Here is a 57,671-nt window from a genome sequence, read left to right on the forward strand (position 1 = left end):
TTCCGATAACCGTAGACACTGCCGCTTTCCAGCCAAGACTCCTTGATGGGAACCAGTAGGCGCTTGTCTTCTTTGGCTCGTTTGCTTTCAGGGTTCAGGCGCCAGGCATAGAAACCGCTCGGATGCACTTCGAGCACTTTGCACAGCCGGCGCACCGGGAATTGGTCCTGTAACTGAGCAATTAAGGTGTACCTTACCCGGACGCCTTGGCAAAGTACACCGCGGCCTTTTTCAATATGTCACGCTCCTCCGTGACGCGCTTGAGCTCGGCCTTCAGGCGCCGCATCTCGTCGGACTGGGCATCGACCGCCTTGCGCTCTGCCTCGGGTACGCCATAGCGCTTCGTCCAGGCGTACAGGCTGTGGATGCTTATCCCGAGCCGTGCCGCTACTTCGCTCGCCGGGTGACCGCCCTGCGCCACCTGCTTGACCGCTGCAATCTTGAATTCATCTGTGTACCGCTTACCGCTCATATCTTCTCCTTGTGCCCGATATTATGGCTCAGGAGTGTCTACGATAGTCGTGGCGATTCAGGCGTCAAGATGGTGCTGCTCGATAACATGCCGCTGGCGCGGGTGCGCGAAGCGGTGCGCATTGCCGCCGGACGCTGCATGCTCGAAATATCGGGCGGCGTCGGCTTCGAGGGCCTGCGCGCGCTCGCCGAAACCGGGGTCGACCGGATTTCGGCCGGCACCCTGGTCAAGGACCTGCGGGCCATCGACTTTTCCTTGCGCTTCAACCCGGCGCCGGTCGACAGCGCGCCCCAGGCCGCGTGAAACCGGCACACCTGATCGCGCTGATGGTGCTGGCCCATACCGCGTTCGGGGGCGGGCGGGTGGCGCTGACCCTGGCCGCCTGGGCGTGGCGGAGAAGCGATCGGGGTGCGCACCATGCTGGCCAACGCCAGCCAGATGGTCTTGCCGCTGGTCTTCGGCGCGCTCGGTACAGCTGGGGGAACGGGAATGGTGTTCTGGGCGCTGGCGGCCGTACTCGCTTGCGGGGCCGGGTTCGCCCTGCGCCAGCGGCGCCGGGGCCGCTGACTCAGGCCGGAGGGGTGAGCAAAACCCTGGTCTGAGCGGATACCGCCCCGTCAGGGGCGCTTCGGGCAGCATGGCCAAATTCGTCAAATATGCTATCGTTCGCCTCACCTAACGTCGAGTGCGCCATGTTTTCTCGCTTCCCTTTCGCCCATGCATGCGCCCGTCGCGGCACGGACTCTCTCCTGGTTCCCGATACGGCTCCGTTCAGCCTGGCATATGGAGCGGCGCAGCATGCAGACCGGGCGTGAGGAAAGCGGCGAGCGCGGCTTGAACGACCAGGCAATGGCCGAAGCCGCGCTGCGCGAAAGCGAGGCGCGCTACCGCACCCTGTTCGAGACGATCGACGAGGGTTTCTGCGTGATCGAGTTCATCGATGGGCCGCGCGGTCCGCTGTCCGATTACGTGCACCTCGAGGCCAACCCGGCCTATATGCGCCACGCCGGCATCGACGATATCGTCGGCAAGACCGCCCGCCAGGAGCTGACCGAAGGCGAGGCCGACGCCTGGGTGGCGATCTTCCGCGGTGTGCTCGACACTGGCGAGCCGGTGCGCTTCGAACGCGTGCTGGAAGCGACCGACCGGCACCTGGAGGTGGCCTGCTCGCGCGTCGGGCCGGCCGCCAAGCGCCAGGTGGCCGTGGTGTTCAAGGACGTCAGCGCGCGCAGGCGGGCGGAGCGGCAGCTCAGGGAGCTCAACGAAACACTGGAGAGCCAGGTCGCCGAGCGCACCGCGGAGCGCGACCGCCTCTGGAACCTGTCGCAGGACATGCTCGCGCGCGCCAACTACGAGGGCAGCATGTCGGCCGTCAGCCCGGCCTGGACCCAGGTGCTGGGCTGGAGCGAGACCGAGCTGCTGACGCGCTCCTATGCCAGCTTCATGCATCCGGACGACATGCCGCCGACCATCGCGGCGATCGGACGGATGGCCGAGACCCACCAGCCGGCCCGGTTCGAGAACCGTATCGCTACCGTTGACGGCGGTTGGAAGTACATCGAGTGGACCGTCAGCCCGGAGGCCGATGGCGTGAATTTCGTCGCCGTCGGGCGCGACCTGAGCCTGAACAAGGCGCGCGAGGCCGAGCTCGAACAGGCGCAGCAAGACTTGCGCCAGTCGCAGAAGATGGAAGCGGTCGGCCAGCTCACGGGCGGGCTCGCGCACGACTTCAACAACCTGCTGGCCTCGATCAGCGGCGGCCTGCAGGTGCTCAAGCACAAGCTGCAGCGCGGCCAGTACAGTGGTCTGGAGCGCTACATCGAGATCGGCGAATCGTCGGTGCGGCGTGCCGCTTCGCTCACGCAGCGCCTGCTGGCGTTCTCGCGCCGGCAGACGCTCGACCCCAAGTCCACCGACGTCAATCGCCTGATCGCCGGCATGGAAGAACTGGTGCGGCGCTCGGTTGGCCCGACGGTCGAGGTGGAGGTGCTCGCTGCGCGGGAGCTCTGGCCGACCAAGGTCGATCCGTCCCAGCTCGAGAATGCTCTGCTCAATCTGTGCATCAATGCGCGCGACGCCATGATGCCGGGCGGCGGCAAGCTGACGCTGGCCACCGCCAACACCTGCATCGGGCAACACGACGCGCAGCAGGACCTGCCGCCGGGGCAGTATGTGTCGCTGTGCGTGTCCGACACCGGCACCGGGATGTCTTCCGACGTGATCGCACGCATCTTCGATCCCTTCTACACCACCAAGCCGCTGGGCGAGGGCACGGGCCTGGGCCTGTCGATGGTGTATGGCTTCGTACGCCAGTCGGAGGGCCACGTGCGGGTCGAGTCGGAGGTGGGGACCGGCACCCGCATGTGCCTGTACCTGCCGCGCCATGCCGGCGCGTCGGCCGACGAAGAGCCGGTAACGGTGGCGTCGATCGCGTCCGGCCATGGCGAGACGGTGCTGCTGATCGAGGACGAGCGCGCGCTGCGCGAGATCGTCGAAGAAGTCCTGCGCGACGCCGGCTACCGCGTGCTGACGGCCCCGGATGGTCCTGCCGGTTTGCAGATCCTGCACTCGGATACGCGCGTGGACCTCCTGGTGACCGATGTGGGCCTGCCCGGCGGGCTCAATGGCCGCCAGGTGGCCGACGCCGCCAGGGTGGGGCGCCCTGGCCTGAAGGTGCTGTTCATCACCGGGTATGCCGACACGGCGGCCGTCGGCAATGGCCGCCTCGACCCGGGCATGGAAGTGCTAACCAAACCATTCGAGCTCAGCGCCCTGAGCAACAAGGTGCGCGCATTGCTCGACGCGCGGCCGACGTAGCGAATTCGCCTGCCGATTTCACCAATGCGCATGAGGTTTCACATCGTGAAATCATCCCGCTGCAGTGCACCATGCCTTGATCCCACGGCGCAGCATGCCGTTTTGCATTGCGAAATGCCGTTCGCAAGTACTTGATTTTGTGTAGAAAATAATTTTCTCACGTCTTATATAAGACAGAAGAGTGTGCGGCCGCCATGGCTTATGATGGATTCATGCGATGTCAGTTCGGCGCAATGCACCGCGACGAACGCAGCAGGATTCAATCTACTTACCTTGGAGAGCCAGCATGTCCCAATACCAAAACGATATCCAGTCCATCAACAGCCTGAAACAGCAGCAGGGCCAGGGGTGGAACGCCATCAACCCGGAATCCGCGGCCCGCATGCGCGCTCAGAACCGCTTCCAGACCGGCCTCGACATCGCCCGCTACACCGCCGCCATCATGCGCCGCGACATGGCGAACTACGACGCCGATCCTTCCAAGTACACCCAGTCGCTGGGCTGCTGGCATGGTTTCATCGGCCAGCAGAAGATGATCTCCATTAAAAAGCACTTCAACAGCACCGACCGCCGCTACCTCTACCTGTCGGGCTGGATGATCGCCGCCCTGCGTTCGGAATTCGGCCCGCTGCCGGACCAGTCGATGCACGAGAAGACCGCCGTTGCCGCCCTCATCAGGGAGCTGTACACCTTCCTGCGCCAGGCCGATGCGCGCGAACTGGGTGGCCTGTTCCGCCAGCTCGACGCCGCCGAAGGCCCGGCGCGCGCCGCCATCCAGGACAAGATCGACAATTTCGTCACCCACGTGGTGCCGATCATCGCCGACATCGATGCCGGTTTCGGCAATGCCGAAGCCACCTACCTGATGGCCAAGCAGATGATCGAAGCGGGTGCCTGCTGCATCCAGATCGAAAACCAGGTGTCGGACGAGAAGCAGTGCGGCCACCAGGACGGCAAGGTCACGGTGCCACATGAAGACTTCCTGGCCAAGATCCGCGCCGTGCGCTACGCCTTCCTGGAGCTGGGCGTCGATGACGGCCTGATCGTGGCGCGTACCGATTCGCTCGGCGCCGGCCTGACCAAGCAGATCGCCGTCACCCGCGAGCCGGGCGACCTGGGCGACCAGTACAACAGCTTCCTGGACGTGGACGAAGTGTCGCTCGATGCGATGGCCAACGGCGACGTGGTCATCAAGCGCGACGGCAAGCTGCTGCGTCCCAAACGCCTGGCCAGCAACCTGTTCCAGTTCCGCGAGGGCACCGGCGAAGCGCGCTGCGTGCTCGACTGCATCACTTCGCTGCAGAACGGCGCCGACCTGCTGTGGATCGAAACCGAGAAGCCGCATATCGCGCAGATCGGCGGCATGGTGAAGGAAATCCGCAAGGTCATCCCGAACGCCAAGCTGGTGTACAACAACAGCCCGTCGTTCAACTGGACCCTGAACTTCCGCCAGCAGGTGTTCGACGGCATGAAGGCCGAAGGCGCCGACGTGTCGGCCTACGAGCGCTCGCAGCTGATGAGCGCCGAGTACGACGACAGCGACCTGGCGCGCGAAGCCGACGAGCGCATCCGCACCTTCCAGGCCGACGCGGCGCGCGAAGCGGGCATCTTCCACCACCTGATCACCTTGCCGACCTACCACACGGCGGCGCTGAGCACCGACAACCTGGCCAAGGAGTATTTCGGCGAGCAGGGCATGCTGGGCTACGTGGCCGGCGTGCAGCGCAAGGAAATCCGCCAGGGCATCGCCTGCGTCAAGCACCAGAACATGTCCGGTTCCGACCTGGGCGACGACCACAAGGAATACTTCAGCGGCGAAGCGGCGCTGAAGGCGTCCGGCAAGCACAACACCATGAACCAGTTCTGACGGATTGCTCGCCGCGCGGCCCGCAAGCGCGGGCCTTTTTTTTCACTGTTGAGAAGGAAATCGGATGAGCAAGATGAATCACGAGCTGCAGGCCGCACTCGCGCACGTCGCGGTCAAGCAGCCGGCGGCACAGGGACTCCCCGATGCAGCCCACACGATCGGGCGCGTCGGCATCGTTGGCGCCAACCCGGCCGGCATCGGTATCGCCATGAGCCTGCTCGATGCCGACATCCCGGTAACGGTCTTCGAACTTACCAAACAAGTGCTGGACGTCGCGATCGCACAGGCGCGCTCGGCTTACCACATGGCGGTCGAACAGGGCGGCCTGGCGGCCGCCGCGCGCGACCGGCGCATGGCGCTGCTGGCCGGCAGTATCAACTTCCACCACCTGAAGGACTGCGACGTGGTGATCGACGCGCTGGCCACCGATAGCGGCACCAAGGCCAGGCTGTTCCGCAAGCTGGACCAGACCGCCAGGCCCGGCGCCATCCTGGTGAGCTGTGTTTCGCCCGGCGCGGTCGATCGCCTGGCCGCCAGTACGCGGCGCGCGGGCGAGGTGGTGGGACTGCAGCTGTCCTGCCCGGCGCAGGTGGGCCAGACGTGGACGCTGGTCCCTGGAACGGCGAGCGCCGGGCAGGCGCTGGCCACGCTCATCGCGCTGGTCCAGCATCTGGGCAAGGCCTGCGTGGTAGCGGGCGACCTGGGCGGCGATGCCAGCCAGGCCGGCGCGCTGCAGCGTGGCGAAGAGGGCGCCATGCCGTGGCGGGTCGACCAGATCGTCGAGTAGCAGGGCCGCTGGCTCAGTGTTCCCGGTTCGACCCCGGCAGCATGCTGGCCAACACGCCGTCGCGGTCATGGAAGTGGTGCTTCAGGGCTGCCGCTGCGTGTCCCAGCACCATCAGGCCGATGCTCCAGGCCAGTCACTGGTGGACCAGCTTGGCCAGGTCGTAGTACTCGGCCGCCGGCGCCACCAGCGGCGGGAGCTTAACCAGGCCCAGCAGCATGATCGGCTTGTCCGCCACCGAACTCCACATCCAGCCCGACAGCGGCAACGCCACCAGCGCGAACACGTACAGCCCGATGTGGCCGAAGTGGGCGGCGCGCTGCATGCCTGGGGACATCGAGGACGGCAGGGCCGGCGCCGGGTGCTTCCAGCGCCACACGATGCGCAGCACGGTCAGGAAGATGACCGTGCTCGCCATGGCCTTGTGCAGGAAAGTTAGCCCGTGGTGGGGGTTGAGCGCATCGCGGAAATGCACGGCGATGAAGCCGACGATCCAGGCCGCGATCCAGATCGCGGCCATCAGCCAGTGCTGCAGCTTGGACAAGGGATGGTAGCCGGGGGCGGCCACCGGGCGGGCGGGCAGCGTCATGGCCTTACTGCTTGACAGCCTCGACGGCGATCGTCAGGGTCACTTCGTCGCCGACATAGGGCGCGTACTTGCCGTTGTTGAACTCGCTGCGCTTGATCTTGGCGATGGCGTTGGCGCCGCAGGCATCCTTCTTGAGCACCGGGTGCGGCATGCAATGGAAGGACGTGATGTCCAGGCGCACCGGCTTGGCGATGCCCTTGATGGTCAGGGTGCCGTCCACCGAGGCCAGCTTGTCGCCGGCGAAGTTCAGCTTGCTCGACTTGTAGGTGATGGTCGGGAACTTCTTGGTATCGAAGAAGTCTTCGGCCTGCAAGTGCTCGTTGAAGACCGGGAAGCCGGTGTTGACGCTGGTGGTGTCGATGACGACGTCGAGCGAACCGGTCTTGGCTGCGCGGTCGAGGACGATCTGGCCGCTGGTCTTGTCGAAGCGGCTGACCTGGTTCGAATAGCCGAAGTGGCTGTACTCGAAGCGCGGGAAGGTATGCGAACCGTCGATGACGTAGGTTTCCGGCGCGGCCAGGGCGGAGGTCGACAGGGCGGCGGTCAGCAAGAGAAGAGCGATTTTTTTCATGGTAGGGTCCCTGGTATCGTTACGTGGAAACGAGAGGCGCCGCCAATGGCGCCTGACAAGGACCGCAGTATGCTCTGTTTGCCGCTCGCGAAAAAACGGAAAATTTACCGTTGTACGTTCGAATTTTTCGAACATGCCATGCCGGCGCCGGCGAAAGCCAGGAGCAGCCGGTTGAACGCCGCCGCATGCGTGACATTCATCCCGTGCGAGGCGCCCGCGATGGTGCGCTTGTCCACGTGCCGGATCCAGCCGGCCAGCTGCGCCACGTTGTCGCGGTACATGCGCGGGCTTCTTTCGCCTTCGATGATCAGCGTCGGGCAGGCCAGGCCTGCCGCCGCGGCGCGCGTATAGGGCGGCAGGGTATCGCGGAACTGCTTCGGCAAGGTCGCCGCGTTGGCGCGGGCCATGTTGCGAAAGCTCGCCGGGCTCTTGCGCCAGATGCCGGGCATGCTGACCGAATCGACGAACAGTTCCAGCCCTTCCTCCACCGCACCGTGTTGGATGAGGTCGGCGACTTTCGCGCGCAGCGCGGTGGCCGCAGGGGGCAATGAGGCTTCCGGCTTGCCGTCGACCTGCAGGGGCCCGCCGGGATCGGCCAGCGTCAGGGTTTTTGCCAGCGCCGGATGCTGGTGCGCCAGGTGGAAGGCCACGCAGGCGCCGCGCGAATGGCCCACCAGGTGCACCGGCCCCAGGTCCATCGTGGCGATGAATTCGGCGAGCTCGGCCACGTGCGTCTGCAGGCTGAATACGCTCTCGGCCGGCGCTGCGTCGCCCGGCCAGTAATGGCTCAGGCTCAGCGACACGCAATGGAACTGCGGCGACAGCGCGGCGGCCTGGCTGTCCCAGTAGCGGTAATCGCACAGCGAGCCGTGCACGAACAGCAGCGGCTCCCCGCTTCCGGTGGCGACATAGGGCAGGCGCACGCCGGAAGGCAGGCTGGCAAAGCACAGTTCTGGGGTGGCGAAGATGCGGTGGTCGGTCAGTGCGTTCATGGTGGGCTCCGTTTTCAGTATGATGCACGATGGCGATCATTAAGAAAATCGCATAATATTGATCGTATCTATTCGATTACCTGATACCAATGAAAGCACTCGACCTGGACGTGCTGGCCATGATCGTGGCGGTGGCCGATACCGGCAACATCAGCCGCGCGGCCGAAGTCGTGCACCGCTCGCAGTCGGCGGTGAGCATGCAGATCAAGACCCTCGAGACCGCGCTCGGCAAGCTGCTGTTCGTGCGCCGGCCGCGCAGCGTCACGCCGACGCAGGACGGCGAGGTGCTGCTGATGTACGCGCGGCGCATGCTGGCCCTGCGCGACGAAGCCTGGGCCGCGGTGGTGCGGCCCGACGTCACCGGGCGCGTCGTCATCGGCGTGCCGGACGATTACGCGTCCTCGCTGTTCCCGTCCATCCTCAAGAAGTTCTCGGCCACCTACCCGAAGGTCGAGATCCAGTTCGTCGGCCTGCCCAGCGTGGCGCTGGCCCCCATGGTCAAGGACGGCACGGTCGACCTGGTGTGCGCGACGCGCGTGAAAGGCCTGTCGGGGGAATTCGTGCGCTTCGAGCCGATGGTGTGGGCGGCCTCGCCCAGTTCGCAAGACCTGTGGCGCGAACGGCCGCTGCCGATCGCCGTCTTCCTGCCCGGCAGCGTGGCGCGCGAGAACGCGATCCGCAGCCTGGAGGCGGCCGGCATCCCCTATCGCACCTCGTACGAAAGCCCGAGCCTGATGGGGCTGCTCAGCATGGTCGAGGCCGGGCTGGCGGTGGCGCCGCTGGCGCGCTGCGCCGTGCCGGCCCACTTCAGCCTGCTGGGACAGGCGCAGGGCTTGCCGGAAATCGATGCATTGGAGGTCATCCTGGCGCGCAGCGGCAAGTCGCGGCGCCCGCCGTGCGACTTCCTGGCCGACAAGATCATGTCGGAACTGCGGCGCTAGCGGCCCTGAAGCCTATGTCGGCACCGCCGTCTTTTCAAGCGGCGCACACTGATGCCCCTCAACTTGCGACCGGTCGCCACCCCTAGGATGGTCTGACCTGTGACGTCGGCTTCCCAGGCAGGACTGTTCCCTTTCCATTCACCTACCGGAGATCATCATGGCAAACAATCTGACCCGCTTCGACCCTTTCCGCGAGGTGCTGCGTGGATCGCCACTGCGCGGCATCGAGGAGCTGATGCGCGACTTCCCGCTCGCCTCGTCGCTGCGCGGCTTCGAGCCGGAGCGTCAGATCCGGATCGATGTCAACGAAACCGACCAGGCCTACGTGGTCAAGGCGGATATGCCTGGCTACCGGAAAGAGGATATCAAGATCGCGGTCGACGGCAGCGTGGTGTCCATTAGCGCCACGATGCAGGGGCAAGAGGAAAAGACCGAAGGCGACACCGTGTACAGTGAGCGCTATAGCGGATCGCAATACCGCAGCTTCACCCTGGCCCAGGAAGTGGACGATACCAAAACCGAAGCCAAGTACCAGGATGGGGTGCTTAGCCTGACCTTGCCGAAAAAGCCGGGAACGGCCAGGAAGCAGATCGCGATCCAGTGAGGGCGAGCGAAGCCGGCGCGGCGCAAGCGGCGGTCCAGGCGGCGCCATGCACGCGGCGATGCGCGCCATGCTGCTCGAAGCGCCGGGCCGGCCTTTGCGCCAGGTGAGCCTGCCGGTGCCCACCGGCTGGGACTGTACGGCTTCGGCGCCGCCGCCCACCTGGCGGCCCAGCTGGCCTTGCACCAGGGGCGCTCGCTGTATGCCGTCACCCGGCCCGACGACCTGCGCTCGCAAGGCTTTGCCCGTGCCCTGGGTGCGATGTGGGCGGGCGCCGCGGTGCTCGTCCCGGCGCTGGCGGCGCGCTAGCACACCTGCCGTGACCACGGTGCGCAAGGACGCCTCCGGCTCAGCCAAGGCCGGCCCGTCGCAGCAGCCAGGACTTGGCGACCATCGTGAGCAGGATGTAGCCGGCCAGGACCGCTCCCAGGCCTGCCCAGTAGCCGGCCGGCAGGGGTACCAGTCCCAGAAGCGGCGCCAGCGGCGACCAGGGCAGCCACAGCCCGGTGCCGCAGGCCAGCGCGCTGGCCACTGCCAGCGGCGCCGAAGGCCAGTTGGCGCGGCCGTGGCCGGCGCCGGTGCGGATCACGTAGACGATCAGGGTCTGGGACAGCAGCGACTCGACGAACCACCCGGTCTGGAACAGGGCAGGGGCCCCGGCAGCGCCCAGTCCGAACCACAGCAGGGCGAAGGTGGCATAGTCGAACAGCGAACTGATGGGGCCAAAGCACAGGACGTAGCGGCGCAGGGCCCCGATGTCCCAGCGCCGGGGGCAGGCCAGGTAGTCCGGGTCGACCCGGTCGGTGACCAGGGCGGTCTGGGCGCAGTCGTACAGCAAGTTATTAAGCAACACCTGGACCGGCGCCATCGGCAGGAAGGGCAGCAGGACGCTCGCGCCCAGCACGCTGAGCACGTTCCCGAAATTCGAACTGGCGCTCATCCGGATGTACTTGACGATGTTGGCGAATACCCGCCGCCCGGCCAGCACGCCCTCATCGATGGCGACCAGGCTTTTCTGCAGCAGGATCAGGTCGGCCGACTCGCGCGCCACCTCGGCGCCGGTATCTACCGCGATGCCGACGTCGGCCGCCTTCAGGGCCGGGCCGTCGTTGACGCCATCGCCCAGGAAACCGACCACGCGTCCCTGACCTTGCAGGCAGCGAATCACGCGGGTCTTCTGCGCCGGCGCAAGCTTGGCGAATACCGTGGCCTGCACCGCTTGCCGGCCCAGCTCGGCGTCATTCATCGCCTCGACGCTGGCGCCATCGATCACGGTGCCGGGATCGATCCCGACCATCCGGCAGACGTGGGCGCACACGGCCGCGTTGTCGCCGCTGAGCACCTTGACGGCGACCCCGTGCGCGCCGAGCGCGGCAATCGCGCCCGCTGCGGATTCCTTGGGTGGATCGAAGAAGGCGATGTAGCCAAGCAGCACCAGTTCGCGTTCCAGCGCAGTGTCGGCGAGCGCGTGCTCGTCGTCCCGGAGCGTGCGCCAGGCGATCGCGATCACCCGCAGGCCCTGCTCGTTGAGCCCCTGCGCCAGCGCGCCCAGCGCGCCGGCGTGGCCGGCGTCGAAGGCGACCGGACCGTCCGGGCCTTCTGCGTAACGACAGGCGCTGGTGATCTCCTCGACCGCACCCTTGCAGACCACGACGCGCTTGCCATCCGGCGCCTGCAGCACGACCGACATGCGGCGCCGTACGAAATCGAAGGGGATCTCGCCGAGCTTGCGCCAGCCCAGGTCGGGCCGCATGCGGGCGTGAGCGTGCACATGGCTCAGCACGGCGGTGTCGAGCAGGTTGCGCAGCCCGGTCTGGTAGTAGCTGTTCAGGTAGGCATAGTCGAGCACGCGCTCGGAGTCGCGGCCGAAGATATCGACGTGGCGTTCGAGCACCACCCGGTCCTGGGTCAGGGTACCGGTCTTGTCGGCGCACAGGACATCGATCGCCCCCAGGGTCTGGACCGCGGCGAGGCGCTTGACGATCACTTCGCGCCTGGACAGCGCCAGCGCGCCGCGCGCCAGGTTGGCGGTGACGATCACCGGCAGCATCTCGGGCGCCAGGCCCACCGCCACCGCGCCGGCGAACAGCAGCGCCTCGTAGAAGTCGCCCTTGCGTGCCCAGTTCAGCAGCAGCACCAGTGCTGCCATCACCAGCATGATACGCAGCAAGAGTGCGATCACGCTGGCGATGCCGCGGTCGAAGTCGCTGCGTTCGCGTTGCCCACCCATGGCGCCGGCCAGCCGGCCGAAGCCGGTGCCGGCGCCGGTGGCGAACACCAGTGCGCAGGCACTGCCGCTGGTGACATGGGTACCCATCGCGCCAATGTTGTCGAGGTCGAGCGCAGCGCGGCCGCCGGGCGCCAGTGCCCCGGCCTGCTTGCGTACCGGCAGCGACTCGCCGGTGAGCGACGACTGGTCGACGAACAGGTCGATGGCCTCGATGAAGCAGACCTCGGCCGGGACCGGGTCGCCGGCGGCCAGCAGGACTATGTCGCCGGGCACGAGTTCCTCGAGCGGATGCTCGACCTCCATGGCCTCGGCGCCGGCCTGCGGTCCCGGCCGCCGCACCCGGACCGTGGTGCGCACCAGCGTGCGCAGGGCTTGCGCGGCGCGGTCGGCCCGGTACTCCTGTACAAAGCCAAGCGCCCCCGACACGCTCACCATGGCCACGATCATCGCGGCCCCGAAGCCCTGGCCGGTGGCCAGGTCGAGCCCGGCCAGGGCCAGCAGCAGCAAGGGCAGCGGGCGCGCAAACTGCGCCAGGAAGGCGAACAGCACCGGCTGCCGCTTGGCGCTGGCCACCAGGTTCGGCCCGTACAGGGTCAGCCTGGCCCCGGCTTCGGCCGGCGCAAGTCCGGCCGCGCCGGTGCGCAACAGGCGCAGGGCGGCGGCGGGATCGAGCGCGGCGAGCGTCGCCGGATCCGGGACGGCGCTGCGCGCCTGCTCGCGGCGCCTCGCCGCACCCTTCATGGCTGCGGCCCGAATGCGCGACACGGTGCCACTATGATCGTCCTGTACATGCTGCCCTCCTTGTCATCGGAATGCGGATGCACCACCTCGCGTCGACAAACCGCGCCGCGTTCGGCGCGCAGGCGCAGCAAGCGCTGCCCACGCGCCTGCTGCTTCTCGAATTGTTCACCAAATATTGGTTTATTCCTATAGGGTTTACTGTGATCGGACGCTGGAATGAGACGCGGATCATGGTTCATGGCCGCAACGGAGGGCGCGCACTCCGGCGATGGGGGCCTGTGCCGGCGGGCTGGGCGGGTCCACCGTGCGACAAGACAGGCGGCCAACCTACGCGACCGACGCTTGCGGCAATCACACCACGGCGCAGTGCCTGCGCCCATGCTAGGATAGAACCTCGCAGACCGCTTCGACGAGCGTTCCAAGCATGAAGACGAGCCCAGACGCAGGCAGCCCACGGCGCCTCGATGACCTGCTCGAGCATATCCCGGCGGGCGTCGTGGTGCATGGCCCGGACGGATGCATCCTGTCCGCGAACCGGCTTGCCCGCGAGCTGCTCGGGCAAGACACCGAACAGCTGGTCGGCACCGCCGCCACCCAGGCCGCCTGGCGTTTCCTGCGCCCGGACCGCACCCCCATGCCGCCCGGGGATTACCCGGTCAACGTGGTGCTGCGCTCGGGCGCCAAGGTCAGTCACCTGATCATCGGTGTCCCGGCCACCAGCCGCCACGGGCTGCGCTGGCTGATCTGCAATGCCTATCCCGAGTTCGACGAGGCCGGCCACCTGCACCAGGTGGTGGTGTGCTTCACCGACTGTACCGCGCTCAAGCGCGCCAAGCAGCGCCTGCAGAAGTCGGAAAAACGGCTGCGCCTGGTGCTCAAGGGCTCCACCGACGCGCCCTGGGACAACGACCTGGCCACCGGCGAAGTGTATTATTCGCCGCGCTGGTGGACGATGCTGGGCTACCGGCCCGGGGCGCTGCCGGTCGACGCCGGGCTGTGGGAGCGCCTGCTGCATCCGGACGACCGCGTCGCGGTGGCCGCCTTCCTGCGCGAGCTCTACAAGGGTGCGCTCACCAGCTACAGCATCGAACTGCGCTTGCGCCACCAGGATGGCCACTACGTGCCGGTGCTGTCGCGCGGTCTCGTGCTGCGCGACGAGCATGGCAAGCCGCTGCGCATTTCCGGCACCAACACCGACCTCACCGAGCGCAAGCAAGTCGAACGCCGTATCTACGAGGCCGCCTACTACGATCACCTCACCGGCCTGCCCAACCGCCGCTTCCTGGCCGAGGAACTGGACAAGGCGCTGGCGCGCAGCAGCCGCTCCGGCCAGTTCGGCGCGCTGCTGTTCCTCGACCTGGACAACTTCAAGCTGCTCAACGACACCCTGGGGCACGACGTGGGCGACGCGCTGCTGCGCGACGTGGCGCAGCGCCTGCGGCTGGCCCTGCGCCACAGCGACGGCCTGGCGCGCCTCGGCGGCGACGAGTTCGTGATCGTGCTCGAGCAGCTGGGCGCGACCGCCTCCGAGGCGGCGGCCGAAACCGGCCACGTGGTGGAGAAGCTGCTGCAGGCGCTCGACCAGCCGCACTGCCTGGCCGAGCGCATGATCCTCAGCACGCCCAGCATCGGCATCGTGCTGTTCGAAGGCGCCACCGCGCACATCGACACGCTGCTCAAGCAGGCCGACCTGGCCATGTACCGGGCCAAGGCCGAGGGCCGCAACACCGCGCGCTTCTTCGACCCCAGCATGCAGGCCACGGCCGACCGCCAGCTGGCGCTCGAAGGCGCGCTGCGCCACGGCCTGGCCGACCGCCAGTTCGTGCTGTACTGCCAGCCGCAGTTCGACCGCAAGGGCCGCCTGGTGGGCGGCGAAGTACTGGTGCGCTGGCGGCGCGACGATGGGGGGCTGGTGGGGCCGACCGATTTCATCGGACTGGCGGAATCCTCGGGCCTGATCGGGCCGCTCGGACATTACGTGCTCGACGAGAGCTGCCGGGCGCTGGCGCGCTGGCGCGGCGACCGCACGCTGGAACGCCTGAAGCTGGCCGTGAACATCAGTGCGCGCCAGCTGCGCAGCGCCCAGTTCCCCGACCTGGTGGCCGGCATCCTGGCCGATACCGGCGCCCCGCCGAGCAGGCTCTGCCTGGAGCTCACCGAGAGTGTCTTCGCCGAGAACGTCCCCGCCATCATCGAGCGGATGCAGGCGCTGCGCCGCATGGGCATCGAGTTCTCGCTCGACGATTTCGGGACCGGCTACTCGTCGCTGTCCTACCTCAAGCGCTTCCCGCTCACGGCGCTGAAGATCGACCGCTCCTTCGTGCGCGACGTCCATGTCGATCCCGACGCCGGGCCCATCGTCGAGGCCATCATCGCGCTGGCGCGCAAGCTCAAGCTCGACATCGTCGCCGAAGGCGTCGAACACGAAGCGCAGCGCCGCTTCCTGGTGAGCGGCGGCTGCGGCGCGCTGCAGGGTTATCTACTGGGCCAGCCGGTGCCGATCGAAGAATTCGAGCATCTCTACAGCGCGGCAGGGCTGGGCCACGCCTGAGCCATGGCGCGCGCTAGCCGCGGTCGCGCATGCGCTCGGCCACGAAGTCCCGGAACATCGCCATCACCGGCGCCTCGGTGCGTCCGGCCAGCGTCACACAGGCGTAGCGCGCCGTGAGCGCCAGGCGCGGGCGCACCGGCAGCTCCACCAGCACGCCGGCGTCGATCCCTTCTCGCGCCGCCGCGGCCAGGCCCAGGTAGATCGCGTCGGTGCGCGCCACCGCGTCCACCAGGCTGTTCACGTCCTCGCATATGCGCCATGCTACGATTGGCACGATCCATGTCATCGGCGCCGGCTTCGCCTTCCGCCTGCTGGCGCTGCGCTACGCGCTGGCGCTGCCGGTGCTGGAAGCCGATACCGGTTCCTTCGACGAGGAACCGGGCTGACGGGTCAGCGCCCCAGCATCTCGTCGAGAAAGCCCACGGTCGCGTCAACGGTGCTCTGTAGCCACGGGTCGAACAGCCAGAAGGTATGCGGGGTATCGGGCAGCAGCAGCACGCGGCCTGTGGCGCCGCGCGCGCGCATCCTTGCCACCATGTCGTCGCGTCCTGACTGGAAGCGCGACTGGGCGCTGCCGATGAAGAGCATCGGCGGCATCCCGCGCCGGACATAGCGGATCGGCGAAGCCTCGTGCCAGCGTCCGGGGTTTTCGGCGTAGCGCCCGCCGAGCCAGGCCGCCGCCGGCGAAGGTGCTTTGGCCGGATCGGTGTCGTGGCGGCGCGATTCCTCGGTGGTGAAATCGAGCACGCCGTCGATGTTGACGATCGCCTGCACCGCGCCCGATACGCCGCTGCCGGCCTGCGGATCGATGGGGTGCAGGTCCGCGCTCAGCCCGGCCAGGCTGGCCACCTGGGCGCCGGCGGAGCCGCCCGCCAGCACCACCCGCGCCGGATCGATGCCGTAGCGCGCCGCATGCGTCCGCACCCAGCGCACCGCGGCGCGCGCGTCATCGACGGCGGCAGGGTAGGGCGCTTCGCCGGCCAGGCGGTAGCTGATCGTGGCCGCCGCGTACCCGCGCTGGGCCAGGCGCAGTGCCATCGGCGCGAACTCGGTACGGTAGCCAGCGTTCCAGCCGCCGCCGTGCACGAACACCACCACCGGCAGCGTGTCACGGGGCGCGCGGGCCGGCAGGTACAGGTCCAGTTTCAGGCAGCGGCTGCCGTAGCGGACATAGCTCAGGTCGCGCACTACCCTTACATCCTCCGGCACTGCCGCGCTGGCAATGCGGATGAACGGGTACTTGCGGACCTGCTTGGGGTAAGTACGAGCGGCGTCGTAGGTGTTGTTGGGGTCCGGGGCAGGGTCGACGCAGGTCGCGCCAGCTGCCAGTGGCGCGGCCAAGCCAAGTACGAGCAGGCAGCGGAGCTTCATTTGTCGTTTTCCGCCTTCGGTGGCTGCGCCAGCACCCACATGAAGTAGAGCGCCTTGGCCGCCTTGGCACGGGTGACGAGGGCTTGCGGCTCCAGCAGGTCGCCATTGACCATGCGGCCGCGCGCGATGCCGGCCTCGGAGCGGAACAGCCCGAGTTCGTACGCGCTTTTCACCTTGGCCGCGTAGCGCGGCGACACGGCGCCGGTATCGCGCAGGCGCTGCCAGCCGAGCAGCGGGAAATACATCGCGCCCTGGGCTCCGGTGTCGAGATTGGGGTCGTAGCCCGGCGCGCCCGGCACCACGGTCTTGCCGTTGTAGTCGGTCATGTACTTCGGCGGGGCGCTGAAGGCCAGCGCGTAGGCGTCCGCCAGCATGGCGGCCATGGCTTCACGTGACAGCGGCCCGTCCGCGTACTGCGTGAGCGAGCTGGCTGGCAGCTTCATCACGGTGCGCAGCGCGCCAATGAACTCGTGCGCCTGCATCGTTTCCTGCGGCCTGACATTGCCCTGGGCATCCTTGCGCAGGGCGCCCAGCTGGAGCAGCTTTTCGATCTGGTCGCGGTAGTACGCGTTGTCGCCGCCCAGGATGTCGCGCGCGATCTCGGGGTGGACCGCCGACCAGTCGGCCGCCGCGATGGCGGTCTTTACTTCGGGCTTGAACTGGGCGGCGACGCCAGCCGCTGTCTTGTCACCGTGCTGCGCCAGCCGCGCCAGTTCGGTCGCCACGATGCGCGCGTACTGTTTGGACATCGACTCCCTGAAATGGGTGCCGTCGATCTTGTTGGCCGGGTGGCCGTTGGCATAGCTGCCGTCATTGGTCTTGCCGGGCGTCTCGCCGGCTTCGATCGCCATCACCATCGCCGTGGTGGCGGCGACGCCGTTGGCGTTATAAAACTCGACGCTGCGCGCGTTCAGGTCGACCACCGTCACGCCGTGCGCCGCGCCCAGCTTCTTCATCAGCTCGGGGAATTTACGCTTCTTGAACGAGTTCACATAGGCATCGCCAGCCTTGGGGTTGCCGTTCACGCGCGACATCGGCGTGACGAACACCGGCACCATGCCGCGCGCGCGGATCGCCGGCAGGTAGAAATCAGTGATGAAGCTTTCATACATTGCTTCGGTCGAGCCTCGGCCGAAGCGGCGCATCTCGTCTTCGCTCTCGTCGTTGTGGCCGAACTGGATCATCACGACGTCGCCGATATGCCCGGCCAATAGGAGGTCGTTGAGCCGTCCCTCCGCATAGGCGTTGCGGAAGGACCGTCCGCCCATCGAATAATTCAGCACCCGCACCCTGGCCGGGTCGAACAGCTTGTCGACAACCTGGCCCCAGCCGCTCATCGGGGCTTCGTCGAAGGTATAGGATTTGACGGTGGAGTCGCCCAGCGTGTAGATGGCCGGCAGCACGCCGGCAGGCCTGGGCTGCGGCGCGATCGGCGTGATCACGATTTCCTCGATGCCCACCGGGGTATTCACCCGCTTCGGCTCGATTTCGATGTCGAGAAAATCGCGCCCGTTCACGTAGCGGAACGACCATTCCCGGCCCTGCGTCGTGACGGTTGTGCGGTTCGGCAGCAGGCTGGCGGCATCCCAGAAAACGCCGGGCGCCAGGCGGCTGCTTTGCATGCCGGTGACCGCTACGGTGGTGTCGTCCACGCTCGACGTGGTGCGCACCCGGATTGCGTAGGCGCCCGGCGCGGCTTTTACGCGAAAGGCCATGCCGAAGTTGTTGTAGTGGTCCTTCTCGAAGCCCTTCGCGGCCTCGAACACCGGCTCGCTGATCTCGACGCCCTTGCCGTCGCCGCGCAGCGCGCCGACGTGCACCGGCCGCGCGGGCAGGGCGCCGGTGCGCTCCACGAAGCCGAATCCAGTGGCCGCATCGAACAGGCGCGGCGTCGCCTGGATGGCGCCGGGCTGCGCCTGGCTGCTGAAGTTGAAGCGCAACGCCGCCTGGGCCTGCACCGACGTGAAGACCAGCAGGATGGCGAAGAGCGTGCGTGGGGCGATGTCAGGATGCATGTGTGCATGCTACCCGTCCCGTGGCGCCTGCGCATGTCGAGATTCACCAGAGCCGTTTATGAAATCGTTCAAGGCCGGCGAAAGCCTTTGCCGTGGCCGCGGCTTTCCGGCTAGGATCGCCGGCAAACGAGGAGGAGCGACATGATCAGGAAAACGTGGATGGCGGCCGTGCTGGCCGCCCTGGCCTGCGGCGCGGCGCAGGCGGCAGAAGTAGCGAATCCGGCTGGAGTCACCCAGGCGGGACTGCCGGGGGCGGCGCCGCTGCTCCCCCAGGCCGGCAACCCGATACGCACGGAACTGGGCCAGTACCGGCGCTGGCTCAGCAAGAGCAGCGACAGCGCCGCGGCGCTCGCCGCCGACCGCGCGCTGGCCGACAACATCGTCTCGTGGCAGATGCCGCACGGCGGCTTCTACAAGCTGCCCGCCAAGTACGCGGCGCGCTGGGACGGCAGTGCGGCGCGCTCGGGCTGGATCGGCAACGGGGTGGAGCTGGGCACCATCGACAACGACGCCACCGTGTCCGAGATCCTGGTGCTGGCCGACGTGTACGCCCGCACCAGGAATCCGGCCTACCGCGACAGCGCGCGCAGGGCGATGGACTTCCTGCTGGCGATGCAGCACCCGTCCGGCAGCTTCCCCCAGGTCTACCCGACGCGCGGCCCCACCAGCTACTCGAACCACGCCACCTTCAACGACAACGCCATGATCCGCGCGCTGCTGCTGCTGGACCAGGCGGCGCGCCGGGAAGAACCGCTCACTGCCGGACTGTTCACCGAACAGCAGCAGGCCCGCTTCCAGCCGTCGCTCGCGCGCGCCGTCGATTTCATCCTGAAGGCGCAGATCGTGCAGGATGGCGTCAAGACCGTGTGGTGCGCCCAGCACGATGCGGTGAGCTACGCCCCGGTCACGGGCCGCTCGTTCGAGCTGCCTTCGAAAAGCGGCGCCGAATCGGCAGTCATCACGGAATTCCTCATGACGCGTCCGCAAACGCCGGAAGTGGCCGCTGCAGTAAAAGCGGCCCTGGCCTGGTACCGGCGCCCCAGCGTGCAGTTGAAAGACGTCGCGTTCGACCCGGGCGCTACCCGCGCCGCCAACGCCAATCCCTTCGTGCCGAGCCCGGGCACCATCACCTGGTACCGCTTCTATGATCTCGCGGCCGATACGGGTTTCTTCAGCGGGCGCCTGCCCACCGATAACCCGCCCGGCGTGGGCAAGCAGTATGACATCATGAAGGTCGGCGCTGAAAGCCGCTATACCTACCAGTGGGGTGGGAGCTATGGCACGCCGCTTCTGGCGTACGCGGCGAAGGTCGGGTACTGAGTGAAACAGCGCCGGGCCCAGTTGCTGGTCCCGGCGCCGTCGATCACGGCATCGAGATGTTCACGCCGGGGGCGTTGCCGCTGCTGACGTTGATGTTGGCCGAAGTGCCGGTCTTGTTGATGTAGCCGGTGGCCAGCGCTTCAATGCGGTAGCGTCCATTGCCGCCGCTGGTGGCCGCGTTGGCCAGCGCCAGTGGCTGGCCCGCCTTGTAGGGCGCGTACTGGATCGAGGCGCGCGCCAGGTTCGGCAGCGCGTAGTTCCCCGTCGCCAGGTCGACCGGCTGCAGGCGGTTGGTGACGGTCGTCGCCGGCGTGCCCAGGAGCGGGTCGGCCGTGATCGATTGCGAGGCCATGATCCAGGTACCGTCGGCTGGCGCCACGGCCGGCGCGACGTAAGTGACCTGTCCGGAAATCGTGCTCACCGCGCTGGTCGCCAGGCGGATCGGGCTGGCCGGCGTTGCCACGCTGGTAAAGCCGGTGGCGCCGACCGGCACCGCGCCGATCACGGCGGTGGCGCGTCCATTGGCCTGCACCACCACGTCGTAACTGTCGCGCTGCAGGCGCGGCAGCACGAATTCACCCGTCGACGGATGCGGCACGGTGGTGGCGAGGATGGTGCCGCCTTTCTGCGCCGTGACCACCACGTTGCTGGCCAGGGCCGCTGTCTCGATGAAGCCGCCGATCCCGGCGGCGACGTCCGGCAGTGGGCGCGGCCGCGGCTTGAGCACATGGGTGGCGCCGCGCAGCTGGATCGATTCGCAGGCGTTGAAGTCGAATACGAGCTTGAGTTTCTGGCCGTCGTCCACCTTCAGGTCGATCGGCACGCGGATGCCGCTCGCCACCGCGCTTGCGGTTTCCAGCGGCAGGTCGGCCGCCGCGCCGGCCAGCCGCACTGTGTTGGCGCCGCCGTCCAGCACCACGGCCATCTGGGTGTAGGTGCCGGTGGGCAGGGCAACTTCGCCCAGGTCGGTGGTCGCGCCGGTGAGGAGGCTGGCCGGGTTGAGCAGGTTGATCCTGCGCGCCGGCGCCAGGGTCAGCTCGGTCCAGCCGGTGGCGGCCGGGTCGGTGTTGAAGTCCTGGCGGAAGCGCAGCTTGCTGACCGTGACATTGACCGCGTCGAAGCCGCAGGCCGGTGCGTCGGTCATCAGGCTGACGGCCAGCGTGCCGCGGGTCGCGTTGGCTGGGGCAGGCTGGGTGTCGTCGTCGCCACCGCCGCCGCAGGCGGTGAGCATGAGGGTGGCGGCGGTGGTGCTTGCGGCCAGGCCCAGGTAACGGGCGAAGTGGTGGTGCATGCGTGTGGTCTCCTGTTGGTTTTATGCTTTATGCCAGCGCATTATGGTCTGGCCCGAACGGGCGTGTTCGGCTTGCAAAAAATTCTCCAGCCGTTGGCGGTTTTCATAACACCAGATTCACCAAGGCCCGTTTCAATTTCGAGCAAATCGCACGCGGTGCGTCCGCCGCGGCGAAGGGCTCTGCTAGCATCTCGCGGGATCAAGCACCCCCCACAACAGGAGACAAGAACATGAGGTTTCACCCCGGCGCGAAGCGCCGTATCGTTGCAGCCACCCTGGCCACGCTGGCCACCTCGAGCCATGCGCAGGCACAGCCACAGTCGCCCGCGCAGCAGCGCGCGGCCAAGCTGGTGTCGCAGATGACGCTGGAAGAAAAGGCGGCCCAGATCCAGCACCGCGCTCCCGCCATCGCGCGCCTCGGGATCCCGGGCTTCAACTACTGGAACGAGGGGCTGCACGGCGTGGCGCGGGCCGGCGAGGCCACCGTGTTCCCGCAGGTGATCGGCATGGCGGCGAGCTGGAACCCGCAGCTGATCCAGGAAGTGGCCGACACCACCGCCACCGAGTTCCGCGCCAAGTACCTGTCCAAGCGCCGTCCCGACGGCAGCATCGCCGGCGGCCCGGGCCTGACGGTCTGGTCGCCGAACGTGAACATCTTCCGCGACCCGCGCTGGGGCCGCGGCCAGGAAACCTGGGGCGAGGACCCGGTGCTCACCGCGCGCATGGGCGCGGCCTTCATCCGTGGCCTGCAGGGCAGCAATCCGGAATTTCCCAAGACCGTCGCCGCCGTGAAGCACTTCGCGGTGCACAGCGGCCCCGAGCCGGACCGCCACCAGTTCGACGTCCATCCTTCGGCGCGCGACGTGGTCGACACCTACCTGCCGGCCTTCCACACCGCCGTCACCGAGGCCAAGGCCCAGGCGGTCATGTGCGCCTACAACAAGGTCGACGGCATCCCGGCCTGCGCCAATGAGCACTACCTGAAGGACATCCTGCGCACGCAGTGGAAGTTCGACGGCCACGTGGTGTCGGATTGCGCCGCGATCGCCGACATCCACATGGCGAACAAGCACGGCTACGTCAAGACGCCGGAAGAAGCGGCCGCCATTTCGATCAAGGCCGGCACCGACCTGTTCTGCTCATCGGGCAACAAGGACACGGCCGATCCGGCCATCACGGTCAACGCCGTCAAACAGGGCCTGGTTGCCGAAGCGCTGCTGGACCAGGCTGTGCGCCGCCTGATGGAGGCGCGCGTGCGCCTCGGCCTGCTCGACGAGCCGGGCCAGGGGCCGTTCGCCGCGATCGCGGCCAAGGATTTCGACACGCCCGCGCACCGCGCGCTGTCGACCCGCGCCGCGCGCGAATCGATGGTCCTGCTCAAGAACGATGGACTGCTGCCGCTCAAGAAGGCGCCCGGCCGCATCCTCGTCGTCGGCCCCAACGCCAACAGTGTCGATTCGCTGGTTGGCAACTACAACGGTACGCCGTCTCAGCCGATCACCGTATTTGCGGGCATCAAGGCCCGCTTCGCCCAGTCGAAGGTCAGCTTCGTCGAAGGCACCGGCTGGGTTGGCCCGCCGCTGGAAAACATCCCGGACAGCGCCTTCTGCCTGGACGCCGCCTGCACCCAGCCCGGGATCAAGGCCGAGGAATTCAAGGGCACCAGGCTGGCCGGCACGCCATCGGCGTTGCGGTCCGACCCGAACGCCCGCGTCGCCTGGGGCACGCCGACCCGCGAGGAACGCGCCGCTTCGACGCGCTGGACCGGCTACCTGCGCCCGGCCGACAGCGGCGCCCACAGCTTCCGCTATTCCGGCGAAAGCGGCTACCGCATCTGGGTCGACGACAAGCTGGTCGCCGACGTGTGGGACATCGCCTGGCCGACGTCGGACACCGACATCGAGCTCAAGGCCGGCCAGGTCTACAAGATCCGGGTCGAGGCGATGCAGAAGGGTGCGCGCGGCGACCACCGCCTGCAGTGGAGCCAGCCCGGCTCGAGCGATGCGCTTGCGCTCAAGGCGGCCCAGGACGCCGACGTGGTGGTGTTCGTCGCCGGCCTGACGGCGCGCTTCGAAGGCGAGGCGATGAGCGTCAAGGCCCCGGGCTTCGCCGGTGGCGACCGCACCACCCTGGACCTGCCGGCGCCCCAGCAAAAGCTGCTCGAAAGCCTGCATGCGAGCGGCAAGCCGGTGGTGCTGGTGCTGATGAACGGCAGCGCGATGAGCGTGAACTGGGCCGACAAGCACCTGCCGGCCATCGTCGAAGCCTGGTATCCGGGCGGCGAGGGCGGCCAGGCGGTGGCCGAACTGCTGGCCGGCGACTTCAGCCCGGCCGGGCGCCTGCCGGTCACCTTCTACAAGTCGGCCGAGCAGCTGCCGCCGTTCGCCGACTACAGCATGAAGAACCGCACCTACCGCTACTTCGGCGGCGAGCCGCTGTACCCGTTCGGGTATGGCCTGAGCTACACCAGCTTCGCCTACGGCAAGCCGACGCTGGGCAAGGCGGCGGTCAAGGCGGGCGACGGCGTCGAGCTGTCGGTGGATGTGCGCAACAGCGGCAAGCTCGATGGCGACGAAGTGGTGCAGCTGTACGTGTCGCGCACGGCCGAGGGCGCGCCGATCCGCGCGCTCAAGGCCTTCCAGCGGGTCCACCTGAAGGCCGGTGAGAGCCGCAAAGTCAGTTTCAAGCTCGACGCGCAGGCCCTGAGCGTGGTCGACGCCAAGGGCACGCGCGTGGTGCCGGCCGGGACGGCAACGCTGTGGATCGGTGGGGGGCAGCCGGGTGGCGTGAAGCAGGCGGCGGGCGTCTCGGCGAAGATCGCAGTCAGTGGAACGAAGGTCCTGAAGGCCTACTAAGCGCATCACGAACCCATCGCCGGTGCCGACAATCACATGTCGGCACCGGCGATTTTTTTTGCGCTTAACTATTAAGGTAGGGTGGTCGGCTTTGCCGACCGCGCGTTCAAACTCCCTGGGGCGCTACACGCTCGCCTCCCGGCATACGCGATTCGAACGCGCGGTCGGCGGAGCCGACCACCCTACGCAAAGCAAAGGGGGACGGTGCGATGCACCGTCCCCCTCTCTATGTACTGCTAACGCGTCTTACAGCGTCCTGAAGTTCAGTCCAACCATGATCCGCCGGCCCGCATACGCATAGTCCAGCAGGTTCGGCGTGCCATCCGAGAACGCCGCATACTGCCCTTGGCTGCTCGACGTGGTCGCGTTGCCCAGGTTGCGCGCTTCGACGAAGAACTCGATGTTCGGCCGGATCTTGTAGGCGACCTTGGCGTCGATGAAGCGGGTCGAGTCCTTGAAGTTCGGCGAACCCGGGTTGTACGGGAAGCGCACCATGCCGCTCGTCACACCCGCGGCCGGGTAGTTGTTGGCGTCCTGCGAGCCGCAGCCGGCCAGGCAGTTGAAGTAGGACGCCACCGCCTGCAGCGCCACGCGGGCGGTGAAGCGGCCATCGTCGTACCACAGCGCGGCATTGTAGGAATAGCTCGATTCGCGGGCGATCGGCAGCGGGGTGCCGGTCAGCAGGTCGACCACGTTTTCCGACGAGGTGGCCGAACGCAGCTTGGTGTAGTTCGCGTCGAAGCCGGTATAGCGCAGCAACCAGGGCAGGAAGGTGAACGCGGTCTTGGTGCCGAATTCCACGCCCTTGCGGCTGGTTGCGGCGCCGTTCTGCCACAGCGAATAGTCGAAGTTGATGTCGCCCAGCGCCACGCCGGTGACCGGGTCGACCAGGCTGCTGCCGCCGGACAGCGGCAGGCGGGTCACGCCCTGGCCGATCGCCGGGCCGATCTTGCCCTGCTGCTTGAAGGCGGCGACCGAGAACATCGTGTCCCGGTTTGGATACCACTCGAAGCTCAGGTTCTGGTTGACGTTGGTCTGGGCCTGCAGCGCCGGGTTGCCGATCGTGCCGCTGCAGCGCTGGGTGGCGTTCGGGTCGCGGTCGGCCAGGGTTTCGTCATAGATGCAGGTGCCCGACGGCAGCAGGTAGTTCACCGGCGGACGCGCCACCGTTTTGGCGCCGCTGTAGCGGGCCACGAACTGGTCCGGCACCAGCCACATCGCCAGGTTCACGCTCGGCAGGTGGTCGTTGCTGGTTTCGTCGATCGACACCGCCTGCGAGATCGAGCTCGAGATGGTGCCGCCTGGAGCGCTTGGCCGCAGCGGGTCATACACGCCCGGCACGATGGCGACCGTCCCCAGCGTCATCATGCCGGTGCCGTGCACCTTGGTGCGCACGTAGCGGTAGCCCACGTTACCCTCGAGCTCCCAGCCGAACGGCAGCGCGCGCCCGGTGAAGGGAATGTTGTCGAGCTTGAAGTCGCCCATCAGGTAGAAGGCCGAGGTACGCTCCTTCAGGTACTGGAAGGGTTGTTCGTAGGTGTTGCCGTCGCTGGCCACGCATTTCTTCACGCAGTCGAAGTTCAGGTTCGGCGTGTTCACCAGGCTAAAGGCCTTGTTCACATCGAGTTCGGTCCAGTTCTCGATCAGGCCCGCCGGGCGGTCCTTGGCGCCGGAGAAGAAGCCGGTTTGCGTCGCCTTGCCGGTCAGGGTCTGGGCCAGCAGGCTCTGGAACTGCTGCAGGGTCAGCGTGGTATTGCCGTTGAGCGCATGGCGCGGGTCGGCGCTCGGCACGAAGCCGAACTGGCAAGCGTTGCCGCCCACGCCGAGCGAGCCGACGGTGTCCTGGCAGCCATTGAAGGTGCTGCGGATGATCGGCGTCGGCAGCATCACGGCCGGCACGTAGTCGGCCGCGCCAAAGGTGCCGATGGCCGCCTTCACCGTGTAGCCGCCGCTGTTGCCGCTGTTCGGGTCCCAGCTGTTCTTGATCGTGTCGCGCAGGTTGAAACCGGACTTGAGACGGGTGAAGAACGGGATGTGCTGCGGCAGCCGGTAGGTCAGGTCGAGCTTGGCCGTACGCTCTTCGCTCTCCATCAGGCGCGGGTTGTAATAGGTGCTCGGCTGCTGGGTCAGCAGCGGCTGCTGGGCGGCGGTGTAGGCCGGCGCCGGGCGGGTATTGGTCGGGCTGGTCCTGACCACGCCGGTCGCGGCGCCCGGGTAGCCGATCGCGTACTGGGCCGGGTCGGCCTGGTTGAAGTTGCTCCCGGCCGGCAGTTCGTACCCCCACAGGCCGTTCGGCAGCACGCTCATGGTCACCGGGCCGTAGTAATTATTGAAGGCCAGGCGCTTTTGCTCGCGCTCGAAGTCCGAGGTGGCCAGGCCGACGAAGAATTCGGCCGACAGGCCGCCGTTCTTGTAGCTGCCGCCCAGTTGCAGGTACTTGGCGATGGTCTTGGCGTACTCGCGGGTCTGGTCGGTGATGCCGGCGGCGTCGGTGATGGTGTACTTGGTCAGGTGGTGGCTGCCGTCCGTCACGATCGAGCCCGGCACGATGTTGGCCACCGAGCTTTGCAGCAGGGTGTTGGTGGCCTGGGTCGGGGTGTCGTAGCTGTAGTAGCCCGAGCCTGGCGCCGGCACGCGGGTGCCGGCCGGCAGGTTGTCGATGAAGGCCGGGCCGTTGTAGGTCGGGCTGTACACCGCGTTGGCGCCGGTCGGGTTGACCTTCACGCCGCCCAGGCTGTAGGTCAGCTGGTGCATGTCGTTGTAGCGGCGGTTGTAGCTGCCCTTCGCATACACGGTCAGGTCGTTGTTCACCTTGAAGTCGGCGCGCAGGTCCAGGTTCTGGCGCTTGTCTTCCTCGCGCTTGACGAACGAGCGGATGTTCGACGGCGTGTAGTCGCTCCACTGGTTCAGGCAGGTGATGAGCTCATTGGCGCGCTGCGACGCCGCCTGGCCGCGGTTGGCCGACACGATCGCCGCGCTCTGGGCCGCGGTCAGCGAAGGGAAGGCGGCGTAGCACTCGGCCTTGGTCTTGGCCGCGGCCGACTTGGTCAGCACGTCCAGCGGCGTGGCCGAATTGAAGAAGCCGCCGGCGGTGAGCGGCGACTGCAGCAGCGGCGCCTTGGTGTTGGCGTCGGCCTGGTTCATCGTCCCCGGCAGGAAGCTGAAGGTCTTCTCGGGGGAATTGTCGAAGTCGGCCAGGCGGGAGTAGCCGGCACGGGCCGCGTTGGACACCTGCACCGAGTGCGCTTCGTTGCCCATGATGGTGGACGAGGCGTTCAGCAGCAGGCCGAGACGGCCATTGAGGAATTTATCCGACAGGATCAGGTTGGAGTCGGGCTGCCACTTCTTGTTCAGCGAGCTTTGCGAGCCCGCCACGCGCAGCGACGCGAACGGCTTCTTGAAATCGAGGCCGCTGCGGGTCTGGATCCGGATGCCGCCGCCGAGCGAGCCTTCGGTCATGTCGGCGGTGGAACCCTTGACCACGTCCACGCTCTTGATCAGGTCCGCCGACAGCTGGCGGAACTCGACGCCGCGCCCGCTGCCGCCGCCGGCCATGTCGGTGCCGCCGGCCGATTGCACGCCCTGGCCATCGAGCTCGATGCGGGTGAGGTCGGGGCCGTTGCCGCGCACGGCCACGCTCACGCCTTCGCCGAAGTCGCCGCGGTCCAACGCGATGCCGGCCATGCGCGAGATCGCCTCGCCCACGTTCCGGTCCGGCAGCGAGCCGACGTCTTCGGCGACGATGGAGTCGATCGCGGTGGCCGCATTCTTCTTGCGCTCGATGCTCGACTGCTGCGAGGCGCGGGTGGCGACCACCTTCACCTGCCTGATCTTGCCGTCGTCCTCCACCTGTTCCTGGGCCGGCTGCGCCGCTTGCGCATCCTGGGCCATGGCGGCATTGCTGGCGACCAGCGATGCCAGGGCCAGCGACACGGCAACGCTCATGTGGCGGGGATGGAACTGGAAGGCCTGGCGCGGCGCGGCGCGCGCGGATGCCGTGAACGGGGAAGGGCGGTGCACCGCCTGTTGCGGGTCGATGGTCATGTGGCTTGTCTCCTTTGGTATTGTTGTCGGCGCCCGTTTCACGGGTCGCAACGTGTCGATGTCGGTGGGCTTGCGTGCTGCCTCGAGGGCATCCCCAAGGGCCCATTTTTCGTTATGTAAAAATGCTAGCAGATCGGATTTCGGCAAGCGATGGCTGTCGGCGCTTTTGGAAAGAATCGACATCTCGGTTGGCGGATTTTGTAATCCGTTCGCGTGGCCGCCGCAACGCCCCGGATAAAAGGCGTGGGCGCGACGCCGCACACCATGCGGACCGGGTAGGCCGGCCGCATGGCGCCGCTGCTGCCTGCTGCTTGTCAGGCAGTGATGTCGGTGTCGAAGCGCTTGCCGCCGATACGCACGTTGCGCAGCTTCAGGCCCTGCACGTTGTAGGCGTACCAGGGCTTGTCGCCGTTGATCGGCGTGCCGAAGTCGCAGTCGCTGATGCTGATGTTGGTGATCGCATGCACCGGCTTGTTCTCGCTGCCGTTGTAGCTGTGCGCGACCGGGCCCATGACCACGAAGGCCTGGTAGCACGAGAACGCCCCGCCCGACGTGGCGACGTCGGCCACCTTGATGCGCGAGATGTGCACGTCCGAGACCTGCGGCGGACGGTTGCGGATGGTATCGAAGGCGGCGGCGTAGTCGCAGTCGAAAGTGATCACCGCGCCGCCGCCGGTGGCCGCCAATTGGGCCGGCACCGGGCTGCCCGGCATCGGCTTGTAGAAGCCCGGCTTGAGCTTCACGCCATTGGGCAGGGTCAGGTCGCGCACGTAGAAGTGGCGCAGGAAGCCGCCGCGCGCCATATTGGTTTTCAGGCGCACGGCCGTGCCCAGCGGGTCGGTCTTGTAGTGCATGTTGCGCACGTCGAGCCTTTCCGCATACACGTGCTCGATGCCGCCGCCCATCTCGCTGCCCAGGGTGATGGCGCCGTGGCCGGAATTCATGATGCTGTCCTGCAGCACCACGTTGCGGGTGGGGCCGTATTGGGTGTCGTTGGCCTTGCCGGCCTTGATCGCGATGCAGTCGTCGCCGGTATTGAAGGTGCAGCCGTCCATCAGCACGATGTCGCAGGATTCGGGGTCGAAGCCGTCCGAGTTCGGTCCCATGCTTTCCATGCGCACACGCGAGAGCTGCAGCTTGCGGCAATCAACCGGGTGGTGGATCCAGAACGGCGTCGCCACCACCTGGTAGCCCTGCATCAGCACGTCGGTGCAGCCGATGAATTCGATCATGCAGGGACGCAGGTAGTGGCCCTTGCCGAACACCCGCTTTTCGACCGGTACGCGCGCTTCGGACAGCGCCGGCAGGAACTTCTCGTCGCTGCGCCAGTTGGGGGCGGACGCGATGCGCGCCAGGTCCTCGGCCTTGATGCCGGGGGCGAGGTCCGCCAGCGATTCCGGGTTGCGCGGGTTGGTCACGCCCTGCCGCGCATGTGCGTTGACGGCGGTCTTGCCGCTCCAGGCCCACCAGTGTTCGCCGCTGCCATCCTCGAACGTCACGCCGCCCTGGCCATTGAGCACGCTGCTCCAGTCTTCGCCGGTGATGGCGATGTTGCGCTGGTTGCGCGCGTAAACCATGGGCGTGTAGTTCAGGCAGTCGTTGCCCTGCCAGCGCGACAGCGACAGCCTGCCGTTGGCGCCGCAGTCGAATTCGCCATGGCGTGCGTAGTCGGCCGGGTTGGCGCTGAAGTGCACCTGCGCGCCCTTGGCCAGGTGGACGTGCACGTTCGACAGCAGCACGATCGGGCCCTTGCAAAGCCAGTGGCCGGCCGGGATCAGCACGCGCCCGCCGCCGGCCTTGCTGGCCGTTGCGATGGCCGCCGCAATCGCCGGATACGCGTCCGGCGCGCCGGGCGCCGGGGTCTGCACATCGGTCTTGACGCCCTGGTCGCTGTCCAGGTAGGCCTGCACCGTCACCATCCGGCAGGGCTTTGCGCCGTGGGCGGTGATCGGGAAATCGCGCTTCGGGAACACCAGCGGCTTGGCGAAGCGCGCGCGGATCTGGTCCGCGTGCGCCCACGGGTCGGCGGGCAGCGCGGCCAGCGCCGGCGTTGCCGCCGCCAGGGCCGAGGCGGCGCCGGCGCCCTTGATCAGGGCGCGGCGTCGCGGGTTCGCGGGAGTGGTAAGCAGGGGCTTCATGGCGTCTTCGGTCGGTAGTGGTAGGTCTTCACCTTGTCGGTGATGACGACATTCGGGTTGTTCAGCAGCTTGATGATCTCGGCTCCGGCCAGCAGCACCGGCCCGTAGCCTGCCATCGCGTTCACGCTGACCGGGCGGTTGTAGTAGTAGACATGGTCGCCCGCCAGGGTGGTGGCCACCACGCCATCCTCGATCCCGCCTTCCGGGTTGATGCGTGACGACACGCCGGCCCACCCGGCCTGGGCGATGCTGCAGTAGGTGGTGGGGCTGATCCAGCCCTGGTTGATGGCATGCGCGATGGCATAGACGAACATCGCGCTGCCGGAAGTCTCGAGGAAGGAATCGTGGCGGTCCAGCATCTGGTGCCACAGGCCGGAACCGGACTGCTGGCGGGCGATGCCGAGCAGCGCGCGGCGGTGCTGGGCCAGGACCTTCTTGTAGCCGGGGTGGGTCTTGGGCAGCACGTCCAGCAGGTCGGAGATGGCAAGCACCGCCCAGCCGTTGGCGCGGCCCCAGTAGAACTGCGGCGCGTCCGGCGCGTGCAGGTGCACGCCGTGGGTGTAGAGGCCCACTTCCTTGTTGAACAGGTAGCCGGACAGCTGCAGCGCGTTCTTCACCGCGTCGTCGAAGTAGCGCCGCTCGCCGCTGAAGCGGCCCAGTTCGGCCAGCGCGGGAATGCTCATGTACATGTCGTCGGCCCACACCGACCAGGCCTGCGGCCGGTTGCGCGCCAGCGTGCCATCCTTCAGGCGTACCTGCTGCTTGTGCACCCAGTCGCCGCTGGTGGCGATCTGCTGCGACAGGTCGGGGCCGATGCCGGCCAGGCGCGCGCGGATCATGGCGGCGGTCATGGAGCCGGCGTCGTCCAGCGCATGCGGCTTGATGAAGCGCGCGAAGCTGTTGGCGCGGCCCAGCTTGAACTGCTCTTCCTGGGCGCGGAAGTAGGGCGTGCGCTCCTTGAAGAAGGCCAGGTGGCGCTCGGTGAGCGCGGTCCACCCCGCGTCGCCGGTGAGGGCGCGCATGTTCATCAGGCCCGCATGCACCACGCCCATCTCGTAGTTCATGATGCCGAAATCGTTGGGCGAGGTTTCCACGAAGGCGGAGGCCACCGGCGCGCCGAAGTCGGTGACCGGCTGCCCGGTCTTGCGGTCGACGATGCGGCTGGGCGTGGCGCGGTCGATGAAACCGCGCACGCGTTCCAGTTGCGCGGTGATCTCGGCGGCCACCGGCAGCTTGTAGGGCACCGGGTAAGTGCCTTCCAGCGGGTCGGACAGGTTCTTGTTGTCCGGGTTGCGGTAGGGGCCGGCGGCCTGCACCGCGCCGGCCGCGAACAATACGGCCAGCAGCAGGGGGAGTGTCCGCTCCATGCTCAGCGGCTCACGCGGAAGTAGTCGGCGTCGAGCCAGGCGCCGGACGGCGTGGCGGCCTCGCTGGCGCTGTACAGGCCCATTTGCGCGCCCACCCAGTGGCCCTTGGTGGCGGCGAAGGGTGCGCCGGCCGGCGTGAAGTCCTTGCCGTCCACGCTGTACAGGAACTGCGCCTGCGCGCCTTCTTTCATCACCATGCGCAGGCTCACCGCATTCGGCGCCTGCGGCAGCAGCACGGTCTCGCTCTCGGTGCAGCGCGGCTTGAACGGGGTGCAGGTGGTGTAGACCAGCTGCAGCGCGCCGCCCTGCTGGCGCAGGCCGAGGGCGGCGTAGGATTGGCCGTTCAGGATCAGGCCAGCGCGGTCGCCGTCCCTGGCGCCCTGCAGCTCGATGCGGGTCTCGGCCGTGAACGCGGTGGCCGGCAGCTTCTGGGTCACGATGTTCGGCGCCGCGCGCACATAGGCTTTCGATTCCGGCACGGCCAGCACCGGCAGGCGCAGGTGGCCGGGGCGGGCCGCAAGCGAATGGTAGCCGGCCTGCGGGTTGGCATGCCACTGCCATTGCAGGCCCAGGGTGGCGCCATTGAATTCATCGCTGGTCGGCGGCACCGCCAGCGATTGGCCGGCGACCGGCTTGATCCAGCTGGTGACCGGGTTACCCACGCCCGGCTTCGGGCCGGGCTGGCCGATCAGGGGCCAGCCATCGGTCCAGGCCATCGGCTGCAGGTGGGTCACGCGGCCATAGGCCTTGCGGTCCTGGAAGTGCACGAACCAGTCCTTGCCTTCAGGCGTGCGCAGCCAGGCGCCCTGGTGCGGGCCGTTGATGACAGTGTCGCCCTGTTCCATGACGATGCGGTCTTCGTAGGGGCCGGCGATACTGCGCGAGCGAAACACCGACTGCCAGCCTTCCTCGACGCCGCCGGCCGGCGCGAACACGTAGTACCAGCCATCCTGCTTGTACAGCTTGGGGCCTTCCAGGGTGCGGTAGCCGGGCAGCTTGTTGCCGTCGATGACGACCTTGCCCTCGCTGTCGAGCAGGCGCCTGCCGTCCGGGGACATGCTGCGCAGGGTCAGCACATTGTTGATGCCGGCGCGGCTCTTGGCCCAGGCGTGGATCAGCCAGGCCTTGCCGTCCTCGTCCCACAGCGGGGCCGGGTCGATCAGGCCCTTGCCCGGCAACAGCAGGTGCGGCTCGCTCCACGGACCGGCGAAGTCCTTGGCGGTGACGACGTAGATGCCGAAGTCCGGGTCGGGGTAGAAGATCCAGAACTTGCCGTCGTGGTGGCGCAGCGAGGGCGCCCACACGCCGGCGCCGGTGCGCGGCGTGGCGAAGTGCGCTGCCGGCACCAGCTTGGGCAGGGCGTGGCCGACCAGGGTCCAGTTGACCATGTCTTTCGACTGCAGCAGCGGCAGGCCGGGCGCGCTGTTGAAACTCGACGCCGTCATGTAGTAGGTGTCGCCCACGCGCACCGCGTCCGGGTCGGAGTAATCGGCGTTGAGGATGGGGTTCTGGTAGCGGCCGTTGCCCAGGTCGGCGACCCAGGCTTGCTTGCCTGGCGCGGTCTGGCAGCCGGCGGCCAGCAGGGCCAGCGCGAGGAGGGCGCCGACGCGGCGCGGGGTGCGGAAGGTGGTCGTTGTCATGGGATGCATGGTGGTTGGATGGTGAATAGGGGTCTAGTGGCGATGTTCGCGCGCCTGTTCGGGCATGGGCTCCCAGCCCTTGCCGTTGTCGAAGCCGGCGAATACGCGGGCGCGGGTGGCGTAGCGGGCCGCTTCGCCGGGCGCAAGCACGCGGCCGCCGATCCGCGTGGAGAGGTCGAGCGGCTGGCCGGCCAGGTCCATGCTGCCGTACTCCAGCCAGCCGGCGCCCGGCTGGGCGCCCGGCGCGATGGTCTTTGGCAGCGCCCAGCCGGCCGGCGCCACGTGCGCGTCCATGCGGCAGTGGATGAACACGACCTTGTCGCCCAGGCCGGAAGGGCCGGGGCGCGCCAGCCAGGTGGCCCCGGGCGGCACGTCGTTGCCGGCCGGCCCAGGGCCGTGGGTCAGGCGGCTGTTCAGGAAGACGAAGCCCGCATCGAGCGGATCGACCGTGCGCGCCTGCACGATGTAGCCGCCGCCCTTGGGCTGGGCGCTGTCGCCCACCGAGCGGATTTCGCTCTCTTCGAACAGGGCGGCGCGGTTGCTGCCCCAGATGAAGTCCACGTTGCCGGCGACGAGGCTGCGGTAGAACCAGGAGTAGCCCTTCACCAGGATCGTGTCCTGCTCGCTGAAGAAGGCGCTGTCGCGCACCACCAGGCGGCCGCGGTCGCTGCTGTAGTGCAGGGCTTCGGCCTGGCCGCCCAGGCTGGTGGCGCGCACCGTCGGGTTGACGATGGTGAGGTGGTCGAGCGTAAGCAGGTCGGTGTCTTCGGCCAGGAACACCGAGCGCCCGCCCATGGCCGCCGGCGACTGCAGCGGCTGGCCGCTGCCCGAACCGGGATTGATGCCGTCGTTGTTGAGCGCGCCGATCACGACGCCGTCGCGGCTCTCGCCGTGCAGGTGGACGCGGTCCTTGCCGCGCAGGTAGAGCAGTTCGTGGTAGCGGCCGTTGGCAATGCGGATGCGCACCGCGTCGGCGCGCGGCAGGCTGCGCATGGCGTGGTTCAGCGCGCCCTGCACGCTGCGGAAGTCCGCCGGGCCGTCATCGTCCACGCTGAAGCTGTGGCCTGTCGGCGCCTGTGCCCGGGTGCGGAAACGCCATCCCGCGCCTTCGCCGATGCCTTCGAAGGGCTTGCCGCCGATCGACGCGCCGCGGAAGGTGCCGGCATCGACGGCCACCAGGTAGTCGGCGCCGTAATCGAGCTTGTCGCTGTGCAGCTGGATCACGGCCGTGTTGCCGTCGATGCGGATCGGGCTGAAGCGCACGACGCGCCTGACTTCCTGGCCGGCAGGGCCGATGGCGTCGATTTCCTCGCCCAGGCGCACGACGTCGACCAGCGCGCCGTCGCTGGCGCGGTAGATGCGCGCCGAACCGCTCGCACCCAGCGTTGGCGGGCTGTCGAAGCGGATGCGCAGGAGCGTGTCGGCCTGGACGCCCGAGGCGCCGGCTGCGGGCGAAAGCCGCCCCGCCAGCGCCCTGGCCTCGCCCCGTGCTGCAAACGCCGGCCCGACGGCCGCGCCGATCGCGGTGGCCACGTTGCCGTTGCGCGCATCCGCGACGCTGAGGATGGCGCTGCCGGCGCCGCGAGCGGTCACCACCAGCGCGCCGCCATCGATGGCCACCTGGGCCACCGACGGGTCGCTGGACGCCGCGACCAGTGGCAGCGTTGTGGCGCCGTCGCCGGCCACGGCGCTGAGCGCATAGCGCTGCACTTCGCCGGCGTGCAGCCTGATGGTGGCGCTGCGCTGCGCCAGTGCGATGCGGCCCGGGCGCTCGCCGGCCTGCCCCATGCGCAGGTCGTCGAACTCGACCGCGCCCTGTTCGGCCAGCAGGGCGGCGCCGCCCGCCGGCGCCGGCGCAGGCAGGCTTGCCGCGACGCGCTCGCCGTCGAGCCATGCCGCCAGCTCGCTGCCGGCCAGCTCCACGCGCAGGGTCTGGAACGCGCCTGCCGGCGCACTGTCCTTGCCCATCTGGCGCAAGCGGTTCAACTGGCCGTCGCGCATTTGAAGTAGTTCCACGCTCAGCCTCGGCTTGCCGGGCTGGATGTTGACGGCCGCGCCGACCCAGTTGCGCGGGTCGGCATAGCGCACCAGCAGGACGGCGCGGCGCGCTGCGTCGGGCTGCGCCGGCGCCGGCCGCAGGCGCGCTTCCAGGTAGTAGTCGGCGCCGGCCAGTCGGCCCGCGGCCGGGTCGGTGGCCAGCGCCTGCGCACCGGCAGGCAGCAGCAGCACGCGGTTGGCGCCGCCGGCCTGCGGCTGGACCTGCAGCGCGCCGCCGCCGTCGAGGCGCCAGCCGGCGGCGCCGCGCTCGAAGTCGTCGCACCAGGCGGCCGGGCAGGCGGCGACGGCCGGTGCGCACAGGGACGCGGAGAGCAGTGCCGCGATGGCGGGTGTCCTGAAACTCATGTCTGCACTTTCAAATCGATGAAGTGGGCGCCCGTCAGGGGCGCGCGTGGAATCCGGCTGCTCACCCGCGCGACAGGGGACGGGTGAAGCGCTCCAGGTGCGTGCGCATCGCATTGCGCGCGCCGGCAGGATCGCGCGCGCTTACCGCGGCCACGATGCGGCGGTAGTCGGCCAGCGTTTCTTCGCGCGCTTCGCCGGCGTCGAGCAGCTGGGCCAGGGTGTGCCACAGGCCGCCGCGCTGGCTCCACAGGTGTTCCAGCATGCTGGCCAGCGCCGCGTTGCCGGTCGCATGGGCGAGCGTCAGGTGAAAATGGCGGTCGGCCTGCTCCGAGCCGCCCCGGTCGCCCGGCCCGGCGCGCTGCACCTGCTCGAGCGCGTCGGCGGCGGCATGGATCGCCGCGATGCCGCTGTCGGTCGCCACGCGCGCCGCCATCGCCGCCATTTCGGGCTCGATCAGGCGGCGCGCCGACAGTAGTTCGAACGGGCCGGGGCCGGGCTGCGGCAGTGCGCGCAGGTAGATCCCGGAACAGGAGCGCACTTCGACGATGCCGTCCAGTTCGAGCAAGGCCAGGGCCTGGCGCAGGCAGGCACGGCTGACCGCGAGGGACACGGCCAGTTCGCGTTCGGAGGGAAGCCGCCCGCCCGGGCCAATCGCCGAGGCGATGGCCAGTTCGTGCACGCGCCTGGCGACCAGCTGGTAGGGGCGCCGTTCGCGCCGCGGCGGGCGCGCACCGGCGTCGGTCGCGAGGGCCGCCAATGCCGGGTGGCCCGGCGCGGCGCTGCTGCTGTTTGTCTCCATCGTGCCCATGGTTTTATTGGGGTTATTTTAGCTTGGAGGCAGATTAGCAGAAGGATTTTGGCCTGACCAATGCTCGCTGCTGGTCTGGACAGAATTGCTATGCCTGTTGGTGGTTTTCACAATGTGCCGGCGCCGGCACATTGTGGTGGTCACAGGATGCGGTTGACCAGGTTTTCCAGATACTCCTGGCGCCCCGAGACGGGAACGACATCCTGGTTGCGCGCCAGGACGTGCTCGGCCAGGCCATCGAGGTCGATGCCGCCTTTCATGATGTCCTGGCCCAGCGGCGCCTGCCAGCCGCGGTAGCGTCCTTCGAGTTCGCTGGCCAGGCGGCCATCGGTGATCAGCTTTTCCGCGTCCAGCAAGCCGCGCGCCAGCACGTCCATCGCGCCCACGTGGCCGTGCATCAGGTCGACCGGGTCGATCGACTGGCGCCGTACCTTGGCATCGAAATTGCAGCCGCCGGTGGTGAAGCCGCCCGCCTGCATCACGTGGTACAGGGCGATTGCAGTTTCCGGCACGTTGTTCGGGAACTGGTCGGTGTCCCAGCCCAGTTGCGGGTCGCCGCGGTTGATATCGAGGCTGCCGAAGATGCCCAGCGCCGCCGCGGTGGCGATCTCGTGCTCGAAGCTGTGGCCCGACAGCGTCGCATGGTTGGCTTCGATGTTGACCTTTACTTCGTGTTCCAGGCCGTAGCGCTTGAGGAAGCCGTACACGGTGGCGGTGTCGAAATCGTACTGGTGCTTGCTCGGCTCGCGCGGCTTGGGTTCGATCAGGATCGTGCCCTTGAAGCCGGTCTTGTGCTTGTGCTCCACCGCCAGCGTGAGGAAGCGGCCCAGCTGGTCCAGTTCGCGCGCCATGTCGGTGTTGAGCAGGGTCTCGTAGCCTTCGCGCCCGCCCCACAGCACGTAGTTCTCGCCGCCCAGCTGGCGGGTGGCGTTCATCGCATCGCGCACCTGCAGGGCCGCCATGGCAAAGATTTCCGGGTCCGGGTTGCTGCCGGCGCCCGACATGTAGCGCCGATGGCTGAACAGGTTCGCCGTCCCCCACAGCAGCTTGACGCCGGTGCGCTCCTGGTGGGCGGCCAGGCGTTCGGCCATGTGCAGGAAGTGCTCGCGGCTCTCGCGCGGGGTCGACCCTTCCGGCGCGACGTCGCGGTCGTGGAAGCAGTAGTAGGGCACGTCCAGGCGCTCGAGGAAGTCGAAGGCCTGCGTGGCCTTCTGTTCGGCCAGCGCGAGCGGGGTGCCGCCTTCGAACCAGGGGCGCATGAAGGTCTGGCCGCCGAAGGGATCGAGCCCGGTCCAGCAGAAGTTGTGCCAGTAGCAGGCGGCGATGCGCAGCTGGTCTTCCATGCGCTTGCCCAGGACCAGGCGGTCCTTGTCGTAGTAGCGGAACGCCAGCGGGTTGTCGCTGTCCTTGCCTTCGAAGCGCACAGGGGCGATGTCGGCGAAAATGCTCGGTGCTTCGGTGTGGTGCATGGTGTCTCCTTGATGGTTGTATGGGGTGGTTCGGTGTCAGGCCGGCGCTGCCTGCTGGAACAGGGACCGCAACTGGCCGTAGAGCGCCTGGTAGCGCCGGTAGCGTTGCATCAGCGCGCCATGGCGCTCAAACTCCGGTTCGAAACGCTGCACGACCGCGAGCGGCGCGCATGCCTGTTCTTCGGGCTGGCCGTCGGCCAGGGCGGCCAGGCGCGCAGCGCCCAGCGCTGCCCCGGCACTGCCTTCGGCATGGGTGACGATGGGGAGGGCGAGGGTGTCGGCCAGCAGCTGCGACCAGTAGGGACTGCGCGCGCCGCCGCCCACCAGCGACAGGGTGCCGGCCTCGGTGCCGGCCGCGCGCAGGGCCGCCAGGCCGTCGGCCATGCCGAAGGCGACGCCTTCCAGCACCGAGTAGGCCAGCGCGCCGCGGCTGGTATCGTGCCCCAGGCCGAAGAACACGCCTTGCGCATGCGGGTCGTTGTGGGGCGTGCGTTCGCCGGAAAGGTAAGGCAGGAACAGGGGCGCAGCCTGCTGCTGGGCGCTGGACAGGTCGCGCGCTTCCGGCAGCAGGGCGGCTTCGTGCCCCGCGCCGGTGGCGCGGGTGACCCAGGACAGGCAGCTGGCCGCCGACAGCATCACCGACATCTGGTGCCAGCGACCGGGAAGGGCGTGGCAGAAAGCGTGGACCGCCGAATCCGGGTTGGCGCGCAGCTGGTCGGTGACCACGAACAGCACGCCCGAGGTGCCGAGCGAAATGAAGCCTTCGCCAGGGCGGGTGGCGCCGATGCCGACCGCGCTGGCGGCGTTGTCGCCGCCGCCGCCGGCCACGATGACGCCGGGGGGCATGCCCCACTCCGCGGCCAGCGCGGGCAGCAGGCCGCCCGATGGGGCCGAGCCCTCGACCAGGCGCGGCATCTGGCTGCGCGCCAGGCCGGTCGCGTCCAGCATGGCGTCGGACCAGTCGCGCCGGGCCACGTCCAGCCACAGGGTGCCGGCGGCGTCGGACATCTCGGACACCTTGTCGCCAGTGAGCAGCAGGCGCAGGTAGTCCTTGGGCAGCAGCACGGTGGCGACCTGCCCGAATACGTCCGGCTCATGCCGCGCCACCCAGGCCAGCTTGGGCGCCGTGAAGCCGGGCATGGCCAGGTTGCCGGTGATCGCCGGCAGGCGCGGTTCCCGCTCGGTCAGCAGCGTGCATTCCGCGTGGCTGCGGCCGTCGTTCCACAGGATGGCCGGGCGCAGCACCCGGTCCTGGGCGTCGAGCAGCACCGCGCCGTGCATCTGTCCGGACAGGCCGATTGCCCGCACCCGCGACAATGCCGCAGGGTGCGCGGCGCGCAGCTCCCGCATCGCCGCCCGGGTTGCGGCCCACCACTGGGCCGGATCCTGTTCCGACCACTTCGGCTGCGGGCGCGATACCGTGAGCGGCGCACCGGCCGTGGCGACGACGTCGCCCGCTTCTCCCATCAGGAGCAATTTGACTTCCGAGGTGCCGAGATCGATACCGAGATACATCAGCCACCTCCGGCTACTAAGGCAATACGCACAGCGGTCTCCTGAAGAATGTTCGTTTGCGGTCATGCCGGTCAGCTAATCGTAGGGTGGCCGGGTTCCCCGGCCGCGCGTCCAGCCCCAATGCGCGCTGCCACAATGCGTCGGTCATGTGAATGCGCGGCCGGCGAAGCCGGCCACCCTACAAGTTCCTGCCAAGTTCCGGGTCCGCCGATACAGCATATGAGCTTCCGCCAGAGGGAAACAGCCCTTTGTGCGGCCGGACGAAATTTCATAACGGGGGTCGGTCATTATCGATTTGACGTCGTCCGGGCCCGCACCTAGACTCGTAGAGTGGCAAGAAGAGTGGGCGCAGGGATGGCCCGAGCAACTTGGTTTCGACGATACGCAGCGAAGGACAAGAGCAGCAACATGACAAACAAGCACACCAATTTGCTTCCCGACGACGCTGGCCAGGCCTTGCTGGTCGGCCGCGTATGGCGCCCGGCCCCGGTCGACGGCCCGGCCGTCGTCGCCGTGCGCGGCGGCCGGCTGGTCGATATCAGCGCCCATGCGGCCACCGTGGCCGACCTGTTCGAGCGCGACGACCTGCTTGCCATCGTGCGCGACGCGGCCGGCGAAGACCTGGACGAAGCGGCCCAGCTGGTGGACGCTGCCGCCGCCGGGCAAGCGGCGCCGGGCGGCATCGCGCTGCTGGCGCCCTGCGACCTGCAGGCGATCAAGGCCTGCGGCGTCACCTTCGCGGTAAGCCTGCTGGAGCGCGTGATCGAAGAGCGGGCCAAGGGCGATCCGGTGCGCGCTGCGGAACTGCGCTCCCAGCTGCAGGGATCGATCGGTGCCAACCTCGCGGACATCAAGCCCGGCTCCGAGGCGGCAATGCGCCTGAAGGCCGAGCTGTCCGGCCACGGCCTGTGGTCGCAGTACATGGAAGTGGGCATCGGTCCGGACGCCGAAGTATTTACCAAGTCGCAGCCGATGTCGGCGGTGGGCCATGGCGCCCAGGTGGGCCTGCATCCTTCGTCGCACTGGAACAATCCGGAACCGGAAATCGTGCTGGCGGTGAACAGCCGCGGCCAGGTGGTGGGGGCGGCGCTGGGCAACGACGTCAACCTGCGCGACATCGAGGGCCGCAGCGCCCTGTTGCTGGGCAAGGCCAAGGACAACAACGGCTCCTGCGCGATCGGCCCCTTCGTCCGCCTGTTCGACGGCGGCTTCACCCTCGACACGCTGCGCCAGGCCGAAGTGGGCATGCTGATCGAAGGCGTGGACGACGGCTTCGTGCTCGAAGGCCGCAGCCGCATGCGCGAGATCAGCCGCGACCCGCTCGACCTGGTGGCCCAGACCTGGGGCGAGCACCACCAGTACCCGGACGGATTCATGCTCTTCCTGGGCACGATGTTCTCGCCGATCAATGACCGCGACGCGGCCGGCGGCGGCTTCACCCACCATGCGGGCGACCGCGTCAGCATCTCGACGCCGGCGCTCGGCACGCTGGTCAATACCGTCGGGCGCAGCGACCAGATCGCGCCCTGGACCTTCGGCGTGCGCGCGCTGTACCGCAACCTTGCGCGGCGCGGCCTGCTGGCGCAGCTTACTGCCTGACCGGAACGATACAAGACTCATGCAAGACAACACCCAGCATTCCCTGGTCTACCCGACCTTCCACGACCTGGCCGGCAAGCGCGTCGTCATCACCGGCGGCGGCAGCGGCATCGGCGCCGAACTGGTCACGGCCTTTGCCGGGCAGGGCGCGCGCGTCTGGTTCCTTGACATCGCCGGCGACGATTCGCGCGCCCTGGTGGCATCGCTCGGCGCCGCGCAGCACGCACCGCGCTTCCTCGAATGCGACCTGACCGACCTGGACGCCGTGACGGCCGCCTTTTCCACCATCGAGCAGGAGGCCGGCACGGTCGACATCCTGCTCAATAACGCCGCCAACGACGAGCGCCACGAGATCGAGGATGTCACCCCGGCCTACTGGGACGGCCGCATGGCGGTCAACCTGCGCCAGAAGTTCTTCTGCGCCCAGGCCGTCATTCCCGGCATGAAGCGCCAGGGGCATGGCGTGATCCTGAACTTCGGTTCGATCTCCTGGCACCTGGCCTCGTCCCAGCTGGCCCTGTACATGACGGCCAAGGCCGGCATCGAGGGCATGACGCGCGGGATGGCGCGCGACCTCGGCAAGTTCGGGATCCGCGCCAACACCGTGGTGCCGGGCGCCGTGCGCACCCCGCGCCAGCAGGCCCTGTGGCATACGCCGGAAGAAGAGGCGCGTATCCTCGCCGGCCAGTGCATCCCCGAGCGGGTCGAGATGCAGGACGTGGCGGCGCTGGCGCTGTTCCTGGCTTCGAGCAGTGGGCGGCGCTGCAGCGGGCGTGAATACTTTGTCGACGCGGGATGGTACGGCGCATGAAACAGCAGAACAGCAAACGACGTTTCCGGTCCCAGGACTGGTTCGACAACGAAGAACGGATCGACATGACGGCGCTGTATCTGGAGCGCTTCATGAACTACGGGATCACGCCGGAAGAACTGCGCTGCGGGAAGCCGATCATCGGCATCGCCCAGAGCGGCAGCGACCTCTCGCCCTGCAACCGCATTCACCTGGAGCTGGCCAAGCGCGTGCGCGACGGCATCCGCGACGCCGGCGGCATCCCGATGGAGTTCCCGCTGCACCCGATCTTCGAAAACTGCCGCCGCCCGAGCGCGGCGCTGGACCGCAACCTGGCCTACCTCGGCCTGGTCGAGATCCTGCACGGCTACCCGATCGACGCGGTGGTGCTGACCACCGGCTGCGACAAGACCACCCCGGCCCAGCTGATGGCCGCCGCCACGGTCGACCTGCCGGCCATCGTGCTGTCCGGCGGGCCGATGCTGGACGGCTGGTTCGAGGGCGAACTGGTGGGCTCCGGTACGGCGATCTGGAAGGGCCGGCGCCGCCTGGCGGCCGGCGAAATCGACGAAGAAAAGTTCATCCAGATCGCGGCTGCCTCGGCGCCCTCGAGCGGCCATTGCAACACCATGGGCACGGCATCGACCATGAACGCGGTGGCCGAAGCACTCGGGATGTCCCTCACCGGTTGCTCGGCCATTCCCGCGCCCTACCGCGAGCGCGGCCAGATGGCCTATGAAACCGGCCGCCGCATCGTTGAAATGGCTTTTGAGGACCTGCGCCCGTCCCAGGTCCTGACGCGCGACGCCTTCCTGGATGCGATCGTGGTCAATGCCGCCATCGGCGGCTCCACCAACGCCCAGCCGCACATCGTGGCGATGGCGCGCCACGCCGGGGTCGAGATTTCGACGGCGGACTGGATGGCGTACGGTTATGATGTGCCGCTGCTGCTGAACATGCAGCCGGCCGGTAAATACCTGGGCGAGCGCTTCCACCGCGCGGGCGGCACCCCCGCCATCATGTGGGAGCTCGAGCAACAGGGGCTGCTGCGCACGAAGCGCGCGACCGTAACGGGCCGCACCATGACCGAGAACCTGCTGGGCCGCGAAAGCCATGACCGCGAGATGATCCGCCCCTTCGATACACCGCTCAAGGAACGCGCAGGCTTCCTGGTCTTGACGGGCAACCTGTTCGATTTCGCGATCATGAAGACCAGCGTGATCTCGCCCAGCTTCCGCGAGCGCTACCTGTCCACGCCGGGTTCGGAGAACCGTTTCGAATGCCGGGTCGTGGTGTTCGACGGCTCGGACGACTATCATCAGCGGATCAACGACCCGGCCTTGGGCATCGACGAGCGCACCATGCTGGTGATCCGCGGCTCGGGCACGCTGGGCTGGCCCGGCTCGGCCGAAGTGGTCAACATGCAGCCGCCGGACGCCTTGATACGGCAGGGGATCAGTGCGCTGCCGACCCTGGGCGACGGGCGCCAGTCCGGCACCTCGGACAGCCCGTCGATCCTGAACGCCTCGCCAGAGAGCGCGGCAGGCGGCAACCTGGCCCTGCTGCGCACCGGCGACATCGTGCGGGTGGACCTGAACCTTGGCAGCTGCGACGTGCTGCTGGCCGATGCAGAACTGGAAGCCCGGCGCCAGGATGCGCCGCCTGCGATTCCCGCCAGCCAGACGCCGTGGCAGGAAATCTACCGCGCGACCGTGGGCCAGCTGCACACCGGCGCCTGCATGGAACTGGCCGTGCCGTACCGCGGCGTGGGCCACGACATGCCGCGTCATAATCACTGAACCGAATACATAATAATTTTACTGGAGACGCAACAATGAAAAAGATGATCAAGGCAGTCGGCCTGGCCTGCTTCGCAGGCTCCCTGATGTTCTCGAGCGGCTTCGCCCTGGCCGACGCCAAGAACCCGAAGATCGGCTTCTCGATCGACGACCTGCGCCTGGAACGCTGGGCGCGCGACCGCGACTACTTCACGGCCGCCGCCGAGAAGCTGGGCGCCAAGGTCTACGTGCAGTCGGCCGACGCCAGCGAGCAGCGCCAGATCGCCCAGATCGAGAACCTGATCTCGCGCGGCGTGGACGTGCTGGTGATCGTTCCCTACAACTCGACAGTGCTGGGTAGCGCCATCCGCGAAGCGAAGAAGGCCAAGATCAAGGTGCTGTCGTACGACCGCCTTATTTTGAACGCCGACGTCGATGCCTACATCTCCTTCGACAACAAGGCGGTGGGCGAACTGCAGGCCCAGGCGCTGGTGTCCCAGAAGCCGAAAGGGAACTACTACCTGCTGGGCGGCGCGCCAACCGACAACAACGCCAAGATCCTGCGCGAAGGCCAGCTCAAGGTGCTGCAGCCACTTAGCGACAAGGGCGACATCAAGATCGTCGGCAAGCAGTGGGTGAAGGACTGGAGCCCGTCCGAAGCCATGGCCATCGTCGAGAACGCGCTGACCGCCAACGGCAACAAGATCGACGCCGTGGTCGCCTCCAACGACGCCACCGCCGGCGGCGCGATCCAGGCGCTGGCCACCCAGAAGCTGGCCGGCAAGGTGTTGGTCTCGGGCCAGGACGCCGACCTGGCGGCGGTGCGCCGCGTGATCGGCGGCACCCAGGCCATGACCGTCTACAAGCCGCTGCGCCAGATCGCCGGCACGGCAGCCCAGCTCGCGGTACAACTGGTGCGCGGCGAGAAGCCGGCCTACAACGCCAAGCTGCATAACGGCGTCAAGAACGTCGACAGCCTGCTGCTCAAGCCGATCCTGCTGAACAAGTCCAACATCGATATGCTGGTGAAGGACGGTTTCTACACCCAGGCGCAACTGGCCGGCAAGTAAGCCGCGGCAGCAACCAGCGCCGCTCCTGCCTCGCGCCAGCCGGCCCGGGGTGGGGCGGCGCGCATGAGCGAACCTCGAATGTCACCCTACCTGCTTGAAATGAAGGGCATCGCGAAGCGATTCGACGGTGTCCCGGCCCTGGACGGCATCGACCTGGCGATCCGGCCCGGCGAATGCATCGGCCTGTGCGGCGAGAACGGCGCCGGCAAGTCCACCCTGATGAAGGTGCTGTCAGCGGTCTACCCGCACGGCAGCTGGGACGGCGAGATCCTGCTCGATGGCCAGCTGCTCTGCGCGCGCTCGGTGCGCGAGACGGAGGCCGCCGGCATCATCATCATCCACCAGGAGCTGATGCTGGTGCCCGAGCTGTCGGTGGCCGAGAACATCTATCTCGGCAACGAGCCAACCCTGCCGGGCGGCCGCCTGGACTACCCAGCCATGAACCGCGGCGCCGAGGACATCCTGCGCGAGCTGAAGCTGCCCGACGTGAACGTGGTGCTGCCCGTAAAAAACTACGGCGGCGGCCACCAGCAGCTGATCGAGATCGGCAAGGCCCTGAACAAGAAGGCGCGCCTGCTGATCCTGGACGAGCCATCGGCCTCGCTCACGGCCTCCGAGATCGCCGTGCTGCTCGAGATCGTCCGCGAGCTCAAGGCCAAGGGCGTGGCCTGCGTCTACATCTCGCACAAGCTCGAGGAAGTGGCGGCGATCTGCGACACCGTGGTGGTGATCCGCGACGGCAAGCATATCGCCACCACCGCCATGGCGCAGATGAACGTCGACCGCATCATCGCCCAGATGTGCGGGCGCGAGATGAACCAGCTGTATCCGTCGCTGCCGCACGAAGTGGGCGAGGTGGTCATGGAAGCGCGCCACATCACCTGCCGCGACCCGGACCAGCCGCAGCGCAAGAAGGTCGACGACGTGTCCTTCCAGCTCAGGCGCGGCGAGATCCTCGGCATCGCCGGGCTGGTGGGCGCCGGGCGCACCGAGCTGGTGACCGCGATCTTCGGCTCCTATCCCGGCGCCTACGAGGGCGAAGTCTGGCTGGACGGTGCGCGGGTCGATACCTCGACCCCGCTCAAAGCAATCAAGGCCGGCTTCGCGCTGGTGCCGGAAGACCGCAAGCAGCATGGCATCGTGCGCGACCTGTCGGTGGGCGCGAACATCACGCTGTCGGTGCTGGAGCGCTTTTCCACGCTGTCGCGCATCGACGAAGGACGCGAAGCGGGCGAGGTGGCCGGGCAGATCCGGCGCATGGGACTCAAGACCGCCAGCCCGTCGCTGCCGATCACGGCGCTCTCGGGCGGCAACCAGCAGAAGGCGGTACTGGCCAAGATGCTGCTGACAAACCCGAAGGTGCTGATTCTCGACGAGCCCACGCGCGGCGTCGACGTCGGCGCCAAGTACGAGATCTACAAGCTGATGCTGGAGCTGGCGGCCCAGGGCATCTCGATCATCATGGTGTCGTCCGAACTGGCCGAAGTGCTGGGCGTGTCCGACCGCGTGCTGGTGATGGGCGAGGGCAGGCTGCGCGGGAATTTCGTGAACCAGGGCTTGACCCAGGAAATGGTGTTGGCCGCCGCAATCGGACAGGAAACTCAACATGGATAAGGCACACATGAACATACAAGCGGCCGGCGCCGGAGCGCCGCGCGCCACTTTCAGCTTCAAGCAGTTCTTCACCCAGTACAAGATCCTGGCCCTGCTGGTGGCGATCGCGCTGATCTGGATGTTCTTCAGCTGGAAGACCGACGGCGGCTTTACTTCCGCGCGCAACCTCTCGAACCTGATGCGCCAAATGTCGGTGACCGGCATCCTCGCCTGCGGCATGGTGTTCGTCATCATCGCCGGCGAGATCGACCTGTCGATCGGTTCGCTCCTGGGCCTGCTGGGCGGGATGGCGGCGGTGCTGGACGTCACCCACCACCTGCCGCTGCCGATCTCGATGGCGATCGTGCTGGCCAGCGGCATGCTGCTGGGCTTCGTGAACGGCTACCTGACGGCGTATGCGGGGATTCCCTCCTTTATTGTCGGCCTGGGCGGGATGCTGGCCTACCGCGGCATCGTGCTGGGCATCACCGACGGCTCGACCATCGCGCCGATCTCGCCGGAATTCGAACAGCTCGGCCAGGCCTACCTGCCGCCAAGCTTCGGCCTGTTCCTGGGCGTGGCGCTGTTCGTCCTGGCCGCGGTGCTGGCCTGGCGCCAGCGCGTGAACCAGGCCAGGCACGGCCTGCCGGTGCTGCCGTTGTGGCGCAGCGTGGGGCGGGTGGCGATCATCGGCGCCGTGCTGGCCGGCTTCATCACCACCCTGAACAGCTACGAAGGCATCCCGCTGCCGGCGCTGGTGCTGCTGGTGCTGCTGGGCGTGTTCAGCTACATCGCCCACCAGACCGTGTTCGGCCGCCGCATCTACGCCGTCGGCAGCAATATGGAAGCGACGCGCCTGTCGGGCGTGAACGTGCGCGCCGTGAAGCTGTGGATCTTCGGCCTGATGGGCCTGATGTGCGCACTGGCTGGCCTGATCAATACCGCCCGCCTGGCGGCGGGTTCGCCCTCGGCCGGCATGTCCGGTGAACTCGACGTGATCGCCGCCTGCTTCATCGGCGGCACCTCGATGCGCGGCGGCGCCGGCACCGTGCACGGCGCGCTGGTGGGCGCGCTGGTGATGGCGAGCCTGGACAACGGGATGTCGATGCTGGACGTGGACGCCTACTGGCAGATGATCGTCAAGGGGGGTATTTTGACCTTGGCGGTGTGGCTGGATGTGGCCACGCGGTCAGGGCGTCGGCAGGGCTAAGCGCACGCGTAGTGGATATGCACGCAAACTTAGGTACCGGCCTTCGCCGGTAGTCGTAGGCGCCAGTGGCGCGTACGACGGTCTTGGGGGAGCGATCATTTTTTTCGCTAGCTGTACACACCGGCGCCACGCTGCCTAGTGACGCCACACGACAGTCCCGCATCCCTAGCACCGTCGTACCGGCGCAGGCCGGTACCCAATTCCGTTACGCTGCCACTAGCCGCACACGCAGTGGATATACACGCAAAATTAGGTACCGGCCTTCGCCGGTAGTCGTAGGCGCCAGTGGCGCGTACGACGGTTTCAAGGCTAACGGTGACTTCAGCCGTTCCCTGTTTACATTATCCCGTCTCCCTGTAAGATGAGCGACATGAAATTGGCCTGACCAATGCTTGCCAGTGGTTTGACAAGAATCGCTAGCCCGCTTGGTCAATTTCGCTATTGTCCAGACCCGCATACGGTCCCAAAATCATCGTATTCCCGCAACATAGTGGGAAACAGGCCCGTCCAAAGCAGACCGGGCCATCAGGAGACAAACCATGTTGATGCCCAAGACGCGCCGCATTGCGCTGCTGTTTAACGGGAACAAGATTTTCGACCGCGAAGTCATTACCGGCATCGCGGACTACCTGTCGAGTACCCGCACCCACTGGGACCTGTTCCTCGAAGAAGACTTCCGCCTGCGCCTGTCCGGCATCGAGAAGTGGCAGGGCGATGGCATCATCGCCGATTTCGACGACCCGACCGTGGCGGCCACGCTGGCCGCGAGCCGGGTGCCGATGGTGGCGGTGGGCGGCTCCTACGAGGACCCGGCCGACTACCCGGCCTCGGTGCCCTACGTCGCCACCGACAATGTCAAGATCATCAAGCTGGCCTACGAGCACCTGATCGAGGCTGGCCTGCGCAATTTCGCCCTGTTCAGCCTGCCCGAAGCGCGCGAGAACCGCTGGGCCCAGGAACGCGAGAAGGCTTTTACGGCCCTGATGCGGCGCGACCGCATGGAGCCGGCCATCTTCCGCGGCCAGAGCACGCGCGCCCAGACCTGGGACGAGGCGGTGCGCGAGCAGATCGCCTGGCTGCATTCGCTGCCCAAGCCGGTCGGTATCGTGGCGGTGACCGATGCCCGCGCGCGCCAGCTGCTGCAGGCCTGCACCCTGGCGGGCATCGCCGTGCCCGAGCAGGTGGCCCTGATCGGCATCGACAACGACCCGCTGGCCCGCATCCTGACCCGCATCCCCATGAGTTCCGTGATCCAGGGCGCGCAGGAGATGGGGCGCACGGCGGCCCACCTGCTGGACCAGGTGCTGCACGGCGTGCGGCTGAACGACACCCGCATACTGGTGCCGCCGGCGGGCATCAATGTGCTGGCCTCGAGCAAGCACGAGCCGGCCCGGAATCCGCATGTGATGCGGGCCCGCCATTTCATTCGCCAGTACGCCTGCCAAGGCATCAAGACCGACCAGGTGGCGAGCTATGTCGGCATTTCGCGCTCTTCGCTGGAAAGCCACTTCCGCCAGGAGCTCGGCTACAGCGTGCACGATGAGATCCTGCGCTTCCGGCTCAACGCGGCGGTCGACATCCTCAAGCAGGGCGACTGCCACCTGGCTGAAGTGGCCCTGAAATGCGGGTTTACCTCAAGCCAGTACATGCATTCGGTATTCAAGCGCGAGCTCGGTTGCTCGCCGCGCAGCTACCAGGAGCGGCTGCTCAGCACTTACGGGACGGCGTGCAGCGCCGTCGATTAACGCAAGAAAGAAGTGTGTGAGATGACAACCAGTTCCTGGCAGCCCGCCCGCGTGCCCCGGCAATTCACGCTGCAGAACCTGCGCGGCATGCGCGTGACCATCAGCGAGCATGGCGCTGCGATGGTGTCCTGGTGGGCGCCGGACCGCTACGGACGCATGGCCGACGTGCTGCTCGGCTATCCCGAAGACAGCGACTACGCCCACAACACGGCCTGCCTGGGCGCGGTGGTGAACCGCGACAGCGGCGCGCCGCGCCTGCATGCGATGCACTGGCGCGGTGAGCTCGACGTGGGCGGCGCCAGCCTGCGCCTGCGGCCGGCGGACCAGTACGGCATGGGCGCGGGCCTGGCCGAAATGGAAGTGCGCTACGACCTCGATGAAGAGGGCTGCCTCACCATCGGCTACCACGTCGTGGCCGACAGCCCGGCCCTGGTCAACCTGAGCACGCACGCCTGTTTCAACCTCAATGGCGGCCAGGCCGACGTGGGCGACCACATGTTGCAGATCGACGCCGACCGCTTCCTGGCCATTGACGCCGGCGGGACCCTGCGCGATATGGAGGTGAGCGGCACGCCCTTCGATTTCCGTCGGCCGGCCCCGATCGGACCGCGCCTGCACTGGCCGCACGACCAGATCGGCGTGGCCGGGGGCTTCGACCATGCCTACCAGCTCGGGACCGGCGCGGGCACCGGCATCGCCCGCCCGGTCGCCACGATCCACGATCCGGGCTCGGGCCGGCGCCTGCAGGTGTCGACCACCGGCACCGACCTGCATTTCTATAGCGGCAACCGGCTCGATGGCGTCAATGGCCGCGGCCCCGCGGCCTACGGCCGCCACGCCGGTTTCTGCCTCGCCTCCAGCGCCTCGCGCGTCCAGCGCGACGGCGCGCGGGCGCCTGGCATGCTGCTGGGGCCAGGCGAAACCTATCGCCACACCACCGTCTACCGGGTCTCGGTACAGCCCTAGCCGTCTACTACAAAGGCATTCATGGAAATCACCCCGATCCCGCTCTGGGAAGTGCAAGCCACGCTGGGCGAGGGCGTCCTGTGGGACGCCGCGCGGCGCCGCATCTGGTTCGTCGACATCAAGGGCCGCCGCATCTACTGCTGCGCCCCGGACGGCGGCGCGCGCCGCATCTGGGAGGCGCCGAGCCAGGTCGGCTTCGTCGTGCCGACCGTGAATGGCGGCATGGTGTGCGGGCTGGAAGATGGCCTGTACTGCTTCACCGAGTCCAGCGGCGCCTTCGGGCGCCTGCTGGAAGTGGAGGGCGAGGCCACCGGCAACCGCTTCAACGACGGCTACGTCGACGCCGGCGGCCACCTGTGGTTCGGCTCGATGGACAATGGCGAAACAGCGTCCACCGGCGCGCTGTACCGCTTCGACGGCGAGCAGGCTGCGCGCAAGGACGACGGCTACGTCATCACCAACGGCCCCGCCGTCAGCCCGGACGGGCGCCGCCTGTACCACACCGATACACTGGCCAGGCGCGTCTACCAGTTCGACCTTGCGGATGACGGCACGCTGTCGAACAAGCGCCTGTTCGTCGAGATCACGGGTGGAGGCCACCCGGACGGGATGGCGGTCGACGCCAACGGCCACGTATGGGTGACGACCTTCGGCGGCTGGCGCATCGACCGCTACGACGCGGACGGGCGCAAGCTGGGCGAGGTGCGCTTTCCGTGCTCGAACATCACCAAGCTGGCCTTCGGCGGCGAGGACCTGCGCACGGTGTACGTGACCACGGCGCGCAAGGGCCTGGCGCCTAGGCAGCTGGTGGAACAGCCCCTGGCGGGCGCTTTGTTCACCTTCCGCGCCGAGACGCCGGGGCTGCCCCAGCACCTGCTGCGCCTCACCACCCTGGACACCACCGCATGAAGCTGACCCGACGCAGGGCATTGACGTCGGCCGGCCTGGGCTCGCTGCTGCTCGGCGCCGGCCTGCCGGCCGCAGGCGCGCCGCCTACCGCCTGGCCGGGCTGGAAGCGCGGCCAGGAAGGCCAGCGCAAGGGCGACCTTGGCGACGGCACGTTTCTGAACCCGATCGTCGCGGGCGACCATCCCGACCCGTCCATCCTGAAGGACGGCGACGATTACTACATGACCTTCTCCACCTTCGACGCCTATCCGGGCCTGGTGATCTGGCACTCGAAGGACCTGGTCAACTGGCAGCCGCTGGTAGCGGCGCTGCAGAAAAACATCGGCTCGGTGTGGGCGCCCGAACTGTGCAGGCACAAGGGCCGCTACTACCTCTATATCCCCACCAAGAAAACGGCGGTGGCGGGGTCGCGGACGACATCCTGGGTGATCTGGGCCGACGACATCCGCGGCCCCTGGTCGGAACCGGTCGACCTCGACCTGCCGCGCCACATCGACCCCGGCCACGCGGTGGGCGAGGACGGCTCGCGCTGGCTGTTTTTGTCCGGCGTGGACCGGGTGCGCCTGGCCGACGACGGCCTGTCCACCATCGGCAAGCCGGAGCGGGTCTACGAGCCGTGGCGCTATCCGGACGATTGGGAAGTGGAAGCCTTCTCGCCCGAAGGGCCCAAGGTGCTGCGCCGCGACGGCTGGTACTACCTGGTGCTGGCCGTGGGCGGCACGGCCGGCCCGCCGACCGGGCACATGGTGATCGCTTCGCGCTCGCGCTCCATCAACGGCCCGTGGGAACACCATCCGCGCAATCCGCTGGTGCGCACCACCAGCGTCGAAGAGCGCTGGTGGTCGCGTGGCCACGCCACCCTGGTGCAGGGCCCGGCGGGCGACTGGTGGAGCGTGTACCACGGCTATGAGAACGGCTTCTGGACCCTGGGCCGGCAAACCCTGCTGGCGCCGGTCACCTGGACGGCGGACGGCTGGCCCGAGTTTGGCGGCGGCGACCTGTCGCGGCCCATCCCCAAACCGCGCGGCGGCGCCGCCGGCCCGCACGGCATGGCGCTGTCGGACGACTTCTCGACCGATAAGTACGGCGTGCAGTGGAGTTTTTTCAGTCCTTCCCCCGGCGAGACCAGGCGCCTGGCGCGCCGTGACCGCACCCTGCACCTGAAAGGCAGTGGCAGCCAGCCGTCCGACAGTTCGCCGCTGGTGTTCGTGGCGCCCGACCAGGACTACGAGTTCGAATGCCAGCTCGAAGTCGACCCCGGCACGCGCGGGGGCCTGCTGCTGTTCTACGACCACAAGCTGTATTGCGGCCTGGGCTTCGACGCGCAGGAGTTCACGATGCACCGCTATGGCACGGAGCACGGCAAATTCGCCAACCCGCACGGCGCGCGCCTGTTCCTGCGGGTGCGCAATCACAAGCATGTGGTGAGCATCCATATTTCCAGCGACGGCAAGACCTGGAAGCGCGGCCCGCGCGGCTACGAGGTGTCGGGCTACCACCACAACGTGCGTGGCGGCTTCATGTCCTTGAAACCTGCGCTGTACGCGGTCGGGGCGGGGGAGGTGCGATTCCGCGACTTCCGGTACCGGGCACACTTGTAGGGACCGCGCGCCACCGATGGACCGGTGTGAGTTTTCGTGAATTGTGCGCCGCATCGGATGTGTAAGATGCGTACTCCGCCATGAAACGAAAGACTTTCGATGATCAATGCGCGCCATCTTGCGATGTGCTCCGTTGCCCTGCTGGCTGCATGCGGTGGCGGCGGGCACGACACTCCGCCTGCGCCTTCCTTGCCTCCTGCGCCGACGATCGCACTGGACCCTTCGACGACTTCCCTGATGCCCAACGGCGCGGCGGTCGAGATCACGCCAACGCTCACGGGTGTCACGGGGCCGCTCACCTGGTCGGTGACGCCCAGGGCCAGCATTGGCGACACCCTGTACACGCGTCCGGACAATCCGATCGCCGCCTACTCCGCGCCTGCCGATCTGACGGCGGACAAGGTCACGATCACGGCCAGCGCAGGCGGCATCTCGAACTCGATCCAGCTGAATGTGAAGCCATCGCCGGTGCCGGCGCCTTGGGTCACCCTGCCGGTCACGTGGACGGTGACGTTCGGCGACCCGCCCTTTCTCACGGGAGCGCGACCCGTTGATTCCGCCGCCGACGAATCCGGCAACCTGTACCTGGCGTATTCAGCGCCGGTGTCGGAGATCAAGAAGGTGGCGGCGGACGGCAGCATCACGACCCATGCGCGCGTGGGCGAACCGATTTCGCTGGCCTTCGGGCCGGACCGGGTCTTGTACGTCGTGGACCGGCTTGGCGGCTCCGCCTACGCAATCCGCCGGATCGCAGCCGACGGGACCACGACTACATTGACGCAAACCGCGCCGTATGATGCGGCAACAGGGACCATCGATGGTCCTTCCCGCGTCGCCACGGCCTACACATTGAGCCTCGCGGTGGCACCAAGCGGCGCCGTCTACGCGAGCGACGGGTCGAGGGTGCGCAAGATCGCGCCGGACGGTGCGTTCTCGACCTTCGCAGGGGGCGGTTGCGAGGCCGGCATCCCGCCGGGATCGGCCTGCGCCGGCGGCAGGACCCCGGTCGACGGCCTTGGCACCCAGGCGCGATTCATGGGGCCAGATGACATCGTCACCGACAAGGCCGGCAACCTGTATGTCAGCGACACAGCGCTGATCCGCAAGATCACGCCCGCTGGCGAGGTCACGACGCTGGCCGGCCGAACCAGCCGGAATTTTGACTTCCTCGACGATGTCGATGGCACGAGCAAAGCCGCCTCCTTTGGCGGAAATAGCCCGATGGCCATCGATGCTGGAGGCAACCTCTACAAGCTGGGCTCGAGGGGACAGCTGAGAAAAATCACGCCATCCGGCGTCGCCAGCACGGTGGCGACCTCCCTGGGTTTCACGGGGGCGCAACCTCAGAACGGGATCGTGTCGCTGTATGCGGGGACTCCCGGCGTCGTGGTGCTGCAGTCCTACGCACAGTTGAGCAAGATCCGGGTCGACTAATCACACGCGGCGCCGGCTCTCCTGGTGCCATCAGGAAGCGTGTGGTGCATTGATGCAATAGTGGCATTATGAATTTCACCATAGTGCTGTTCGATTTTCGTCAGTCATTCAAAGTTTGGTTGGGCGGCAAATATCCAACACGACGATCGTCGGCGTTGGCACGGATGCCAAGCTAATCGATGGCTACATCTCGATCAACGCCACCCGCAACATCATCATCCGCAACCTGGAGCTGGAAGCGCCGCTCGGCCGTGGGTTCGTGGATCAACGGCGTGCCGGCCTCAAGCGCCATCGAAAACGCCGCCCGGGCGGCGCTGGAAAAGAACTGGGCCAGCGCCAGTGCCGCTGCGGTGTCGAGCGGCTTCACGATCGGCCCGTACACCAATGTGCTGGGCTGGACGCCGACCTACGCCTATACGCCGGGCGCTTCGTTCGAGGCGGTCAAATCGCGTAACCTGGCGGCATCCGGCGCGGGCAAGGTGGCGATCGACGGCGCGACGCTGGACGCGACGTCCAGTTTCGGCGTGCTGCGCTCCGGCCTGGCCTGGAACCGCTTCACTAACAAATACGCCGCTTCGATCACCCTGACCAACAACAGCGGCGCGGCCCTCACCGGGCCTTTCCAGCTGGCCTTGAACGGGCTGCCCGCAGGCGTCACGCTCGACAACGCCAGCGGCGTGCTCAATGGTTGCCTTACGTCACCGTCAAGGAAGGAAGCATCGCGGCTGGCGCCTCGGTCACCGTCCCGCTTACGTACAGCAGCCCGGGCAAGCTGGCGATCGGCTACACCAATTCCATCTACGTCGGCATTTTCTGAGACGAGGATTACACCATGCGCAACTTGATGAAACGCTTTTCCCTGTGCCTGTTCGCGCTGGCGCTGTTTGCCAGCAGCGCCGCGCAGGCCCTGCCTGCCTACCACGTCAAGGTCAACACCCGGGGCTTGAGCGGCCCGGCCCTCATGGACTTCACTTTCCTGGCCAATGCCGGGGCGACGCCGGCCAATGCGATCCTGAGCAATTTCAGGGCAGGCAAGCATCCGAAGCGCGAGCAAATTTCACATGGCGAAAGCCCTGTCCTGAAAAATTACTAGCCTGCCAGATTTTCGTGCGCCGCGTAGCTTCAGGATGGCTTCGCTTTGCGCTTCGCCAAGCCTCCTCTCATCAATACCATGGGAGGCAGCAAGCCGACGCCCCAGATTTTTGCTAGCGTAATGCCACTGTAACCATGCTGGAGTGAAATATGTTCAATGCAAGCGAAACGCCGCGGATTGCTGGCATGTGCCGGTCCGGACCGGTCGGATAGCGACCAGCCCAGTCTCGACAGGATTGATCACCCAATGATGAATACGCCCTACTACCAGGCGTCGCTTCAGGTACCGTCCGCAGCCAAGCTCGCCGTCATGGCGGGAGCCATCGCGACGCTTCCCTTCGCCTGGCTGTACGCCTGGGGAACGACGCAGTTGATTCCGATCGTCAATCCCCTTTGCACCCTCATCATGGCATGTTCGCTCGCGGTGCTGTCCAAAAAGCTTGCGACGGCTGGCCGGGTCCGCCATCCGGTATGGATGGGAAGGGCAGGTGCCGCAGTTGGGTGCTTTGCCTGGTATGCCCAGTGGGCAGCGTGGATTGCAATGAACGATCACCTCGTTCCAGCCGCGGTGTCCAGCGCCTCGACACCCGAGACAGTGCTCCGGCTATTTGTGCGCCCGGACCTGATGGCAACTGTCGCGGTCGGCATTGTCCAGGACAGCTCCTCGATGGTCGCACGTAGCTTCTTCATCCTGGTCTGGCTGAGTGAATTCGCGACGTTCTTGTTACTGCCCAGGATTGCCGGTGCCAGGCGGGCCAGCGCGCCGTTCTGTGAGCAGACCGAACAGTGGGCAAGGGAAATCGTCGTGCCGGTTGCTTTCCGATTCATCGACGAGCCTGATGTTGTAAGGCGCCGCCTGGAACACAATCCGGAGGAACTCGTTGCGGTGCTCGGACCACCGATCGATGAGTCGGCGAGGTATTTCTCCGAAGTGAGCTTGTTCCGGTGCGGAGGCGATGCTTCTTTCGTAACGATTACGAACCTGGCTGCAATGGTGGCTGAGGAGAATCCTGTTCCGGCACTAAAGAATCTCAGTCAAGCCATGCCTGGCAAGCTTGAGTGCGTCGCGCAGGTAGACGATCCGGTAGTCGAACTGTTGCGGGTGCCTGTTGGCGATCCCGACCTGATGTTACGGCAGTGGGAAGATGCGGCATCCGGGCTGCCCGAACGGGCGGTCAGCAACTGACCGATCCCTGGACTCGACGAGAACGCCGGGACCAGGCGGATGCGGTGACTTTCCAGGCACTCTGACCTGGAACCTTGTAAAGCCGCTAGCACCTGGGATGCCGTAGCCTTCCTATCGTACGTCAACCAGCTCCACTTCGAAAATCAGGTTGGCGTCCGGCGGAATCGGGCCGGCGCCGCCTTCGCCGTAGCCCATGGCCGCCGGGATGATCAGGGTGCGCTTGCCGCCGACCTTCATGCCCTGCACGCCGTCGTCCCAGCCCTTGATGACCTGGCCGCCACCGAGCGGGAAGGCAAACGGTTCGCGACCCACGGACGAATCGAACTGCGCGCCGTGCTGCGACGGGGCGCTAGGGTCGAACAGCCAGCCCGTGTAGTTGACCACGGCGGTGCTGCCGGCCACGGCTTCCTTGCCGGTGCCGGTGACGGTATCGATCTTTTGCAGGGCGATTGGGGCGGACTGTGCCGGCTGCGCGGCTGGCGCCGGCTGCGGCGTCTTGGCGCGGTCGCAGCCAGCCAGGGCGAGGACGAACGCCAGGCCCAGGGCGCTGGAAGAGAGCAATTGCTTCATGGTGTACTTTCGTGACGTTGGTTGGAGTCGAGTGTCGCCGCAGCATACCGCGACCTTGGCCTTCTGCCAACACTTCACCACGGAAACGCCAGAAGGGACGGCCATGCGCGTTGCCTGCAAGGCGCCTGCACAACGGTTATCATCTATCTTTCACCCTATACAGGAACCGACGCACCATGACGACTTCCAGCTATCCCGATACCCGCCTCCTGATCGCCAACGAATGGCAAGATGCTGCCGGCGGCAAGACGATCCCGGTGCTGAACCCGGCGACCGGCCAGGCGATCGGCACCGTCGCCCATGCCAGCATTGCCGACCTCGATCGCGCACTGGCGGCCGCCCAGCAGGGCTTCGAGAAGTGGCGCGCGGTTTCCGCGGCCGAACGCGCCGCCACCATGCGCCGCGCCGCCAACCTGCTGCGCGAACGCGCCGGCGACATCGCCCGCCTGCTGACCCAGGAGCAGGGCAAGCCGCTGGCCGAAGCCAAGATGGAAGCGATGGCCGGCGCCGAGATAATCGACTGGTTCGCCGCCGAAGGCATGCGCGTGTACGGCCGTATCGTCCCGTCGCGCAACCCGGCGGCCCAGCAGCTGGTGCTGAAGGAGCCGGTCGGCCCGGTCGCCGCGTTCACGCCGTGGAATTTCCCGATCAACCAGATCGTCCGCAAGCTGTCCGCCGCCCTGGCCACCGGCTGCTCCTTCCTGTGCAAGGCGCCGGAAGAAACCCCGGCCTCGCC

The 57,671-nt window shown here is 67.5% G+C and carries 42 protein-coding genes and 4 pseudogenes (1 of these 46 running past the window's edge); 27 read left to right on the forward strand and 19 right to left on the reverse strand.

The window, feature by feature from the left end:
* Positions 1-472, reverse strand: a pseudogene (locus BM031_RS25915) (transposase); the annotation flags it as partial.
* Positions 473-526: 54 nt separating this feature from the next.
* On the opposite strand from BM031_RS25915, the pseudogene BM031_RS11860 reads away from it, so the two are divergent.
* From BM031_RS11860 to BM031_RS11875, 4 genes and pseudogenes are all read left to right on the forward strand, one after another.
* Positions 527-775 (forward strand): annotated as a pseudogene (locus tag BM031_RS11860) (nicotinate-nucleotide diphosphorylase (carboxylating)); the annotation flags it as partial.
* 495 nt (positions 776-1,270) lie between these two features.
* A complete protein-coding gene (locus tag BM031_RS11865) occupies positions 1,271-3,289 on the forward strand; it encodes a hybrid sensor histidine kinase/response regulator (RefSeq protein WP_229408826.1) in 2,019 nt (672 codons plus the stop codon).
* Between the two features lie 286 nt (positions 3,290-3,575).
* Positions 3,576-5,156: an isocitrate lyase gene (locus BM031_RS11870; protein ID WP_091874786.1), complete on the forward strand. Its 1,581-nt coding sequence runs from the start codon at positions 3,576-3,578 to the stop codon at positions 5,154-5,156.
* Positions 5,157-5,220: 64 nt separating this feature from the next.
* Positions 5,221-5,943 (forward strand): 3-hydroxyacyl-CoA dehydrogenase NAD-binding domain-containing protein, encoded by a 723-nt coding sequence (locus tag BM031_RS11875; protein WP_091874787.1) that lies wholly within the window; start codon positions 5,221-5,223, stop codon positions 5,941-5,943.
* Between the two features lie 133 nt (positions 5,944-6,076).
* Here the strand turns inward: BM031_RS11875 and BM031_RS11880 are convergent, their stop codons facing one another.
* The 3 genes from BM031_RS11880 to BM031_RS11890 all read right to left on the reverse strand — a co-directional run bounded on the left by BM031_RS11880 (position 6,077) and on the right by BM031_RS11890 (position 8,092).
* Positions 6,077-6,529, reverse strand: coding sequence for a cytochrome b (locus BM031_RS11880; RefSeq protein WP_218147589.1), 453 nt, complete (start codon positions 6,527-6,529; stop codon positions 6,077-6,079).
* 4 nt (positions 6,530-6,533) lie between these two features.
* Positions 6,534-7,100, reverse strand: a complete 567-nt coding sequence (locus BM031_RS11885; RefSeq protein WP_091874788.1) for a YceI family protein — start codon at positions 7,098-7,100, stop codon at positions 6,534-6,536.
* Between the two features lie 104 nt (positions 7,101-7,204).
* Positions 7,205-8,092 (reverse strand): alpha/beta fold hydrolase, encoded by an 888-nt coding sequence (locus BM031_RS11890; RefSeq protein WP_091874789.1) that lies wholly within the window; start codon positions 8,090-8,092, stop codon positions 7,205-7,207.
* 89 nt (positions 8,093-8,181) lie between these two features.
* Here BM031_RS11890 and BM031_RS11895 point away from each other — a divergent pair, with 89 nt between their 5' ends.
* The 3 genes and pseudogenes from BM031_RS11895 to BM031_RS25920 form a co-directional block, all read left to right on the forward strand.
* Positions 8,182-9,033 (forward strand): LysR substrate-binding domain-containing protein, encoded by an 852-nt coding sequence (locus tag BM031_RS11895; protein WP_177207736.1) that lies wholly within the window; start codon positions 8,182-8,184, stop codon positions 9,031-9,033.
* Between the two features lie 157 nt (positions 9,034-9,190).
* A complete protein-coding gene (locus BM031_RS11900; protein WP_091874790.1) occupies positions 9,191-9,637 on the forward strand; it encodes an Hsp20/alpha crystallin family protein in 447 nt (148 codons plus the stop codon).
* Between the two features lie 117 nt (positions 9,638-9,754).
* Positions 9,755-9,913: pseudogene (locus BM031_RS25920) on the forward strand (alcohol dehydrogenase); the annotation flags it as partial.
* A gap of 70 nt (positions 9,914-9,983) precedes the next feature.
* Here the strand turns inward: BM031_RS25920 and mgtA are convergent.
* Positions 9,984-12,605, reverse strand: a complete 2,622-nt coding sequence (mgtA, locus tag BM031_RS11905; protein ID WP_091874791.1) for a magnesium-translocating P-type ATPase — start codon at positions 12,603-12,605, stop codon at positions 9,984-9,986.
* Between the two features lie 424 nt (positions 12,606-13,029).
* Here mgtA and BM031_RS11910 point away from each other — a divergent pair, with 424 nt between their 5' ends.
* Positions 13,030-15,156 (forward strand): sensor domain-containing protein, encoded by a 2,127-nt coding sequence (locus BM031_RS11910; RefSeq protein WP_091874792.1) that lies wholly within the window; start codon positions 13,030-13,032, stop codon positions 15,154-15,156.
* Between the two features lie 13 nt (positions 15,157-15,169).
* Here BM031_RS11910 and BM031_RS11915 read toward each other — a convergent pair whose 3' ends face one another.
* Positions 15,170-15,397 (reverse strand): hypothetical protein, encoded by a 228-nt coding sequence (locus tag BM031_RS11915; RefSeq protein WP_091874793.1) that lies wholly within the window; start codon positions 15,395-15,397, stop codon positions 15,170-15,172.
* Positions 15,398-15,407: 10 nt separating this feature from the next.
* Between BM031_RS11915 and BM031_RS26225 the strand changes: the two genes are divergently transcribed.
* Positions 15,408-15,542: a hypothetical protein gene (locus BM031_RS26225; protein ID WP_267873314.1), complete on the forward strand. Its 135-nt coding sequence runs from the start codon at positions 15,408-15,410 to the stop codon at positions 15,540-15,542.
* A 4-nt stretch (positions 15,543-15,546) separates the two neighbouring features.
* On the opposite strand, the gene BM031_RS11920 is transcribed toward BM031_RS26225, so the two are convergent.
* Both BM031_RS11920 and BM031_RS11925 read right to left on the reverse strand, forming a co-directional pair.
* Positions 15,547-16,527 (reverse strand): alpha/beta hydrolase, encoded by a 981-nt coding sequence (locus BM031_RS11920; protein ID WP_091874794.1) that lies wholly within the window; start codon positions 16,525-16,527, stop codon positions 15,547-15,549.
* Positions 16,524-18,542, reverse strand: a complete 2,019-nt coding sequence (locus tag BM031_RS11925) for a GDSL-type esterase/lipase family protein (protein ID WP_091874795.1) — start codon at positions 18,540-18,542, stop codon at positions 16,524-16,526. The genes BM031_RS11920 and BM031_RS11925 overlap by 4 nt, the downstream gene beginning before the upstream one ends.
* Positions 18,543-18,683: 141 nt before the next feature.
* Between BM031_RS11925 and pelA the strand changes: the two genes are divergently transcribed.
* On the forward strand, positions 18,684-19,862 hold the full coding sequence (gene pelA, locus BM031_RS11930; RefSeq protein ID WP_218147590.1) for a pectate lyase: 1,179 nt from the start codon (positions 18,684-18,686) through the stop codon (positions 19,860-19,862).
* A gap of 43 nt (positions 19,863-19,905) precedes the next feature.
* On the opposite strand, the gene BM031_RS11935 is transcribed toward pelA, so the two are convergent.
* A complete protein-coding gene (locus BM031_RS11935; protein WP_091874797.1) occupies positions 19,906-21,153 on the reverse strand; it encodes a DUF4382 domain-containing protein in 1,248 nt (415 codons plus the stop codon).
* Between the two features lie 230 nt (positions 21,154-21,383).
* Between BM031_RS11935 and BM031_RS11940 the strand changes: the two genes are divergently transcribed.
* Positions 21,384-24,008, forward strand: a complete 2,625-nt coding sequence (locus BM031_RS11940; protein ID WP_091874798.1) for a glycoside hydrolase family 3 C-terminal domain-containing protein — start codon at positions 21,384-21,386, stop codon at positions 24,006-24,008.
* A 246-nt stretch (positions 24,009-24,254) separates the two neighbouring features.
* Here the strand turns inward: BM031_RS11940 and BM031_RS11945 are convergent, their stop codons facing one another.
* The 8 genes from BM031_RS11945 to xylB (BM031_RS11980) all read right to left on the reverse strand — a co-directional run bounded on the left by BM031_RS11945 (position 24,255) and on the right by xylB (BM031_RS11980) (position 39,392).
* Entirely contained in the window at positions 24,255-28,052 is a 3,798-nt protein-coding gene (locus BM031_RS11945; RefSeq protein ID WP_229408828.1) for a TonB-dependent receptor, read from the reverse strand.
* 314 nt (positions 28,053-28,366) lie between these two features.
* Positions 28,367-30,190, reverse strand: coding sequence for a glycoside hydrolase family 28 protein (locus tag BM031_RS11950; RefSeq protein WP_091874799.1), 1,824 nt, complete (start codon positions 30,188-30,190; stop codon positions 28,367-28,369).
* Complete coding sequence (locus BM031_RS11955; protein WP_091874800.1) at positions 30,187-31,557, reverse strand: glycoside hydrolase family 88/105 protein; 1,371 nt, start codon at positions 31,555-31,557, stop codon at positions 30,187-30,189. Before BM031_RS11955 ends, BM031_RS11950 begins: the two co-directional genes overlap by 4 nt.
* 2 nt (positions 31,558-31,559) lie before the next feature.
* Positions 31,560-33,197: a glycoside hydrolase family 43 protein gene (locus tag BM031_RS11960; protein WP_091874801.1), complete on the reverse strand. Its 1,638-nt coding sequence runs from the start codon at positions 33,195-33,197 to the stop codon at positions 31,560-31,562.
* 33 nt (positions 33,198-33,230) lie between these two features.
* Positions 33,231-35,600, reverse strand: coding sequence for a pectinesterase family protein (locus tag BM031_RS11965; protein ID WP_143084570.1), 2,370 nt, complete (start codon positions 35,598-35,600; stop codon positions 33,231-33,233).
* Between the two features lie 61 nt (positions 35,601-35,661).
* A complete protein-coding gene (locus BM031_RS11970) occupies positions 35,662-36,408 on the reverse strand; it encodes a FadR/GntR family transcriptional regulator (protein WP_229408830.1) in 747 nt (248 codons plus the stop codon).
* A gap of 140 nt (positions 36,409-36,548) precedes the next feature.
* Entirely contained in the window at positions 36,549-37,877 is a 1,329-nt protein-coding gene (gene xylA, locus BM031_RS11975; RefSeq protein ID WP_091874803.1) for a xylose isomerase, read from the reverse strand.
* A gap of 36 nt (positions 37,878-37,913) precedes the next feature.
* Entirely contained in the window at positions 37,914-39,392 is a 1,479-nt protein-coding gene (gene xylB, locus BM031_RS11980; RefSeq protein WP_091874804.1) for a xylulokinase, read from the reverse strand.
* 408 nt (positions 39,393-39,800) lie between these two features.
* Between xylB (BM031_RS11980) and BM031_RS11985 the strand changes: the two genes are divergently transcribed.
* The 12 genes and pseudogenes from BM031_RS11985 to BM031_RS26435 form a co-directional block, all read left to right on the forward strand.
* Positions 39,801-40,991, forward strand: a complete 1,191-nt coding sequence (locus tag BM031_RS11985; protein ID WP_091874805.1) for a fumarylacetoacetate hydrolase family protein — start codon at positions 39,801-39,803, stop codon at positions 40,989-40,991.
* A 19-nt stretch (positions 40,992-41,010) separates the two neighbouring features.
* Positions 41,011-41,802 carry a D-xylose 1-dehydrogenase gene (gene xylB / locus BM031_RS11990; RefSeq protein ID WP_091874806.1) on the forward strand — a complete coding sequence of 264 codons (792 nt, stop codon included), beginning with the start codon at positions 41,011-41,013 and terminating at the stop codon, positions 41,800-41,802.
* A complete protein-coding gene (locus BM031_RS11995; protein WP_370660050.1) occupies positions 41,787-43,580 on the forward strand; it encodes an IlvD/Edd family dehydratase in 1,794 nt (597 codons plus the stop codon). Before xylB (BM031_RS11990) ends, BM031_RS11995 begins: the two co-directional genes overlap by 16 nt.
* A gap of 86 nt (positions 43,581-43,666) precedes the next feature.
* On the forward strand, positions 43,667-44,629 hold the full coding sequence (gene xylF, locus BM031_RS12000) for a D-xylose ABC transporter substrate-binding protein (RefSeq protein ID WP_229408839.1): 963 nt from the start codon (positions 43,667-43,669) through the stop codon (positions 44,627-44,629).
* A gap of 78 nt (positions 44,630-44,707) precedes the next feature.
* Positions 44,708-46,243: a D-xylose ABC transporter ATP-binding protein gene (xylG, locus tag BM031_RS12005; RefSeq protein WP_091874809.1), complete on the forward strand. Its 1,536-nt coding sequence runs from the start codon at positions 44,708-44,710 to the stop codon at positions 46,241-46,243.
* 7 nt (positions 46,244-46,250) lie between these two features.
* Positions 46,251-47,432 carry a sugar ABC transporter permease gene (locus BM031_RS12010; RefSeq protein WP_091874810.1) on the forward strand — a complete coding sequence of 394 codons (1,182 nt, stop codon included), beginning with the start codon at positions 46,251-46,253 and terminating at the stop codon, positions 47,430-47,432.
* A 539-nt stretch (positions 47,433-47,971) separates the two neighbouring features.
* Positions 47,972-49,177: a XylR family transcriptional regulator gene (locus tag BM031_RS12015; protein WP_091874811.1), complete on the forward strand. Its 1,206-nt coding sequence runs from the start codon at positions 47,972-47,974 to the stop codon at positions 49,175-49,177.
* A 21-nt stretch (positions 49,178-49,198) separates the two neighbouring features.
* Positions 49,199-50,143, forward strand: coding sequence for an aldose epimerase family protein (locus tag BM031_RS12020; protein ID WP_091874812.1), 945 nt, complete (start codon positions 49,199-49,201; stop codon positions 50,141-50,143).
* 21 nt (positions 50,144-50,164) lie between these two features.
* Positions 50,165-51,052: an SMP-30/gluconolactonase/LRE family protein gene (locus BM031_RS12025; RefSeq protein WP_091874813.1), complete on the forward strand. Its 888-nt coding sequence runs from the start codon at positions 50,165-50,167 to the stop codon at positions 51,050-51,052.
* Complete coding sequence (locus BM031_RS12030; protein WP_091874814.1) at positions 51,049-52,653, forward strand: family 43 glycosylhydrolase; 1,605 nt, start codon at positions 51,049-51,051, stop codon at positions 52,651-52,653. Before BM031_RS12025 ends, BM031_RS12030 begins: the two co-directional genes overlap by 4 nt.
* A gap of 99 nt (positions 52,654-52,752) precedes the next feature.
* Positions 52,753-54,087, forward strand: coding sequence for an NHL repeat-containing protein (locus BM031_RS12035; RefSeq protein ID WP_143084571.1), 1,335 nt, complete (start codon positions 52,753-52,755; stop codon positions 54,085-54,087).
* 115 nt (positions 54,088-54,202) lie between these two features.
* Positions 54,203-54,322, forward strand: a pseudogene (locus BM031_RS26435) (pectate lyase family protein); the annotation flags it as partial.
* Positions 54,323-54,499: 177 nt separating this feature from the next.
* On the opposite strand, the gene BM031_RS26440 reads toward BM031_RS26435, so the two are convergent.
* Positions 54,500-54,772, reverse strand: coding sequence for a hypothetical protein (locus BM031_RS26440; RefSeq protein ID WP_091874817.1), 273 nt, complete (start codon positions 54,770-54,772; stop codon positions 54,500-54,502).
* A 3-nt stretch (positions 54,773-54,775) separates the two neighbouring features.
* On the opposite strand from BM031_RS26440, the gene BM031_RS26445 reads away from it, so the two are divergent.
* The 3 genes from BM031_RS26445 (at position 54,776) to BM031_RS12055 (ending at position 56,365) form a co-directional block, all read left to right on the forward strand.
* Complete coding sequence (locus tag BM031_RS26445; RefSeq protein WP_502500907.1) at positions 54,776-54,904, forward strand: hypothetical protein; 129 nt, start codon at positions 54,776-54,778, stop codon at positions 54,902-54,904.
* A 27-nt stretch (positions 54,905-54,931) separates the two neighbouring features.
* Positions 54,932-55,180, forward strand: coding sequence for a hypothetical protein (locus BM031_RS12050; protein ID WP_143084573.1), 249 nt, complete (start codon positions 54,932-54,934; stop codon positions 55,178-55,180).
* Positions 55,181-55,426: 246 nt separating this feature from the next.
* On the forward strand, positions 55,427-56,365 hold the full coding sequence (locus tag BM031_RS12055; RefSeq protein WP_091874819.1) for a hypothetical protein: 939 nt from the start codon (positions 55,427-55,429) through the stop codon (positions 56,363-56,365).
* Between the two features lie 111 nt (positions 56,366-56,476).
* Here the strand turns inward: BM031_RS12055 and BM031_RS12060 are convergent, their stop codons facing one another.
* On the reverse strand, positions 56,477-56,935 hold the full coding sequence (locus BM031_RS12060; protein ID WP_091874820.1) for an FKBP-type peptidyl-prolyl cis-trans isomerase: 459 nt from the start codon (positions 56,933-56,935) through the stop codon (positions 56,477-56,479).
* Between the two features lie 176 nt (positions 56,936-57,111).
* On the opposite strand from BM031_RS12060, the gene BM031_RS12065 reads away from it, so the two are divergent.
* Positions 57,112-57,671 carry the 5' end (the start) of an NAD-dependent succinate-semialdehyde dehydrogenase gene (locus BM031_RS12065; RefSeq protein WP_091874821.1) on the forward strand. It continues 886 nt past the right edge of the window, so 560 of the gene's 1,446 nt are visible here — the first part of the coding sequence; the start codon lies at positions 57,112-57,114; the stop codon falls past the right edge of the window.

This window comes from Massilia yuzhufengensis, from assembly GCF_900112225.1.
GTDB classification, from domain to species: domain Bacteria; phylum Pseudomonadota; class Gammaproteobacteria; order Burkholderiales; family Burkholderiaceae_D; genus Telluria; species Telluria yuzhufengensis.

Excerpts from the sequence above, each read along its gene's own strand:
- BM031_RS12030 (WP_091874814.1), top strand. The coding sequence starts at position 51,049 with ATGAAGCTGACCCGACGCAGGGCATTGACGTCGGCCGGCCTGGGCTCG.
- BM031_RS11885 (WP_091874788.1), bottom strand. The coding sequence starts at position 7,100 with ATGAAAAAAATCGCTCTTCTCTTGCTGACCGCCGCCCTGTCGACCTCC.
- BM031_RS11960 (WP_091874801.1), bottom strand. The coding sequence starts at position 33,197 with ATGACAACGACCACCTTCCGCACCCCGCGCCGCGTCGGCGCCCTCCTC.
- BM031_RS12020 (WP_091874812.1), top strand. The coding sequence starts at position 49,199 with ATGACAACCAGTTCCTGGCAGCCCGCCCGCGTGCCCCGGCAATTCACG.
- BM031_RS12010 (WP_091874810.1), top strand. The coding sequence starts at position 46,251 with ATGAACATACAAGCGGCCGGCGCCGGAGCGCCGCGCGCCACTTTCAGC.
- xylB (WP_091874806.1), top strand. The coding sequence starts at position 41,011 with ATGCAAGACAACACCCAGCATTCCCTGGTCTACCCGACCTTCCACGAC.
- BM031_RS12050 (WP_143084573.1), top strand. The coding sequence starts at position 54,932 with ATGAAACGCTTTTCCCTGTGCCTGTTCGCGCTGGCGCTGTTTGCCAGC.
- BM031_RS11910 (WP_091874792.1), top strand. The coding sequence starts at position 13,030 with ATGAAGACGAGCCCAGACGCAGGCAGCCCACGGCGCCTCGATGACCTG.
- BM031_RS11940 (WP_091874798.1), top strand. The coding sequence starts at position 21,384 with ATGAGGTTTCACCCCGGCGCGAAGCGCCGTATCGTTGCAGCCACCCTG.
- BM031_RS11875 (WP_091874787.1), top strand. The coding sequence starts at position 5,221 with ATGAGCAAGATGAATCACGAGCTGCAGGCCGCACTCGCGCACGTCGCG.
- BM031_RS26225 (WP_267873314.1), top strand. The coding sequence starts at position 15,408 with ATGCGCCATGCTACGATTGGCACGATCCATGTCATCGGCGCCGGCTTC.
- BM031_RS12055 (WP_091874819.1), top strand. The coding sequence starts at position 55,427 with ATGATGAATACGCCCTACTACCAGGCGTCGCTTCAGGTACCGTCCGCA.
- BM031_RS11865 (WP_229408826.1), top strand. The coding sequence starts at position 1,271 with ATGCAGACCGGGCGTGAGGAAAGCGGCGAGCGCGGCTTGAACGACCAG.
- BM031_RS11870 (WP_091874786.1), top strand. The coding sequence starts at position 3,576 with ATGTCCCAATACCAAAACGATATCCAGTCCATCAACAGCCTGAAACAG.
- xylA (WP_091874803.1), bottom strand. The coding sequence starts at position 37,877 with ATGCACCACACCGAAGCACCGAGCATTTTCGCCGACATCGCCCCTGTG.
- BM031_RS11935 (WP_091874797.1), bottom strand. The coding sequence starts at position 21,153 with ATGCACCACCACTTCGCCCGTTACCTGGGCCTGGCCGCAAGCACCACC.
- xylG (WP_091874809.1), top strand. The coding sequence starts at position 44,708 with ATGTCACCCTACCTGCTTGAAATGAAGGGCATCGCGAAGCGATTCGAC.
- BM031_RS11950 (WP_091874799.1), bottom strand. The coding sequence starts at position 30,190 with ATGAAGCCCCTGCTTACCACTCCCGCGAACCCGCGACGCCGCGCCCTG.
- BM031_RS11925 (WP_091874795.1), bottom strand. The coding sequence starts at position 18,542 with ATGCATCCTGACATCGCCCCACGCACGCTCTTCGCCATCCTGCTGGTC.
- BM031_RS11900 (WP_091874790.1), top strand. The coding sequence starts at position 9,191 with ATGGCAAACAATCTGACCCGCTTCGACCCTTTCCGCGAGGTGCTGCGT.
- xylB (WP_091874804.1), bottom strand. The coding sequence starts at position 39,392 with ATGTATCTCGGTATCGATCTCGGCACCTCGGAAGTCAAATTGCTCCTG.
- BM031_RS11920 (WP_091874794.1), bottom strand. The coding sequence starts at position 16,527 with ATGAAGCTCCGCTGCCTGCTCGTACTTGGCTTGGCCGCGCCACTGGCA.
- BM031_RS11955 (WP_091874800.1), bottom strand. The coding sequence starts at position 31,557 with ATGGAGCGGACACTCCCCCTGCTGCTGGCCGTATTGTTCGCGGCCGGC.
- BM031_RS11890 (WP_091874789.1), bottom strand. The coding sequence starts at position 8,092 with ATGAACGCACTGACCGACCACCGCATCTTCGCCACCCCAGAACTGTGC.
- xylF (WP_229408839.1), top strand. The coding sequence starts at position 43,667 with ATGTTCTCGAGCGGCTTCGCCCTGGCCGACGCCAAGAACCCGAAGATC.
- BM031_RS12025 (WP_091874813.1), top strand. The coding sequence starts at position 50,165 with ATGGAAATCACCCCGATCCCGCTCTGGGAAGTGCAAGCCACGCTGGGC.
- BM031_RS11945 (WP_229408828.1), bottom strand. The coding sequence starts at position 28,052 with ATGACCATCGACCCGCAACAGGCGGTGCACCGCCCTTCCCCGTTCACG.
- BM031_RS11965 (WP_143084570.1), bottom strand. The coding sequence starts at position 35,600 with ATGAGTTTCAGGACACCCGCCATCGCGGCACTGCTCTCCGCGTCCCTG.
- BM031_RS11985 (WP_091874805.1), top strand. The coding sequence starts at position 39,801 with ATGACAAACAAGCACACCAATTTGCTTCCCGACGACGCTGGCCAGGCC.
- pelA (WP_218147590.1), top strand. The coding sequence starts at position 18,684 with ATGATCAGGAAAACGTGGATGGCGGCCGTGCTGGCCGCCCTGGCCTGC.
- BM031_RS11970 (WP_229408830.1), bottom strand. The coding sequence starts at position 36,408 with ATGGGCACGATGGAGACAAACAGCAGCAGCGCCGCGCCGGGCCACCCG.
- BM031_RS12035 (WP_143084571.1), top strand. The coding sequence starts at position 52,753 with ATGATCAATGCGCGCCATCTTGCGATGTGCTCCGTTGCCCTGCTGGCT.
- BM031_RS11895 (WP_177207736.1), top strand. The coding sequence starts at position 8,182 with ATGAAAGCACTCGACCTGGACGTGCTGGCCATGATCGTGGCGGTGGCC.
- BM031_RS12060 (WP_091874820.1), bottom strand. The coding sequence starts at position 56,935 with ATGAAGCAATTGCTCTCTTCCAGCGCCCTGGGCCTGGCGTTCGTCCTC.
- BM031_RS11995 (WP_370660050.1), top strand. The coding sequence starts at position 41,787 with ATGGTACGGCGCATGAAACAGCAGAACAGCAAACGACGTTTCCGGTCC.
- BM031_RS12015 (WP_091874811.1), top strand. The coding sequence starts at position 47,972 with ATGTTGATGCCCAAGACGCGCCGCATTGCGCTGCTGTTTAACGGGAAC.
- mgtA (WP_091874791.1), bottom strand. The coding sequence starts at position 12,605 with ATGAAGGGTGCGGCGAGGCGCCGCGAGCAGGCGCGCAGCGCCGTCCCG.
- BM031_RS11880 (WP_218147589.1), bottom strand. The coding sequence starts at position 6,529 with ATGACGCTGCCCGCCCGCCCGGTGGCCGCCCCCGGCTACCATCCCTTG.